Genomic DNA, 57671 nt, shown 5'->3' on the forward strand with positions numbered 1-57671 from the left:
GGGCCTTGCGCCAGCTGCCGTCGTTGAAGAACTTCTCGATGGCGTTGTTGATCGCGTCGCGGCCGGCCTTGTCGTCCATCTTGATGCCGATGCCGTACTTCTCCTCGCTGAACGGCTGGCCGATCAGCTTGAACTTGCCGGGGAACTGGGCGGCGAACCCGGCGAGGATCGTCGCGTCCGTGGAGATCGCGTCGACCTGCTTGTTCTCCAGCAGCGGCAGGCAGGCGCCGTACCCCTGCTGCTGGGTGAGGTTCTTGGACTCCCACTCGGCCCCGAACTTTTCGGCGAGCCGCTTCGGCGACGACGAGCCCTGGGCGCCGCAGACCTTCTTGTCCTTGAGGGAGTCGACCCCGGTGATCGAGGTGTCGTCCGCGCGGACGAGGATGTCCTGCCCGGTGACCAGGTAGGGGCCGGCGAAGGAGATCTTCTTCTTGCGCTCGTCGGTGATGGAGTAGGTCGCGACGACCATGTCCACCTGGCCCTGCTGGATGAACGGCTCACGGTTGGCCGACTGGGCCTCCTTGAAGGTGATCCCGCTCTCCGGCACGCCGAGTTCCTTGGCGACGTACCTGGCCACATCCACGTCGAACCCGCCGTAGCTGCCGTCGGGCTTCTTCAGCCCCCAGCCCGGCTGGTCGATCTTGATGCCGACGACGAGCTTCTTGTCGTTCTTCGCCTTGTCGGCGATCGAGTCCGCCCCGGAGTTGCCGCAGGCCGTCAGGCCGGTAGCCAGGGCGGCGAGCGCGAGCAGGCCGGCTCCGAATCGCATCCGTGTCACCTTTCGCTTTCGTGGAGCTTGCTGTGAGCGGGGATCAGTGGGTGAGGATCTTGGAAAGGAAGTCGCGGGCGCGCTCGGTGCTCGGCTGGGTGAAGAACTCCGAGGGCTCGCCCTCCTCGACGATCTGGCCGTCGGCCATGAAGACCACCCGGTTGGCCGCCCGGCGGGCGAAGCCCATCTCGTGGGTGACGACCATCATCGTCATGCCGTCGCGCGCCAGGCCGGTCATCACGTCGAGCACTTCCTGGACCATCTCAGGGTCGAGGGCCGAGGTGGGCTCGTCGAACAGGATCATCTTGGGGTCCATCGCCAGCGCGCGGGCGATGGCCGCACGCTGCTGCTGGCCGCCGGACAGCTGGGCGGGATACTTGCCGGCCTGTGAGGCGATGCCGACCCGTTCGAGCAGCTCCATGCCCCGCTGCTCGGCCTGCTGCCGGGAGACCTTCCGTACCCTGACCGGGCCGAGCGTCACGTTCTCCAGGATCGTCTTGTGGGAGAACAGGTTGAAGGACTGGAACACCATCCCCACCTCGGACCGCAGGCGGGCGAGGGCCCGGCCCTCCGCGGGAAGCTCCTGACCGTCGAAGACGATGCTCCCGCCGTCGATGGTCTCCAGCCGGTTGATCACACGGCACAAGGTCGACTTGCCGCTGCCGGACGGGCCGATGACGACGACCACCTCGCCCCGGCCCACGCTCAGGTCGATGTCCCTGAGCACGTGCAGCGGACCGAAATGCTTGTTGACTCCCTCCAGCCTGACAAGCGGGGTCCCACCACTGTTCTCCGTCATGGTCATCAAACGTAGGGGTGTCAAGACGGCCAAGTCACTAACGCCCCGGTACCGAATCGGTCACATCCCGGCTGTTCAGGACCCCATCCCGGGGGCCGGGTACGTCCGGCCCATGCGGCCCGGGACGCGGTCCCGGTTGGCTCCTGCCGATCACTCGTCGTCTAGGAGTCCAAATGCTGAGAAATCCTGACCTGTTTCGTAAGACCGTCGCGGGAACCGCCATGCTGGCGTGGCCCGTCCTGCTGGGCCTGGCCTTCCTCACCTCGCCCCCCGGCACCGAGCACGATCCCGCCGTCTTCCGCGCGAGTCCCGTGCAGGTGCAGGCGAGCGCGCTGCTGTTCCAGTGGGCGACCGTCTGCCTGGTCCCGGTGATCCTCGGGCTCGCCCATCTGCTGCGCCAGCGGGCGCCGCGCACCGGCAACATCGGCGCGGCCGTCGGCCTGACCGGCGCGGCCACCGCCACCTGCCTGTTCATGACCGACTTCTACGACCTGGCGCTGGCGCTGACCCTTCCGGACGGCCAGGCCGCCCGGGTGACCGAGGTGGCCGGCGCGCTCGGCGGGTTCGTGTACGGCGTCCTCCTGCCGGGCTTCCTCCTCCACGTGGGCCTGCTGGTGCTGCTGACGGGCCTGGCGGCCGTGCGGCGGGCGCCGTGGTGGGTCCCGGTGGCGGCGCTCGCGGGCGTCTGCGGTCCGTTCCTCACGATGGGGCAGCCGCCGGCCGTCCAGGCCATCGGGTCGCTGTTCCACCTCGCCGCGTTCGGCACGGTCGCCCTGAAGGTCCTGCGCATGCCCGTCGACGACTGGCGAGCCGCCTGACCCGGCTTCCGCTCCTGGGTCGGCTTCCGCTCCTGGGTCGGCTTCCGCTCCCGGGCCGAGGGATGGGGCTAGAGGCCCGACTCTCTGGCCAGCATGATCGCCTCGGCCCGGTCGGCCACGCGCAGCTTCGTGAAGATGTTCGACACGTGGTTGCGCACGGTCTTCTGGCTCAGCCCGAGCCGCGCCGCTATCTGGACGTTCGTCAGGTGGCCGGCGATCAGGGCCAGGATCTCCCGCTCACGCGGGGTGAGTTCGGGGAAGCTCGGCTCCGGCGTCCTGCCGAGGTCGGAGAAGTAGCCCATCAGCCGTCCGGCGAGGGCGGGGCCGAAGATCGCCTCACCCTCGGCCACGGCCCGGATCGCCCGCACGAGTTCGGCCCGCCGCGCGCCCTTGAGCACGTACCCGCGCGCCCCCGCCCGCACCGCCGCGAAGACCGCGTCGTCGTCGTCCGCCATGCTGAGCACGAGGACCCGCACGTGCGGGTTGTCCCGGGTGATCCGCTCGGTCGCCGCCACCCCGCCCATGCCCGGCATGGCGAGGTCCATGAGCACGACGTCGGGCTGCACGCGGGGGAGGAGCGCGAGGGCCTGCTCGCCGCTGGCCGCCTCGTCGGCGACCTCCACCTCCTCCACCGGCCGCAGGAGCGCGCGCAGCCCCGCCCGGAAGGCCGAGTGATCGTCAACCAGCAGCACGCGGATCGGCTCCATCGCCCGCCTCCCGTCGTATCGTGTCCTGCGCCCTGTCCGGCGCCGTGTCCTGGGGTGCGCTCCGCACGGGAAGGCGGGCCAGCACCCGCGTCCCGCCTCCGGGGCGCGGCCCGATCAGGCAGGCGCCGCCGAGTTCGGCCGCTCGTTCCCGCATCGACGCCGTGCCGACCCCGGAGCGGGCGGCTGCCGGGCCGCCGGTGTCCGCGTACGGCTCGCCGCCCTCGTCGGCGACCTCCACTTCGAGCGCGCCGGGCGGGGCCCCGCCGGTCATGCCGAGCCGTACGCGCACCCGTCCGGCCCCGGCGTGACGGCGCGCGTTCGCCAGCGCCTCGGCCGCGATCCGGTACGCCGCCACCTCCACCGCCGCGGGCAGCGCCGGGAGGGTCCCCTCGATCTCGACGTCGGCCTCGACGCCGGGCAGCCGCGCCGCGTGCGACCTGATCGCCCCGGCCAGGCCCAGCGTGTCGAGGGCCGGTGGCCGCAGCCCTTCCACCAGCGTCCGTACGTCGGTCATCGCCGTGTGCGCGTCCGTCATGATCTCTTCGAGCATCGCCAGGGCGTCCGGATCGCGCACCATGTCCTGCATGGCCTCGGCCCGCATGGTCAGCGCGGCCAGGGTCGGCCCGAGCCCGTCGTGCAGGTCGCGGCGCAGCCGCCGCCGCTCCTCCTCGCGCGCCGCCACCAGCCGCTCGCGCGAGCGCTGCAGGTCCGCCGACAGCCGCACGGCGTGCACGGCGATCCCCGTCTGGCGGGCGAGGTCGGCGAGGACGCGGCGGTCCCTCGCGCCGAGGCCGCTCTCGCCCGGACGCGGGGAGAGGACCAGGTCGCCCATCGGCTCGCCCCGGTGCACGAGCGGCAGCCGTACGGCGCCGGGGGAGGGCGCGCCGTACGCGTGGGTCGGCCCGCCGGCCACCTCGACCGCGACGTGCGGCAGGCGCAGCGCCTCCGCCACCGACCGCGCCGCCGCGGCGAGCACCGCGCCCGGCTCGGCCGCCTCCGCCACCTCCTCCAGGCGCCTGCCCAGCAGGGCCAGCGCCGCGTACGGATCGTCCCGCCTGCCGTACATGACGAGGTTGACGGCGCGTTGCAGCCGCTCGCGCAGCGGCGCGAAGACGAGGGCGACCACCCCGGCGGCGGCCACCGACACCGGCAGCCCGTCCGCCGCGCGGAACACGGCGCCGAGATAGGTGACCACGAGCACGTAGCCGCCGAACACGCACGCCGACAACAGGACGTAGACGAGCGTGCGGTTGATCACGAGGTCGATGTCGAACAGGCCGTGCCGCAGCACCGCGACCGCGGCGGCGGCCGGGAGCAGGCAGGCCGCGATCGTCCCCAGGACCTCCCAGAACGCGCTGGTGATGGGCCAGATGGAGCGCGGGTCGCCGTCGGAGAGCCCCGCGGCCACCCGCCCCGCGACGATCAGCCCGGCGAGCCCGGCGGCGTACGCGAGCCACTTGAGCTGGGCCCGTTCGTCGGCGCCGCCGCGAAGGGCCCGCCGTACGAGACCGGCCGCGCCCGCCACGAACAGGGCGCCCATGAGTCCGGTCGTGAGCGGCTCGACGAACGGCGCGACGACGGCGAGCGCCGGCACTCCGAGGGGGTTGGGCAGTGGAGTGCCCCAGCCGAGCTGGTGGCTGGGACCGGGCAGCAGGGCGCTCAGCGTGGCCGTCACGGCGGCGACCGCGGCGAGCCCCCACAGGACCGCGCGCCAGCCGGGCGACGCAGGCCGCCCCGACGGGAACAACGCCGGAACGGCGGCGACGGAGAGGTTGGCCGGGACCCACAACCACGTCTGCGGCCAGGCCATCGGGGTCGCGAACGGCAGCCCGGCCAGCGCGTAGTGCCCGGTCGCGTCCAGCGACGCGAAGCACAGGCCGGAGGCGGCCATCAGCCACCCGACGGCGTTGCCCGGACGGGCGGCGGTGATCAGGCCGCCGACCAGGGCGCAGACGACGACGTAGAGAAGGTGGCTCTGGGCGAACAGCCCGGCGCCGTTGCGTTGGCCGAACACCAGGGCCGCGGCGACCAGGAGCAGGGTGAGCGCGCAGACCGCCCACGCAGTAGCCCACGCAGTACGCCGCACCGCCCGCCTCCTCCACGCGCCTCCGGCGCGACCGCCGACTCGGGCTCAGGCTAGCGACCGATATGCCCAGACGAACAGGACGATGTCCCAGGACAGTGCGCGATGCCGGATATATCGGCGAGGGGCGTGAACCTAACGACCGGACACGCCGGCGTGCGCGGCACGGTCGTCGCCGCGACCGGCCGGCTGAAGCGCTTCGCTGAGGGGGAGGCGCAGGACGAACCGGGCTCCCCGCCCGCTGTCCTCGATGGTCAGGGTCCCCCGATGGGCTTCCGCGATCTCCCGTGCGATCGCCAGCCCCAATCCGGTCCCTCCCGAATCCCGGTCGCGTGACGCGTCCAGCCGGGTGAAGCGGTCGAAGACCGTCTCCCGGTGCTCCGGAGCGATGCCGGCACCGTCGTCGACGACCTCCAGCGTCGCCGCCGGTCCCGTGACTCGTACGCTGACGAGGACCTGTGAGGTGGCGTGCCGTTCGGCGTTGTCGAGCAGGTTGACCAGGAGCCGGGTGATCCGCAGCCGGTCGCAGTCGACGACGACGTTCTGCCCCAGATCCGTGACGATCCGTATTCGATAGGTGCGGCGGTCGAGCTCGTCGCGGACCAGCCGGCCGAGGTCGGCCGGGCTGAGGTCGAGCGGGGCGCGGGCGTCCAGCCTGGCCAGGGTCAGCAGGTCGGTCACGATCGCCTGAAGCCGGTCCACTCCGCCGAGCACCGCCTCGGTCATCGTCGGCCAGTCGGTGTCGTCCGGGTGCATGAGCGCCTCCTCGAGCTGGGCGCGCATGGCGGTGATGGGGCTGCGCAGATCGTGGGAGGCGTCCGAGGTGAACTGGCGCAGTTGCTTGTACGCGCCTTCGAGCCGGTCCAGGGTGTCGTTCACCGTCTCGGCCAGGAGGTTGATCTCCTGGTGGTTCTTGTCGGCCGTCGGGACCCTGCGGTGGAGGTCGGTGGCCGTGATCTCCGCGAGTTCCGCGCGGATGGCGTCCACCGGGATGAGGTCTTTTCTGATCAGCCGGTAGGTCCCGCCGGCGGTCATCGCCGTCATCAGCAGGGACATGCCGATCGCGAAGGACAGCGCCGCGGTGCTCCCGTACCAGGGCACCGTCGGCACCGCCACGTAGAGCAGCCAGGGCCCGTCCGGTTGGTAGACCTTGTACGAGAAGACGCTCATGCAGCCCTTCAGCCCGGCCGGAGAGCACAGAACCCGCTCGGTGTAGACGTTCTCGGTGGTCGCGTGGAAGGTGGCCATCGGGGGCCTGCCGGCGAGCTGCGGCGTCGACGCGACGACCCGGTGCCGGGTGTCCAGGACCTGGATCGCCACGTCCTTGCCGGCCGGCAGCACGGGAGGGAGGTACCCCTGCCTGATGAGGGGCACCGTGCGGTCCCATGCCCCGGTGACGCGAGCCCGGGCCGTGTCGGCCTCCTTGCCGCCCATGAAGACCAGGAAGAGCACACTGACCCCGGCGCACACCAGCGCCACGGCAGCGGAGTAACCGACAGTCCTGCGAACGAGGACGGATGATCGGTTCCAGTTCACCATCGCTTCAGGCCAATCCCTCGGGGAGCGTGGGTCTGTGCGCTCGGTCACGGTCCTCGACCGCGTCGGGGAGACGAGCGCGCGTGTGCCTCCACACCTCCATAAGACGACCACACACAGACGAAAGCCTCAATAAAACGAACTTTTCGCTTCATACAAGCCTGGGTAATGACAAACCCCTCCTGCCGTCACTTCCCCGGCCGGATCGCGTGTGCGATGTCCCCGGTACGGACGGGGGCGGGGAAGCGCCTACCCTTGTAATGCGATGACTGCGACCACACAGACTGTGACGACACAGGGCGCCGAGGGTGCGGCCCGGACCTACGAGGTGCGGACCTACGGCTGCCAGATGAACGTGCACGACTCGGAGCGGCTGTCCGGGCTGCTGGAGGACGCGGGATACGTCCGCGCGGCCGAAGGGGAGACGCCGGACGTCGTCGTGTTCAACACCTGCGCCGTGCGGGAGAACGCCGACAACCGGCTCTACGGCAACCTCGGGCATCTGAGGCCGGCCAAGATGGCCCGCAAGGGCATGCAGATCGCGGTCGGCGGGTGCCTGGCGCAGAAGGACCAGGGCGAGATCGTCCGCCGGGCCCCCTGGGTGGACGTCGTCTTCGGCACCCACAACATCGGGTCGCTGCCGGTGCTGCTGGAGCGGGCCCGCATCGCCGAAGAGGCCCAGGTCGAGATCAAGGAGTCCCTGGAGACCTTCCCCTCGACGCTGCCGAGCCGCCGCGAGTCGGCGTACGCCGCCTGGGTGGCGATCTCGGTCGGGTGCAACAACACCTGCACGTTCTGCATCGTGCCGTCGCTGCGCGGCAAGGAGAAGGACCGCCGCCCCGGCGACATCCTCAACGAGGTGCGCACCCTCGTCGACCAGGGCGTCCTGGAGATCACCCTGCTGGGGCAGAACGTCAACACCTACGGCGTGGAGTTCGGCGACCGGCTGGCGTTCGGCAAGCTGCTGCGGGCCTGCGGGGACATCGAGGGCCTGGAGCGGGTCCGTTTCACCTCGCCCCACCCCGCCGCCTTCACCGACGACGTGATCGCCGCGATGGCCGAGACGCCCAACGTGATGCACCAGCTGCACATGCCGCTGCAGTCCGGCTCCGACCGTGTCCTCAAGGCCATGCGCCGGTCGTACCGGTCCGAGCGCTACCTCGGGATCATCGAGCGGGTCCGGACCGCGATGCCGGACGCCGCGATCTCCACCGACATCATCGTGGGCTTCCCCGGCGAGACCGAGGAGGACTTCCAGCAGACCCTCGACGTCGTACGGCAGTCGCGTTTCGCCAACGCGTTCACCTTCCAGTACTCCATCCGCCCGGGCACCCCGGCCGCGACCATGGACGACCAGGTGCCCAAGGAAGTCGTCCAGGAGCGGTACGAGCGCCTGGTGGCCCTCCAGGAGGAGATCTCCTGGGAGGAGAACAAGAAGCAGGTCGGGCGCACCCTGGAGGTGCTGGTGGCCGAGGGCGAGGGCCGCAAGGACGACGCCACCCGCCGCCTGTCCGGCCGCGCGGCCGACAACCGGCTCGTCCACCTCGCCGCCTCCGATGTCGCCGCCGGCGCCCGTCCCGGCGACATGGTCACCGTCGAGGTCACCTACGCCGCGCCGCACCACCTGGTGGCCGACAAGGTCCTGTCCGTACGGCGGACCCGCGCGGGCGACGCCTGGGAGGCCCGGCAGGCCGCCCCGCAGCGGGGCAACGCGGTCAGTCTGGGCATGCCCACCATCGGGCGTCCCGCGCCGCTTCCCGCGGAGCCGTCCGCCTGCTCGGCCGTCTGAGCGCCGGCGGAGGCCGCGCCGGTCGTCAGGACAGGCGGCGCAGGACCTCGTAGCAGTAGTCGCGCCGCAGGTCGTCGAATCGCAGGCAGGGATCCTCGACCTGGGTCTGCGCCGCCCCGTCCGCCTCAGTGAGGGGCTGGGCCGTGTCGTGTGTGCCCGCGTCCCGGGCCGCCGTGTCCTTGGGCACAGCGCTCTTGGGTGCAGCCCCCTTGGCCCCGGTGTCTCGTTCGGCCGGTTTCGTGGCGTCGGGGGCGGCGATCCGGGCGGGTCGGTGCCGCTCCTCCTCTCTCGTCCCACCGCGGCCCGCTGTGCCCGCCGTGCCCGTCGAGCCCGTCGAGCCCGGCGACGGCGGCCGGGATCGGGACGAGGGGTCTTCCGCCCGGAGGTGGCGTCCGGGGGGCCGCGGCGCCCCGCTCTCGTGCCCGGGCGGCGGAGCGTCGCGTTCACCCGCCGGACGTTCCCGCTCCGGGACGTCGTCCGTCGTCTCTTCCCGGTGCACCGCCGCGCGCTCCGGTTCCGTCTCCGGCGGCTCGGACGGGGCGGCCGGTGGCGAGTAGAAGGGACCGGCGGCGGGGAATCCGGGCGCCGTACGTGTCGGCGTGACCGGGGAGCGCGGGTCGGCGGCCACCGGCCGGGCGGCCGGGGGCGCGGGGTCCTGCCCGGACAGGACGGCCAGCACGACGCCGAGCCCGGCGATCGCGGTCACGCCGATCACGCCCGTCAGGGCGAGGACGGGATGACCGTCGCGCCGGTGCCGCGGGGTGGGGGAGTAATCCGGCAAGGTCGTGTTCTTCCGTGCGTCGGTCTGGTCTTTCCGATTTCTCAGTCTGCCCGTCACATAGGGATTCGCGAGGCGGTTCCACCGATTTCCGGGAGTCCCAGATATGCCGCCTCGACCATGAATCAGAGAAATGTCCTGGCCGGGGTCCGCTCGCATCGCCCCAGGCAGCATCGGCTTACGCGCGACGCCGGTGGCGCCTTTCGGTGGTTCAGTCCGACGACTCCAATTACCGTATTTCTTGATTTTTGGAGATTTATCCGAGGTCTCGTCGGAGAAAGACAGGGGCGGCGGGACTATCGGGGGCCGTCCGGCCTCGGCGGCCTGTCCACCCGCCGAGCAACGGGGTGAGGGCGGGCTCCGATCATCGGGCACGACTTAGCATCGGCGGTGTGTCCGTTCGTGAACTGGTCGTCCTCGGCACTTCGAGCGCCGTGCCCACCCGTCACCGCAACCACAACGGCTACCTACTGCGCTGGGACGGCGAGGGGTTCCTGTTCGATCCGGGTGAGGGCACGCAGCGGCAGATGCTGCACGCCGGCGTGAGCGCGCACGACATCACCTGGATCTGCGTCACCCACTTCCACGGCGACCACTGCCTGGGGGTGCCGGGTGTGGTCCAGCGGATCGCCAGGGACAAGGTGAGTCACGAGGTGCGGGCGGCCTACCCCGCGAGCGGCGAGACGTACTGGCGCAGGCTGCGCAACGCGTCGGCCTTCGCCGACACCGACGTGATCACGCCCCGCCCGGTGTCCGGCGAGGAGGTCAGGTGGCCGTCGGGCCCCGTGACGCTGACCGCGCGGCCGCTGTCGCACCCCGTCCAGTCGTACGGCTACCGCGTGGACGAGCCGGGCGGGCGCCGCATGCTGCCCGGGGAACTGGCCAGGCGGGGCGTGCGCGGCCCGATGATCGGGGAGCTGCAGCGGCACGGCTCGCTGACGCTGCCGGACGGCTCGACGGTCACGCTGGACGAGTGCAGCGCCCCCAAGCCGGGCCAGAGCGCCGCCTTCGTGATGGACACCCGGCTGTGCGACGGCGCGTTCGCCCTGGCCGACGGCGTCGACCTGCTGGTGATCGAGGCGACGTTCCTGTCGGAAGAGAGCGCGATGGCGGCGCAGTACGGGCACCTGACGGCGGCCCAGGCAGGGCAGATCGCGGCGGCGTGCGGGGTGCGGCGGCTGGTGCTCACGCACTTCTCCGAGCGGTACACGACGGCGGACGAGCCGCGCTTCGTGGACGAGGTGCGCAAGTCCTACGCGGGGGACGTCGTGACGGCGCGCGACCTCATGCGCGTCCCGGTGCCGAAGCGAGCGGACTACCAGGTCCAGCGGGCCACGAAGTAGCCCACGCCGTACGGCGCGTCGTCGTACAGCAGCTCGGCGGCCTGCGGGGGCGCCTCCCGCGCCGCGCCGCCCAGCACCTGGAAGGCCGCCCGGCCCGCCGCCCACAGCTCCCGCGCCAGGGCCGGGTCCAGCGCCAGCAGCCGCCCGGCGTCGCCGGACGCGAGCGCGCCGGCGAGCTCCTCGTCGTACGGCACGGCGTCGGGGTGCACATAGCCGGGCGCCTTCTCGGTGCGCCTGGCCGAGCCGTCGCCCATGACCAGCAGGGCCACGCGAGGCGCCGATCCCGCGATCACGCGGCCGGTGGCGGCGCACTCGTCCGGCGGGGCGTCGAAACCCAGCGCCTCGAAGCGCAGGCCGGGAAGCACACGCGTCCCTTCCAGCAGCCAGCGGCCGATCGTGAGCGACAGGGGCAGGACGGCATCCCCCGGACCCACCCGCACGTCGGGGCCCCACGGGCGCAGCGTCCCGGCCGCGTCAGCGGGAAAGGACGCGGTGACGTCCGCGCCGCCGGCCACGGCCAGCACGTCGGGACGGGCGTCCAGCAGCGAGCCGACCGCCGCGGCGCAGGCCGCGCGCAGGGCGTCGAGCTCGGGTGCGGCGGCCCCAGCGACCTGCGGGACGAGCAGCGGAGGATGCGGGCAGACGGCAGCGGCGACCAGCACCCGCTCACCCTACCCCGACGGATCACACGCAGAATGGGACGCATGGACAGCAGCACGGTGGCGTTCGCGACCGTACCGACCAGGCTGGGCGACGTGCTCGCCGCCGTCACCGGGGACGGGGTCGCCGCGACGGACTTCCGGGACGGGCCCCTGATAAGGCAGCGCATCGCCGGTCGCCTCGGGATGACCCCCGCCGACGACCCCTCCCGTACCGAGGCCGTACGGGAGGAGCTTGCGGCGTACTTCCACGGCGAGCTGAAGGAGTTCCGCGTGCCGGTCGACTGGCGGCTCATGTCGGCGCTCCAGCGGCAGGTCCTCGGCACGTTGTTCGCCACCGTCCCGTACGGCGAGGTGGTGACGTACGGGGAGCTGGCGGCGCGCAGCGGCACAGGGGTCCCGGCGCGGGCCATCGGCTCGATCATGGGCGGCAACCCGATCCCGATCATCGTGCCGTGCCACCGGGTCGTCGCGAGCAACGGGCTCGGCGGCTTCAGCGGCGGCGACGGCGTGGAGTCCAAGCGGTGGCTGCTCACCCTCGAAGGCCACCTGCCGCCCACCCTCGACTGGGACCTGTGACCTCCCCGCCGCTGGGACACTGGACGGTGTGGGGCAGTTTCCTGTGATCGCCGTCGTGGGCGCGACCGCGGCGGGCAAGTCCGACCTGGCCGTCGAGCTGGCGCTGCGGCTGGGCGGTGAAGTGATCAACACCGACTCCATGCAGCTCTACGAGGGCATGGACATCGGCACGGCCAAGCTCTCCGCGCCGGAGCGGCGCGGCGTCCCTCATCACCTGCTGGACATCTGGCCGGTGACGCGGACCGCCAGCGTGGCCGAGTATCAGCGGCTCGTCCGTCCCCTGATCGAGGATCTGCGCTCCCGTGGGCGGGTGCCCGTGCTGGCGGGCGGCTCGGGGCTCTACGTCCGCGCCGCGATCGACGACCTGGAGTTCCCGGGGACCGACCCGGACATCCGGGCCCGGCTGGAGAAGGAACTCGCCGAGACCGGCCCCGCGCCCCTGTACGAACGGCTCAAGGGCCTCGACCCGGTGGCCGCGGAGAACATCCTGCCGAGCAACGGCCGCAGGATCGTCCGCGCCCTGGAGGTCATCGAGCTGTCCGGGCGGCCGTTCTCGGCCACGATGCCGTCGTACGACGCGGTCTACGACAGCGTGCAGATCGGCGTCGAGGTGCCGCGGCCGGTCCTCGACGAGCGGATCGAGCTGCGGGTCGGCCGCATGTGGGAGGCCGGGCTGGTGGACGAGGTGCGTGCGCTCGCCGCGCGGGGCCTCGCCGAGGGCAGAACCGCCAGCCGAGCCCTGGGATACGCGCAGGTCCTGCGGTTCCTGAGCGGCGAGTGGACCGAGGAGCAGGCCCGCGAGGAGACGGTGCGCGCCACCCGCAGGTTCGCCAGGCGGCAGGAGTCGTGGTTCCGCCGCGACCCCCGGGTGGTGTGGCTGCCGTTCGACGCCCCCGACCTGGCAGACCGCGCGATCGGCGTGATCACGGGCACCTCCTAGACTTCTCCCATGCGCTTTGTGAAGGGCCACGGCACCGAGAACGACTTCGTCATCCTGCCGGACGCCGACGCCACGCTGGACCTGTCCGCGCGGGACGTCGCGGCGCTGTGCGACCGGCGCGCGGGCATCGGCGCCGACGGAGTGCTGCGCGTCGTGCGCACCAAGCTCTGCCCGGAGGCGGCCGGGCAGGCCGACGAGGCCGAGTGGTTCATGGACTACCGCAACGCGGACGGCGGCATCCCCGAGATGTGCGGCAACGGCGTCAGGGTCTTCGCCCGCTACCTCGTGGACGCGGGCCTCGCGGCGCCCGGCGAGTTCGCCGTCGCCACCCGCGGGGGCGTCAAGCGCGTACGGCTCGGCGCCTCGGGCGACGTGACCGTCGACATGGGCAGGCCGCTGGTGCTGGGGGAGAGCCGCGCCACGGTCGACGGGCGCGAGTGCCGCGGCGTGAACGTGGACATGGGCAACCCCCACCTGGCGTGCGCGGTGGCGGAGCCGGTGGCCGGGTTCGACCTCGGCCGCGAGCCGGACTTCGACCGCGGCGTCTACCCGCAGGGCGTCAACGTCGAGATCTTCAACGCCGTGGGCGACCACAAGGTGTCCATGCGGGTGCACGAGCGGGGCTCGGGGGAGACGCGCTCGTGCGGCACCGGCGCGGTCGCGACGGCCGTGGCCGCCGCCCACGCCGCCGGTGAGACCACCGGCACGTGGGAGGTGCGGATCCTCGGCGGCACGGTCACCGTCACGCTGGAGGAGGACACGAGCTACCTGTCCGGGCCCGCCGTCCTCGTCGCCTCGGGGGAGTGGCCCGCCGTCCTCTGATCGTTTCAGGGACTTGCAGAACCTTGTTCTGATCCGCCACCCTGAGTCTGGCTGCTGAACCTAGGAGGGCGCATGGACCCGCGCGACGCGGTGGTGGAGACGAAGGCGGCGATCGGCGCGCTCGGCGGGGGATTCATGATCTCGCGGGAGGTCAAGGCGCTGTGCGAGGGCCAGGGCCTCGGCCCGCGGGAGATGTACTTCCGGGGCCGGTGCGGCGTCCTCGGCGAGGTGGACGCGGACGTCGTGCTCGCGGCCGTCGTCTTCTTCTCGCCCGGGCACGTCCGCGAGTCGTGGGAGGGCGGGCGCAAGCTCCCCGCCGAGGAGGCCGCCGCGCTCTACGCCGGGGCCTGTCACGACTGGGGGCGGCGCAAACTCGCCGGGCTCGGCGATCCCGACCGGCTGGCGGAGCTGCTCGCCGCCGTCGCCGACGGCGCGGACCCGTTCTGCGCGCCGCTGTTCGCCGGATGGCGGGCCATGCCGCGGCCCGGCGGCGGGCCCGCCCTGGCCGCCCACCTGCTCCACGTCGTGCGGGAACTGCGCGGCGCCCGGCACGCGACTGCCGTGGTCGCGCACGGTCTCGATCCGCTGGAGGCCGTCCTCGTCGGCGCGGACAACACGGGAACCCCGCTTCCGTACGACCGGACCTCCGACGTCGCCCGCTTCCTCGCCTGGCCCGAGCCGTACCCGGAGCCGCCGGCGGAGGCGGCGGAGCGCAGGGCCGCGGCGGAGGGGCTGACCGACGACCTCGTCGCCCGTGCCTACGCGGCGCTCGGCCCGGCGGAGCTCACCGAGCTGTGCGCCCTGCTCCGGGAGGCCTCCCAGGTGGCCCTCGGGCGATGACCGCGGGGCGACGGCCGCGTGCTGTTTGGGTCATGGTCGGCGACCTGGCAGACTGACTCCTCATGGACGTGGACATCTGGGCTTGGGTGGGTGGCACCCAGCGTGAACTGCACGAGGCGGGCAACACGGGACTGGCCATGGCGCTGGGTGACGTGCCCGCGCAGGCGCTGGAGGGCCGTTTCGCCCAGCTCGACGTCGTGGCGCCGGCGATCGCGCAGCACGCCGAGACGCTGGAGAAGCCGTGGCTGGAGTTCTTCGCGCGCTACTGGCACCTGCTCGGGCGGGTGGGCGACCGGGCGATGGGCGCGCTCGCGCTCGACGACGCCGCCTCGCTGCTGGAGTTCGCCCAGCGTGACGACGTGCGCGAGTGCCCCGGCGCCCCCGGCGCCGTGGAGGTCCTGGCGATCGCCCAGGCCAACACCGACGGTCCCGGTTACGCCGAGGCCCGGCTGGCCGCCCTCGGCGCGGCACTCGACGGCGTCGGCCCGGACTCCCTCGCCTTCTCCGGCCTGGCCACGCAGTACGTCGCGGCCCTGATCGACGCGGGCAAGGCGGCCGAGGGCGTCGCGTACGCCGAGGCGGCGGTCGAGCGCCTGCGCGGGGCCGGGCGCGAGGCGAGCTGGGAGCTGGGCGCCGCCTCCGCGCGAGCCCTGCTCGCCGCCGGACGCCCGGACGACGCCCTGGCCGCGGTGGACGCCTCGGCCGAGTTCAAGCCCGACGACCCGGTCGCGAAGGGCCGCCGCGAGGCCCTGCTCCGCTCGCAGGTGCTGGCCACCCTCGGCCGGATGCAGGAGGCCGTGGACGCGCTCCCCGACCTCGACGTGGTGGGCGACCACGCGCGCGAATGGGTGGAGTGGGCGCACACCGTCCGCATGCTCTCCTCGGGCGGCTCGATCGCCAACACCTGGCAGCTCGGCCGCATCCTGCGGCAGTGGATGTCCTACTTCGAGAGCGTGGGCGGCCACCGCGCGCGGTTCGAGCTCGCCTTGACCGCCGGGCACCTGGCGGTCGCCCGGCAGGGCCTGTGGCAGGCCCGCCTGCTGGCCGACTACGCCGAGGCCGCGATCGCCACCCTCCGGGTCACCGAGGGACTGGCCGAGCGGGTGGCCGAGCTGCGCGCCGCCGCCGACGCCGCCAAGGAACTGCCGCCGCCCGGCCCCCGCGACGAGCTGGTGGCCTACTTCGACGCCGCCGACGGCCGCACGGCCGACCCCGAGCGGTGGGTGGGCTGGCTGTGGCCGCTGTCCGGCACCGACCTCGAGGCCACCCGGCGTCACACCACGACGCTCGGTTTCCTCGGCTACGCCCCGGTGGGCGCCGACGTCTACTGGAAGACGATCGTCGAGGACGGCGACCCGGCCGCCACGGGCGACGAGGACATCGCCTATCTCACCGGCCTGCTCATCGAGGCCGGGCAGGACGAGCGGGTGGAGACCCTGGCGGCCCGGCTGCCGGAGACCGGTTCGCACCTCGCGCTCGCCCGGCTGCACCGTGCGCGCGAGCGGTGGGAGCAGACGGCGGCCGAGGCCGAGCAGGCCGTCGCCCACGGCGGCGGGCTGGAGGCGCGCCGCCTGTGGTCGGGCGCGGTCCAGCAGCTCGGCGACAACGCCAAGGCGGCCGAGATCCTCAAGCCGCTGGTCGAGTCCGGCGAGGGCGAGGAGGAGGACGTCTGGCGGATCATCGTCCTGTCCACCGCCGTCGAGGACTGGGCGACCGTACGGGCCGCCGGCACCAAGCTCGGCATGCCGATCGAGCCGGGCGAGGGACCGATCGAGGAGGAGTGGCACCTGGTCCGGGTGATCCTCCCCGCCCCCGACGGCACCCAGCGGGAGGTGCTCGCCGTGCGGACCGGCCCGGCCACCGCCCGCCTGGCGATCCCGCAGCCGCGCGGCATGGAGTACAACGCGGGCGACGTGGTCGTGATCGACCCCCGGCCGCTGGAGCCGATCCCGGAGGACGAGCAGGAGCGGGAGAGCTTCGTGATCCCGTTCGCCGGGGTGACGATGCTGCGCCCGGGCGGCTACACGAGCTGGTTCTTCGACGGCGCGGCGCCGTCGGAGGACGAGTGGGCCGAGTTCAACGAGGTCCTCGCCGAGCGGGGCTGGCCGATGTGGGTCTACAGCGACGAGAGCTACCGCGTCACCCACCCGGCCACCGGTGAGCAGCTTCCCGGTGTGTTCGGCTGGATCGCGATCCCGCCCACCGTGCGGCCGGCCGAGCTGGACGCCGTCCTCGACGACGTCACCGAGCAGTGGTCTCACCCGCTGGCGTGGCTCGACCTCGCCCGCGAGGTCGGCATCGAGGCCGAGCGGCACGAGCGGATCTCCAAGGAGTACGGCCTCTGATCCAGCCGTTCCGCACCCTGGTGGAACATTGCTCTAGAGTCGATTTCGATTCGTGAGCGAGGAGGCGGCGTGATCCTGGACCGGTTCCGTCTTGACGGGAAAGTGGCCATCGTGACGGGGGCGTCGTCCGGGCTCGGCGTCGCCTTCGCCCGGGGCCTCGCCGAGGCGGGCGCCGCCGTGGTGATCGGAGCCCGCCGTCCCGAGGGTCTGGAGCGGACCCGGCGGCTGGTCGAGGAGACCGGCCGCCGCTGCCTGGCGGTCCCGACCGACGTGTCGGTCCCCGAGGAGTGCCAGGCCCTCGTCGACGCGGCCATGGGCGAGTTCGGCCGGGTCGACGTGCTGGTCAACAACGCGGGCGTCGGCACGGCCGTGCCCGCCCTGCGGGAGACGCCCGCCGAGTTCCGCCGCGTGCTCGACGTCAACCTGAACGGCACCTACTGGATGGCCCAGGCCTGCGCCCGCGTCATGCGGCCGGGGTCGTCGATCGTCAACATCGGCAGCGTGCTCGGCGAGACCACGGCCGGGCTGCCGCAGGCGGCCTACAGCGCGTCGAAGGCCGCCGTCGCCGGGCTCACCCGCGACCTCGCCCAGCAGTGGACCTCGCGGAGGGGCATCCGGGTCAACTGCCTGGAGCCGGGCTTCTTCGACTCCGAGATGACGGCGGGGTATCCCGACGGCTATCTCGACCGCATGCGGGAACAGCGGGTCCTGATGAAGCGCTCGGGCGACCCGGAGGAACTCGTCGCCGCCGTCGTCTTCCTCGCATCCGACGCCGGTTCGTACGTCACCGGAGCGGTCATTCCGGTCGACGGGGGAATCCTCGCCACCTGATCGCCGCCCGCCGAGTGGGTCGTCCTCACCCATCGCCGTCGGGCCCTCACGGCCCGGAATGCCCGTGTGGAGAAAGATCACCGGACGATCACGATATGGAGATCAGGTGGCATTTTTCACCATAAGAAGGGCAGCAGGGCCCTAGCCTCAGACCTGTTGTAAAAAACAGGATCCGTGTTGCGTCAAGCGCAACGCCTGTGCGTGTGCCCTGAGGAGTCGTTGGCCCCCCGCTCTTCATTCACGGCGTGCGAGCGGCAGCCCTCGCGCCGTGCTTTGGCGTTTCCGGGCGTCCACGCCGCCTCGCGGGCGAGCGCCAAGTGAGGGGAATCAGAGTGGGCACAGCCGCGATCGAGGTTCGCGGGCTCTGGAAGATCTTCGGTCCCAAGGCCGACCGGATCATCGGCAGCCCCGACGCCGACCTTGAACCCGCTCAGCTGCGGGCGAAGACGGGGTGCACCGCCGCCGTCAGGGACGTCAGCTTCGAGGTCCGGCCAGGCGAGGTCTTCGTCGTCATGGGCCTGTCCGGCAGCGGTAAGTCGACGCTGGTGCGCTGCCTCACCCGGCTCATCGAGCCGACCGCGGGCGAACTGCGCATCGACGGTCAGGACGTGCGCGCGATGTCGGCCAAGCAGCTGCGGGAGCTCCGCCGTCATCGGGTGAGCATGGTCTTCCAGCACTTCGGGCTGTTGCCGCACCGCAAGGTCGTGGACAACGTCGGCTACGGCCTGGAGATCCAGGGCGTCGGGAAGTCCGAGCGGCACGAGAAGGCCAGGCGCATCCTGTCGCTGGTCGGGCTGGAGGGCCATGAGGACTCCTATCCCGAGCAGTTGTCCGGTGGTATGCAGCAGCGGGTCGGGCTGGCCCGCGCGCTCGCCGTCGACCCCGAGGTCCTGCTGTTCGACGAGCCGTTCAGCGCGCTCGACCCGCTGATCCGCCGCGACATGCAGGCCGAGGTCATCCGTCTGCACCGCGAGGTCGGCAAGACCATGGTCTTCATCACCCACGACCTGTCCGAGGCGCTCAAGCTCGGCGAGCGCATCGCGATCATGCGGGCGGGCGCGATCGTGCAGGTGGGCACCCCCGAGGAGCTGGTCGGGGCGCCCGCCGACGACTACGTGGCCGACTTCGTGCGGGACGTCCCCAGGGCACAGGTGCTGTCGCTGCGCTGGATCTGCCGCGCCCCGGAGCCGGACGAGCCGCTCGACGGTCCCGAGCTCCCCGCCGACACCGTCATCCACGACGCGGTCCCGGCCGCGATGGCCTCCGACCGTCCCATCCGGGTCGTCGCCGACGGCGAACTGGTCGGCGTGGTGAGCCGGGTCGACATCCTCGGCGCGGTACGGCCCGAGAGCGAGCCCGTGGTAGTCGCCGCCCCCGCCAAGGCCGGTGAGGAGCCCGAGCCCGCTCCCGAGGAGCCGCCGGCGGAAGCCGGGGAGGCCGGGGAGGCGTCGGAGGCCGAGGAGGCGCAGGAGGCCGAGAGGGCGGACGCCGGCGAGCCCGTCGCTTCCGATGAGCCGGTCGCCTCGGGCGAACCTGTCGCTTCGGACGAGCCGGTCGCTTCGGACGAGCCTGTCGCCTCGGGCGAACCTGTCGCTTCCGATGAGTCTGTGGCCTCCGGCGAGGCCGGCGAGGACGCCGCCGTCGAAGCCGTCCAGGAGAAGCGGGCGGCGCGGGACGAGGGCGACACGTCCGTCACCGCCGAGACGAGGACGCGCGGGGGCGCGGCGGTCGCCCCCGCCGGCGCGCCCGGGGAGGCGTAGATGGTGAGCGCACCTGTGCAGGTGGCGCCGCCCGTGCAGGCCCCGGCGCGGGTCCGGCGCCTGCCGCGATGGGTCGCGCCGGTCGCCGGAGTGGTCGCGGTGGTGGCCCTCTACGTGGCCTTCCGCGGCAAGGCCGTGCTGCCGCACGACGACGACGCCTCGGTGTTCCATTGGCTCAACGACGCCCGTGACTGGGTCGACGCCAACCGCAACACCAGCCCGATCTTCCTCTATGTGGTCAACTACCTGCGCCTGGGCGTGTCCGAGATCTACACGCTGTTCCAGGGGGCCTTGGTCGCCCTGGGCTGGCCGGGGCTCATCGGCCTGGCCACCGGTCTCGGCTGGCTCGCGGGCGGCTGGCGGATCGCGCTCGTGTCGCTCGCGGGCTTCGCCGGCGTCGGGGTGCTCGGGTTCTGGGAGGCGAGCGTCGACACGCTCGCGCTGACGCTGTCCGCGGTGGTGCTGTCGCTGCTGTTCGGCATCCCCCTGGGGATCTGGACCGGCCGTTCGCCCCGCGTACGGCGGATCGTGACACCGGTGCTCGACGTCATGCAGATCATGCCGACGTTCTCGTACCTGTCGCCGATCGTGCTGCTGTTCCTCATCGGACCGGCGTCCGCGACGGTCGCCACGATGATCTACGCGATGCCGCCGGCGATCCGGATCACCTCGCTGGCCATCCAGCGGGTCGCGGGCGTCGCTGTGGAGGCGTCGGAGTCGCTGGGCGCGACCGGCTGGCAGACACTGCGCAAGGTCCGCCTGCCGCTGGCGCTCAACACGATCATGCTGGGCGTCAACCAGACGATCGCCGCCGCGTTGTCGATGGTGCCGCTGGTCGCGCTGATCGCGGCCCCCGGACTCGGCGTGGACCTGCTCCGCGCCCTCGCCCGGGTCAACGTGGGCGCCGCGCTCATCCCCGGCGTCGCGATCGTGCTGCTCGCCATCGTGCTCGACCGCATGACGCGGGCGGCCGCCCAGCGGCGTGACGGCGGGGGGCGTGCGCGCGTGGTCCGCTGGGCCGGCTTCGCCGTCCTGACCGCGGCCGGGCTGGTCCTGACCCCCGTGCTGGCGCAGGAGTTCCCCGAGCAGTGGCACGTGCAACTCGTCCGGCCGATCAACGACGTGGTCGAGTGGATCGAGACGCACTGGTACACCTTCACCGGCTTCCTCAACGACGTCGTCGCGTACGGCCTGCTCAATCCGCTGCAGGACGTGCTGACCAGTGCTCCCTGGTGGCTGATCACCGCGGCGGTGCTGGTGTTCGCCTGGCGGGTGAGCGGACCGGTGGCCGGTGTGATCGCCGCGGCCTGCCTCGCGGGCGTCGCCGCGCTGCAACTGTGGCAGCACGGCATGGAGACGCTGACCATCGTGCTGGTCGCCTCCGTCATCACGATCGCGGCGGGGCTCGCGCTCGGCGTGCTGGCCGCGCGGTCGCGGTGGTTCGCCGCCGGGCTGCGGCCGATCCTGGACGCGGCGCAGACGATGCCATCGTTCTCCTACCTGCTGCCCGCCGTGGCCTTGTTCGGCAACGGCCGTTTCACCGCGATCATGGCCTCGTTCATCTACGCGGTGCCGGTGGTCGCGCGCCTGGTCGAGGACGGCCTGCGGGCGGTCCCCGCGACCGTCATGGAGGCGGCCAAGTCCGCCGGCTCCACCGATCGGCAGCTGCTGTGGAAGGTCCAGCTGCCGATGGCCCGCGGCTCGCTGCTGCTCGCGGCGAACCAGGGCATCGTCATGACGCTGGCGATGGTGGTGATCGGCGCGCTGGTCGGCGCCGGAGCTCTCGGATACGACGTCGTGGCCGGAATCGCGCAGCAGGAGGACTACGGCAAGGGCCTCGCGGCCGGCGTCGCCCTCGTCCTCCTGGGAGTCATGCTCGACCGGATCACGCAAGGCGCCAACGGGCGCCGCTCTCCCCACAAGAAGAGGAACGCATGAAGAAGTTACGCCTAATCGCAGGGGTTCTCGTTCTCGGCCTCAGTATGGCCGCCTGCGGAGGCGCCAAGGTCGAGGACGACTCCGCGGCGGCGCCGAGCGCGAACGCCGCGGGCTCCGCGGGCGCGTCCGCGGCGGGCACAGTCAAGATCGCGATCAACGGCTGGGTCGGCTACGAGGCCAGCGCCGCCGTCGTGTCGTACCTGCTGGAGAAGGAGCTCGGCTACAAGGTCGAGAAGGTGACCCTCGCCGAGGAACCCTCCTGGCAGGGCATGGAGTCGGGTGACGTCGACGTCATCATCGAGAACTGGGGCCACCCGGACCTCAAGAAGAAGTACATCGAGGAGAAGAAGGTCGCCGTCGAGGCGGGCAGCACGGGCAACAAGGGCGTCATCGGCTGGTACGTGCCCGAGTGGATGGCGCAGGAACACCCTGACATCACCGACTACAAGAACCTCAACAAGTACGCCGACCTGTTCAAGACGTCCGAGTCGGACGGCAAGGGCCAGATGCTCGACGGCGACCCGTCCTTCGTCACCAACGACGAGGCCCTGGTCAAGAACCTGAAGCTCGACTACAAGGTCGTGTACGCGGGCAGCGAGGCCGCGCTGATCAAGGCCGCCAAGCAGGCGACCGAGCAGAAGAAGCCGCTGCTCATGTACTTCTACGAGCCGCAGTGGCTGTTCAACCAGGTCAAGCTGGTCAAGGTCAACCTTCCCGCGTACACGGAGGGCTGCGACAGCGACCCCAAGAAGGTCGCCTGTGACTACCCGCCGTACGACCTCGACAAGATCGTGAGCAAGAAGTTCGCCGACACCGGCGGCAAGGCGTACGAGCTGATCAAGGCCTTCCAGTGGACGAACGACGACCAGAACTCGGTCGCCGACGACATCACCAACAACGGCATGTCCGCCGAGGACGCGGCCAAGAAGTGGGTGGAGGCCAACACCGCCAAGTGGCAGGCCTGGATGCCCAAGTGATCTAACGGGTCTTTCCTGCCTGCCGCGGTCGCCGCGGCAGGAGATCACGGGACACTCCCGGGATCACGACCCCGCGCGCCCGGCCGGGCGCGAGCACTCGTCGGCCGCGATCCCCGCGATCGCGGCCGATCACGCTTGTTGTGGAATACTCTCCCGGTGTCGCCGCGGCCCCGCCGCTCGCGTTCGCCGCCCGTACGACATCAGATGAGGTCAGATATGAGGATCCGTCTCCTTGCCGGCGTGCTGACGCTCGCGCTGGCCATGACCGCCTGCAGTGGCGGGAGTTCGGATGACGCCGCCGGAGCAGGCGCCGCAGGCGGCACGAAGACCGTGCGACTGGCGATCAACCCCTGGATCGGTTACGAGGCCAGCGCCGCTGTCGTCGCCTATCTCCTGGAGCACGAGCTCGGCTACAAGGTCGAGGAGATCGAGAGCGGCGAGGCGGACTCCTGGAAGGGCTTCGAGAAGGGCACGGTCGACGTCGTCCTCGAGAACTGGAGCCACCCGGAGCTGAAGAAGGAGTTCATCGAGGACAAGAAGGTCGCGATCACCGCGGGGGAGAACGGCAACAAGGGCGTCATCGGGTGGTACGTCCCCGAGTGGATGGTCCAGAAATATCCGGACATCACGGACTGGCAGAACCTGACCAAGTACAAGGACCTGTTCAAGACCGACAAGAGTGACGGGCTGGGCCAGTTCCTCGCCGGTGACAAGTCCTTCGTCACCAACGACGAGGCGCTCATCAGGAACCTGAAGCTGCCCTACAAGGTGGTCTACTCCGGCAGCGAGGACGCGCTGATCGCGGCGGCCCGCAAGGCCACCGAGAACGAGACCCCGCTGCTGATGTACTTCTACGAGCCCCAGTGGCTGTTCAACCAGCTCAAGCTCGTCAAGATCAACCTCCCGCCGTACGCCATCGGGTGCGACAACAACGTCAAGACGGTCAAGTGCGACTATCCGCCGTACCTGCTCGACAAGATCGTCAGCGTGAAGTTCGCCAAGAGCGGCGGCAGCGCGTACGAGCTGATCAAGAACTTCGTCTGGACGAACGACGACCAGAACGCCGTGGCCTACGACATGGCGGTGAACAAGATGAGCGCGGAGAACGCCGCCCGCAAGTGGGTCGAGGCCAACAAGATCGTCTGGCAGGACTGGATCCCGGCCTGATCCGGGGACGCTGATCCACGGGGCCGGATTCCACCAGACCGATTTCACCGGGCCGGATCCACCGAACTGATTTCACCCGGCCGGATCCACCGGACCGATTTCACCGGGCCTGAGCGAGGGGCGTGGCGCGCACGGCGTGCCGCGCCCTTCGTCGTGGTGGTGTCCCCGTCCCGCGCGACTGGCGCCCGATGCCCTGGAACCGCCGCAAAGCCGTACCTGATGCCTTGTGCCGGAGTTCGCCGGGGTGATCACGAAACTCGCACTTCTGTGCGTGCCTCCTTTGCCACCTTTTTGCACTTTGCTATATCTGAGGGGGATATTTCATTACCTAGGGGTGACAGTGGGCGGGCGTGGTATCCGGTTGATCGCCGGGATCTCCGTAGCGGTGGCCGTGCTGGCCGGTTGTGGGCCGATGCCGGAACTCGACGACGCCCTCACGGGCCAGGGCGGGGGCGGCAAGAGCGACTCACAGACAGAGGGGGGCGTCAATCCGCTCGACAATCCCGACGGCACCGGACCCGGGTTGAAGGCCATCACGTCGGACAAGGACCGGGCGGAGGCCCGCAAGCTGATCGACAAGGTGGCGACGAAGGGCCGGGGGGCGAAGACCGGCTACGACCGCGACAAGTTCGGCTACGCCTGGGCCGACAACGTGGAGGACATCCCGTGGGGCCGCAACGGCTGCGACACCCGCAACGACCTGCTGAAGCGGGACGGCCGGGACGTCAAGTATCGCAGCGGGTCGAACTGCGTCATCACCTCCATGACCCTGTACGACCCCTACACCGGCAAGACGATCGACTGGAGCAAGTCGAAAGCGGCGGAGGTCCAGATCGACCACGTCATGCCCCTGTCGTACGACTGGCAGATGGGCGCGTCGCGGTGGAGCGAGAGTAAGCGCAAGCAGATCGCCAACGACCCGCTCAACCTGATCCCCGTCGACGGTTCGACGAACGGCTCCAAGAGCGACTCGGGCCCGGCCACCTGGCTGCCGCCCCGCAGAGAGATCCGCTGCTCCTACGCCGTGCGCTTCGCCCAGGTCGCGCTCAAGTACGACCTGCCGGTGACCTCCGCCGACAAGGCGGCCATGCTGGAGCAGTGCAAGTAGCTGGAGCAGTGCAAGTAGAAGGCCTGCTTCATCGGTAGACGATCTTCCTGGCCGACCGGCCGGGGAAGACGACGACCAGGTGTTCCTCGGGGCCGGTGCCGTCCACTCCCCGGGCGTAGACCCGCACGCGGTAGCGCCCGGGGCCTTTCACCGCAAGGTTCGGCAGTCGAGCCCCGGCACCCTCGTCGTCGCCGTCGGCGTACGAGGGCATCTGCAGCCGCCCGCCGCGGCTGACCACGCCGACCTCGGCCACCTGCTCCCAGCCCCGCAGCCGCAGCGGGGGCGCCGCGTCGAACGCCTTGACGGTCAGGCACATCGGCTGGTTCTCGCCGTACGTCATCACGGCCACCGTGCCGCCTCCGGCGGCGACGAACCCGTCGTCGATCGCCGCGTCGAAGACGCCCTCGCCCTCCGCCGAGGTGTCCTCCGGGTCGTACACGGCGTAACCCCCGCCCTCGAACAGGAAGTACGCGGCCGTGCCCTGCCGCCGGGCCCGCAGCCGGGGCCAGGGATCTCGGCAGCGGGCGTTCTCCTCCGCGACGTGGCGGTCGGCGTCCGCGCGCACCTAGGACTCGGAGCGCAGCGACTCGGGTTCGTCGGCGGCCACAGCCGTGGGGCAGAGGAACACCAGCGCGTTCCTGCCGGCGCCCGACGAAGCGCGCTCGCTGCCGGCCTCCTCGAGGAGAGCGTGCTGCTGCGCCCCGTCCGCGGCCGCGCAGAGCCTTCTGCCGTAGGCCAGGACGTACTGGTCGGGAAGAGTGTCGGGGAACATCGGCGGCAGCCCGTCCATCGTGCTGCGCGCATGGCAGAGGAAAGCCTTCTCCCTGTCCTCCGGCCGGGTGTCGCCGTAACGGCGGTACGAGGCGGTCCACTCGTAGCACTCCTCGCCCCAGCCGGTGAAGGTGAATCTCGGGGCGGTCTCGGGCCGCACCAGCACGAGGAGGGGCAGGATCACGGCCGCCGCCGGGATCGGCCTGGGCAGGCGGAACGGGCGCGCGGGGCGTGGCACGGACCGTGGCGCGGCGAGTTCGTGGGCGGAGCGGGCGAGCCACACCGCGAGCATCACGCCGTCGGCCTCGTCCAGCAGCAGGGTCAGGGGCCAGGCGGCGGACGAGACCACCCATTCGAGGCCCGCGCCCGCCAACGGGACGGCTGGCGAGAGCCCCAGGCTCAGCCAGCCGGCCGCGAGCGTCGCCCTGCTCCACCGCCCGTCGCGGTGCTGGCCGATGAGGACCAGCGTCTGCCAGGCCGGCGCGGCCAGACTGAGCAGCATGATGCCGATCTTCAGCGACGGCGTGCCCGCGAACAGCGACGGCTCACCCGGGAACAGCGACGGCGCGTGCGGCGACATGGTGGCGATGGCGAGCGGCAGGAGCCAGTTCTCCACCAGGGCCGCCGAGGCCGCCAGTGCGGCGACGACGGCGCAGAGCCGGACCCACCGGCCGGAGAGGACCAGCGCGAACAGCACCTGCATCAGGCCCCACAGGGTCGGCTCGACGAAGTCCTTCAGAAACCCGGGGAGCAGGCCGGCCGGCAACCGGAGGACCACGGCGTGGGCGACGGTCAGATAGAGCAGACGCCGCAGCCAGACCTCCCCCGGCCGCCGTGCGGGCCCGCCTGCCCGGGGAGGGCGAGCACCTGCCGCAGCATCCAGGTCTTGAGCGCGAGGATCGCGAGGAGAACCGGCACCGCGACCACGACGGTGTGCCCGTCCATCAGGACGTCCGCGCGGAACTCGTCGAGCGGACACCACAGCACCGCCAGCCACAGGGGCCCGACGTCCCAGGTGACGAGAGCGGCCACGGCGGCGACGCCGGCGACGCCGAGGTAGAGTCTCGGCACCCACAGCTCCGGGCGAAGCCGCACCACGTCACGTCCTTCCGCACGGCAGGAGGACGATCTTAGGGGGCCGCACCGACAGGCCCCCGACGGACTGTCACGACGGACCGGCCCGATGAACCGCCCGGCAAACCGGGCGGACGGACCGGCCCGACGTACCCGAAGGCCGCCCGCTGCGACGGACCGGCCCCGAAAGACCGGCTCCGAAAGACCGGGCCCGGAAGACCGGGCCCGGAAGACCGGGCAGCCCGCTTCGGACAGCTCGGCCACCCGCGTGACCGGCTCAGGACGAGGGCCGGGCCGATGGCTCAGCCGCAGACGGTGTGGGGGTCGTCCACCTCGGGCGCGGTGTCGTCGACCGTGACCTCCAGCTGGGCGGTCGAGGCGACCAGGCTCCCGGCGGGCGCCTCCGCCGCCTTCTCGTCCACCACGATGCCGCGCTCCCCGAGGAGCTCGTACGTGGAGGGGTCGAAGATGATCTCCTCGCGCACCCCGCCGGAGACCCGGCCGACGCCGATGCCGGACCGTCCCGCGGCGTCCTCGATGTTCTCGGTCACCGTGACCCCGGGGATCGTGGCGGCGGCCTTGAACAGCGCCGCGCGCTGGGGGGCCGGCACGTACGTCTCCCGCAGCAGATCGCCGACGGCAGTCCACGCCCCCGTGTCGGGTGGATTGTCGCCGCGCGGCCGGTCGTACAGGTAGGAGCGCATCTTCTCCGGGTCGGCGGGCAGCTTCTTCAGCGTGATGTAGGCGGTGTCCCGCACGCTGTCACAGGCGGGGAGCCGCATCCACTCGGTGCCCTTCTCCTTGTACGCCTCCGGCGGGATCGGCCAGCCGGGGTAGGCGCGGGGCTCCAGATGGTCGATCTTCAGCGCGCCGTCCCTCGTGCCGTCGGCCGACAGCCAGATCGTCCGCTTGGTCCGGTAGAGGTAGCGGGACTCCTTGTCGCCCTCGCCGACCACGGTGGACTCGTACATCGTCTGGGAGCTCACCTTGACGAACTGGTCGTCGCGCGGCGACAGGTCGGTCACGGCGCGGGCCGCCCTGCCCAGCACCTCCTCGGCCGACATGGCCGACACCTCCGGCAGCCTCACGACCCCCGGGCGCACCGTCGCCGGCCGGGGCTCCGGCCCTGTGAGGACGGTGGTGACGGCCGCGGCCCCCGCCGCGGCGAGCAGCGCCGTCCCGCCCGCGAGGAGCACGTACGGACGCGGGCGCGGGCGGGCGGGACGCCCCGCGGGGTCGGCGAGCCGCCGCCGTACGGCGGCCTTGGCCGCCAGAGAGTAAGGCGCGACGTCCGGCCGTTCCCGCGCCACCAGGTCGATCTCGTCGGTCATGAGCCGTTCTCCTCGGGAAGGTCGAGATGGCGGCGCAGCTTCGCGCGCACCCGGTGCAGGCGCGAGCGGACCGTGCCGATGGGGATCTTCAGCGCCTCGGCCGCCTCCTCGTAGGAGAGGTCGGCCCAGGCGACCAGCAGGAGCAGGTCGCGCTCGGCGGCCGACAGCCTGGCCAGCGCGGCGGCGAGGGCGGGCCGCAGGGCGGCGGCGCTCGCCCGCTCCGCTCCGCGTTCCTCCTCGTGGAAGCCGCGCTCGCCGGCGTCGCGCGGCGCGCGGGCGAGCGCTCGCAGGCGCCGGACCTCGGAGCGGCGGTGCCCGGAGATGAGGTTGCCGGCGATGCCGTACAGCCAGGGACGGGCGTCCGGCCGGGACGTGTCGTACCTGTGCCGCTTGCGGAACGCCACGAGGAACGTCTCCGCGGTCACGTCGTCGGCGTGCTCGGGGCCGAGCCGGCGGCCGGCGTAGGCGTGGATCTCGTCCGCGTGCCGGTCGAAGACGCCGGCGAACCGCTCGGGCGCGGTCAGCGACGCCTCGATCAGCCCGGCGTCGCTCGGCTCGTCGCCCTCCGGCCCGGTGCCGCGTGATGCGGTGTCGTACCGCCGGGTGCCGACGGCGCCGGCGCCGCGTGCCCCGCTGCGGGTCCCGGTCCCTGGCGCCGTGCCGTCGCGCGAGCCGCCGGGCTCGCGACCGGGGGCGACCGTGGGGAAGCGCGTGTCGCCGGAGACCGTCCTCACCACCCGTTTTGTCCGTTCATAGGGGTTATCCTTCCGCGGGCGTCGTCGCGCCCTTCACCCCTACTCCGCCGGACGGCCCGGGCCGGTTCCCTGGTTCGCCGGAGCGACGTCAGCCGGAGGGCGTGCCGCCGGGCCGCCTGGCCGGTCCGTCCGCCTGCCCCGCGACGAGCGCCCCCTCGGCAGACGACGCCACGGGGGACGCCGCGGGAACCGGCTGGTCGAAGATGTCGATGTCGACCTCCTCCCCGCCGACCGTCAGCGTCTCCCAGGCTCCGCTCACCAGCAGGGTACGCAGCGTCTCGCTGCGCAGTTCGCGCAGGTGCCGGATGAGGGTCGCGTCGTCGGGCATGCCGGGAACACGTGGTGACAGGCGGTCGCGGATCTGTCGCAGGCGCTCCATCAGGGCGTCGATGTCCGCTTCCCTGTCCGGGGCGGCGCGGCCCTCCTCGATGCCCTGGACGATCGTGTCCTTGATCGCCCGGGTGACCCCCTGCTCGTCGGTGGTCACCATCGCGTTCCACGCGCGGCTCTTGTGCCGATACTGCAGCATCGACATCGCGGCCTCGTGCCGTACGAAGTCGGCGTCCCGCAACGGCCTGCCGCGCCAGTTGCGGTTGAGCGACCGGGCCAGCGAGATGGCCGACGCCAGCCCGCTGTTGAGGCCCCGCCCCGGCCAGAAGTGGATCGCGTTGGCCGCGTCCCCCAGGAGGAACCCGTACGTCCCCGGGGTGGTCGAGGTGGGGGAGTACAACCGGGCGGTGAACCGCGGCCGCTGCACCATGTCCAGCCGGAAGGCGGTGACCGCGCTCACGTCGCCGTCGGCGACGCCGAAGAGCGCGAGCCCTTCCTTCGCCCGCCTCCACAGTGCCGAACCCCTGATGAGGGCGGGCAGGAACAGCGTGTGGTGGGTCGAGCAGTGGAAGTCCCCGTCCTCGGTGCGCTCCATGAGGCAGGGACTGGAGGCGACGCACTCCTCGAACACGTGCCGGACGGGGTCGATGCCGACGACCTCCGCGGCCTCGTCGTCGGTGAGCCGCATGTTCAGGAAGCCCTCGCCGCGCAGGGAGTTCAGGAGGAACCGGTTCTGCGCCACGGTCAGCAGCACGATCGCCGGGTCCGGCAGGCTGGACTTCACCCGCAGCCCCAGCACCACGTCCTGCAGGTGCCGGCCGTCGACAGAGAAGATCGAATCGTCGGCCCGGCCGAACCTGTCGGTGAAGTGCTCGCGGGTCCGCGAGCGCCCTCCCTCGCAGATGGCGAGCACATGCTCCTTGGCCACGGCGTCCTGGCGCGCCGCGGCGTCGAATATCTCGGGCACCAGGCGGATGCGGGCGGACCTCTCGTTCGCCATCTCCAGCAGGGTGTCCTCGATGTAGGCGATTCGGATGTTCCGCGGGCCGTAGCCGCGGATCGAGTCCGGACCGGCCGGCCACATCTCGCTGTAGGACCCCTCGGTGAACAGCCGCGACTGGACGTCCTCCGGGAGGTTCAGATACTGGCGGCTCTGCACCGTCACGACCTGCTGCCGCCGGTTGTTGCCCTGCGTGGCGTTCTTCCACACGATCCGCTGCCCGTCCTCGGTCCAGCGGCCGTCGTAGATCGTGATGGCGACGCGTTGCCCCATGAGGTGGTCGAGGAGCAGGGCGAAGGCCAGCCCGACGGGCCCGCCACCGGAGACGGTGACGTGCAGGACCTGCTCCGGTTCGACGTCCGGAAACGTCCAGCGGAGCCGTTGCCGCACCGAGGTGTCCATGACCGTCTCGGAGTCGTCGAACGCCTCGAAGCGGAACGTCTCCCCTCCGATGGCGATCGTGTCTCCGGGCCGGAGCACATGCGTGGTGACGCGCCTGCCGTTGACCAGCGTCCCGTTGCTGCTGCCCCGGTCGAGCAGCACGTAGCCCTCGGGCTCGCGGCGCACCTCCGCATGGAAGCGCGAGGCCCGCTCGCTCGTGATCACCACGCTGTTGTCGCCTCTGCGACCGAAGGTGATCGGCTTGTCGTCGATCGGGAAGCGCTGACCGGCTAGGGGACCTTCATGCCCGACGATCGCAGGTGGCACCGGTCCGCCCCCTTTCCCTCGGAACCGCCAATGCGATCATTAATCGTGACACGCTTCCCGTCTGCTGCAAAGCGTTCCAGTCAGGACGGGCAATCACCCTGCGCGGGCGAGGCGGGCGACGGCGTCCCGCGGACCCGCAGAGACCCGAGAAGCCCGGGCGTGGTAACCGGCGCCTCGATCAGCCCGGCGTCGCCCGGCTCGGCGCCCTCCGGTCCGGCCCGGTCCCGTACGGCCCGGTCCTGTACGGCGCGGAGGCGCCCGATGTGCTCACCGCGTGATGAGGAACCCGTTGTGGTCGCGGGCCACCCCGCCGGCGCGGGCCGCGATCGCGAGGGCGGCCCGCCGGGCGGCGGCGGGGACCTCCGTGCCGTAGCCGCCGTCCGCCGACAGCTCGTACGTCACGTCGTCGGCGTCCCACTCGTTGACGAAGACCTCGATCGGGCTCTCGCCGCTGGTGAGCAACGTCGTGCCGGCGTCGGTCACCGACGTGACGGCGAGCCCGGGCACGTCGTCCGCGAGCAGGCCGATCACCTCGTCCACCGGGATGAGCCGCCCGCCGGTGACCTCGGCCAGGTCCTCCGGAGGCTCCTGGCACTCCGGGTGCTCCCGGCCGCCGAGCCGCTCGGCCAGCCCCCGCACGAGCAGGCTCGGCCGGGCGAAGTCGCCGCCCGCCTCGCTGTCGATGTTGCGGGCGAAGAACGCGGCACCCCAGCCCGCCGGAAGTCCCGCCCTGGCCGCCAGCTCCGGGGTCAGCTCGATCGGCCCGCGCAGCTCGACGTTCTCGCCGATCTTGAACCCGCGCCAGTACGGCCCGGCCTGCGGGTCGTGCAGCCGCACGGTCTCCAGCACGGTCGTGAGATCGGGAACGTACGGCAGCAACAGCGTCGGCCCCTTGCGCAGCCGCCGGGCCAGGAGGAAATCGGAGATGGCACCCATGCGGCCACTGTCCCGCCCACCACTTGTGATCCGCTTGGACCGTGCTGCCATGAGCACGCTGCCTGGACCGTGCCGGGTGGACCCGGCCGTGCTACCCGGTCGCCGAGCCGCGCACCTGGAGGGACGCCAGCAGGGCCGTGCTGGCCTGCGTGATCTCCTCGACCGCCCGGTCGAACGCCTCGGCGTTGTGGGCCGCCGGGGCGCGGAACCCGGAGATCTTGCGGACGTACTGCAGGGCCGCCGCCCGGATGTCCTCTTCGGTCACCTCGTCGGTGAACGGCGGGCGCAGGGTCTTGATGCTTCGGCACATGACCCCATAGTGACCCATCCGGGGTGCGGTCAGGAGCGGAAGACGGCGGCGCCGAAGTCCTCCGCCACCTTGCGCAGCATCGCGGCGAGCTCCTCGCGGTCGATCGCGTCGATGCGCTCGGCCGGTCCGGACACCGACATCGCCGCGAAGGTCCGCCCGCCGTCGTGGACGGGCACGGCCATGCAGTGCACGCCGTTCTCCTCCTCGCCCAGGTCGAGCGCGTATCCCCGGGCGCGTACCCGGTCGAGCTCCTCCATCAGGTCGCCGACCTCGGTGATCGTCCGGTCCGTACGGCGGGGCAGCCCGGTGCGCCGGAACACCGCCGCCGCGTCGTCCCGCTCGGCCAGCAGGGCCTTGCCGACGGCCGTGCTGTGCGGCAGCACGCGACGGCCGACCTCGGCGAACATCCGCAGCCTGCGCGGCGAGGGCGCCTGGGCCACGTAGACCACGTAGTCGCCCTCCAGCACGGCGAGGTTCGCGGTCTCGCCGGACAGCTCGACCAGCCTCGCGAGGTACGGCTCGGCCCACACCGCGAGCATCCGCTCGGCGACGCCGCCGATGCGCACCAGCGCGCCGCCGAGCGCGTAGCGCCGGTCGGACTCCTGCCGAACGTATCCACGGGCCAGCAGCGTCTGTAACAGCCGGTGGATCGTCCCGTACGGCAGGCCGGTCGTGGCAGCGATCTCCGACAGGCCGGCCTGGCCGCCGTGCTCGGACAGTGCTTCGAGCACGTCCAGCGCCCGGTCGACGCTCTGCACGCTCACCGCGTCCTCCTCCTCCGCATCGGGGACCGTCCCAGGATGCCGGGTTCTCGGTCGTGTCCGGCACATCAAGCCCTGTCAGACACTCCCCAGCCCTCGCAGCGAGGCGTCGAGCACCTCGGCCGTGTGCGCGACCCGGATCTCCCCCTTGCCCGCCCTCCGTACGGCGGCCGCGATCTGCATGGTGCATCCCGGGTTGGCCGACACCAGCACGTCGGCGCCGGCGGCGAGCACGCGCTCGGCCTTGCGGTCGCCCAGCTGCCGGGCCGCCTCGGGCCGGAAGAGGTTGTAGGTGCCCGCGGACCCGCAGCAGATCGCGGACTCCTCGATCTCCCGCAGCTGCAGCCCCGGGATCGCGCGCAGCAGTTCGCGCGGCTGGGCGCGCACGCCCTGGGCGTGGGCCAGGTGACAGGCGTCGTGGTAGGCGACCGTGACCGGCAGCGGACGGCGCTCGGCGACGGGACCCAGCTCGACCAGGAACTCCGCCAGGTCGCGGGTCCGCAGCGCCTCGGCGCGGGCCGCCCAGCCGGGCTCGTCCGCCAGCACCTCGGCGTAGTCCTTCATGCTCGACCCGCAGCCCGCCGCGTTGACCACCACCGTGTCCACGCCGGCCCGCTCGAAGGCGGCGATCGTTCGGCGGGCGAACCTCCGTGCCTCGGCCTCCCGGCCCGAGTGCAGCGACAGCGCCCCGCAGCAGCCCTGCCGGGGCGGGATCACCACGTCGCAGCCCTCCAGCGCGAGCACCCGGGCCGTCGCCGCGTTGACCTGGGGGAAGAACTCGCCCTGCACGCAACCGGTGAGCAGCCCGACCCGCGCCCTGCGCCGCCGCCTCGCCCGCACCAGCGGCGGCAGCCGTACGGGCCGGGGGACGCGAGGGGCCAGTTCGGCCATCGCGCCGAGCGAGGGATTCACCCGCTCCAGGAACGGCTGGAGGCGCCTGCTCAACCGCATCGGCAGCCGCATGGCCCGCAGCCTTCGCCGGTAGGGGAACAACGCGAACACCAGGGCCCGGATCGCGCGCTCGTCCGGGCGGCGCACGTGCTCGCGCTCGACGACCGCCCGGGTCTGCTCGATCAGCCGGTCGTACCGCACGCCGGAGGGGCACGCGGTGACGCAGGCCATGCAGCCGAGGCAGGCGTCGAAGTGGCCCGCCATCGCGTCGGTGACAGGGGTGCCCTCGGCGTGCTGCCCCATCAGGTGGATGCGCCCGCGCGGGGAGTCCATCTCCTCGCCCCACAGCACGTACGTCGGGCAGGTGGGCAGGCAGAACCCGCAGTGCACGCAGTCTCTGATCAGTTCGGGATCCATCTCAGATGCCTCCCACGAAGCGGCCGGGGGACAGCCGGCGACCGGGGTCGAAGCGCTCCTTGACCCGGCGCATCAGCGGCAGCGCGCCGACATGCCCCCACCGGTCGAGGCGGCGCGCGGTCTCCCAGGGCGCGGCCGGCACCACGACCCGGCCGCCCGGGACACTCTCCAGATCGTCGCGCAGCACGCCCACGAACCCGGCGACCTCGCCGGGAAGGCCGCGGACGCTCACGTGCAGCGCTCCGGCGGCGAGCGAGCCGCGCATCGCCGGGCGCACGTCCGCGGCGCGGGCCGCGCGGAACGGGCCGACGAAGACCTCGGCCAGAGCCGAGGGACTGATCCTGACCTCCAGCAGGGTGTCCCCGCTGCCCACGGCCCGGCCCCCGGCGTCGCGCGGCCCGTCCGGTCCCGGAGGCTCGGGCAGGCGCCCCCACCAGGGCGGCGGCTCCTCGGCCACCTCCGCCGTCTCGCCCATCAGCGGGCACAGGGCCTTGGCGCGCTCGGCCGCGGCGGCGCCCTCCACCAGGACCGCGACCGTGCAGGGGCCGTCCACGTCGGGCCAGTCCACCTCCACCGCGCTCGGCTCCAGCGGCGACTCGGTGACCGCCGCGACCACCGTGCGCAGGGACGCCGCCATGTCTGTGGACGTGGTGTTCCACGTCCTGCCCTCGTACGCGCAGGGCTCGGCGGTCTCGGTCACCGGGCGCTCGACGGTCGCCGTCACCCAGGCGCGCGCGGCGGGCACCGGATGGAGGCGGAACGTCGCGTCAGCGATGATCCCGAGCGTGCCGTACGAGCCGGTGAACAGCTTGCCGAGGTCGTACCCGGCGACGTTCTTGACGACCTTCCCGCCCGACCTGGCGATCGTGCCGTCGGCGAGCACGACCGTGACGCCGATGAGCAGGTCGCGGGCCGTGCCGTACCGGAACCTGCGCGGCCCGGCGATCCCGGTGGCGAGCAGCCCGCCGACCGTGGTGCCGGGCACGGGCACGTCGAGCGCGAGCTCCTGGTTCTCCCCGGCGAGGGTGTCCGCCAGCGCCTCCAGGGTCACCCCGGCCTGCGCCCGCACGACCAGGTCGCCCGCCGTGTGCTCCAGCACCCGGTTCATGCGGGACAGGTCGACGAGCACGTCGCAGCGTTCGGGCCGGGCGCCCCAGTGCAGCTTGGTCCGGCCGCCGGTCGCGACGGCGGCCAGGTCGTGCGCGGCGCACGCCCGCATGACGGCCGCGATCTCCTCGGCCGACCCGGGCAGCGCCACCAGGCGCGGGCGCACGCCCGCGACCTCGTCTACGTCGCCCGCCGCGCGGATCTCCACGCCCGTCGCGGCCAGCGCGTTCTCGGCGGCGTCCATCAGAACTGCTCCGCCAGGCCGGCCTCCACCAGCGGGTGCGCACCCCTGCGCACTCCCGGCGCCTCCCCGCACAGCCGCGGGGTGGGGAAGACCTTGCCGGGGTTGGCCAGGCCCTCCGGGTCGAACGCGCACCGCAGGAGCTGCATGGTGTCGAGGTCGTCCTCGGTGAACATCCGGGGCATGTAGCGGGCCTTGTCCACGCCGACGCCGTGCTCCCCGGTGATCGACCCGCCGTGCTCGACGCACAGGTCGAGGATGCGCCCGCTGACGGCCTCGGCGCGCTCGGCCTCGCCGGGCACGGAGTCGTCGAACAGCACGAGGGGATGGAGGTTGCCGTCGCCGGCGTGGAAGACGTTGGCCACCCGGATCCCGTACTCCTCCTGCAGCCGGTCGATCCCCGCGAGCACGCGCGGCAGCGCGGTCCGCGGCACCACGCCGTCCTGCACGATGTACGCCGGGCTGATCCGGCCCACGGCGGCGAACGCCGACTTGCGGCCCTTCCAGATGGCCGCCCGTTCCTCGGCGGAGGCGGCCACCCGGATCTCGAAGGCGCCGCTGTCACGGCACAGCCGTTCCACGGCGGCGAACTGGTGCTCGACCTCCGCGCGCGGCCCGTCCAGCTCGACCACGAGTACGGCTCCCGCCCCGGCGGGGTAACCGCAGTGCACTGCGGCCTCGGCCGCCTCGATCGCCAGCGCGTCCATCATCTCGATCGCGGCCGGGACCACGCCCGCCGCGATGATCGCCGACACCGCGCGGCCGCCGGCCTCGATGCCCGTGAAGGCGGCGAGCAGGGTCGTGACCGCCTCGGGCGCCCGCGACAGCCGTACGGTGATCCTGGTGGCGATGCCGAGCGTGCCCTCCGAGCCGATGAACGCGCCGAGCAGGTCGTAGCCGGGATCGTCGGCGGACAGCTCCACGATCTCCCCGTCCGGTGTCACGATCTCGGCGGCCAGGACGTGGTTGACCGTGAAGCCGTACTTGAGGCAGTGCGCGCCGCCCGAGTTCTCCGCCACGTTGCCGCCGATGGAGCAGACCTGCTGGCTGGAGGGGTCGGGGGCGTAGTAGTACCCCTGGTCGCGGACCGCCTCGGTGATCGCCAGGTTCGTCACCCCCGGCTCCACCACGGCCCGGCGGTTCGGGATGTCGATCTCGACGATCCGCCGCATGCGGGAGGTGACGATCAGCACGCCGTCCGTGCGGGGCAGGGCGCCGCCGGACAGGCCGGTGCCCGACCCCCGGGCGACGAAGGGCACGCCGTGCTCACCGCACAGCCGCACCACCGCGGCGACCTGCTCGGCCGTCCCGGGCAGCACGACCACGCCGGGGGTCGCCCGGTGGTGGGTCAGCCCGTCGCACTCGTAGGTGCGCAGCCGTACGGGATCGGTGATGACGGCGTCCGGCGGGAGCACGGCGGCAAGGCGCTCCGTCAGCCGTTCGAGCTCGGGCATCGGCCTCCCCTCATCCGCTCACGGCATGCGCGCGTACGCGGGAAGCGTGAGGAACTCCGCGAAGTCGTCGTCAAGGGCGACCTCCTTGAACAGGGCCGTGGCCTGCGCGTAGAGCTTCTCGTCGTAGCCCGGCTCGGCGGCGATGCGGGCCAGCTCCTCCTCGATGATCCGCTCGACGAGCTCCCGTGTCACCACCGCGCCGGTGTCGGCCAGCGTGATGTCGTTGTGGATCCACTGCCAGACCTGCGAACGGGAGATCTCGGCCGTCGCCGCGTCCTCCATCAGGTTGTGGATCGCCGCGGCGCCGTTGCCGCCCATCCAGGCCGCCAGGTAGCGCAGGCCGACGTCCACGTTGTTGCGCAGCCCGGCCTCGGTGATCTCGCCGGGGGTCTTGGACACCGAGAGCAGGTCCTCGGCCGTGACGTTGACGTCCTCGCGCAGCCGGTCGAGCTGGTTGGGCCGGTCGCCGAGCACGCCGTCGAAGACCTCGCGGCAGATCGGCACGAGGTCGGGGTGGGCCACCCAGGAGCCGTCGAAGCCGTCGCCGGACTCGCGTGTCTTGTCGGCCCGGACCTTCTCCAGCGCGACCTTGTTGACCTCGGGGTCGCGGCGGGAGGGGATGAAGGCCGCCATGCCGCCGATCGCGTGCGCGCCGCGCTTGTGGCAGGTGCGCACCAGCAGCTCGGTGTAGGCCCGCATGAACGGCGCGGTCATCGTCACCGCGTTGCGCTCGGGCAGCAGGAACTCCCGCCCCCGGGTGCGGAACTTCTTGATGACGCTGAACAGGTAGTCCCAGCGGCCGGCGTTGAGGCCCGCGGAGTGCTCGCGCAGCTCGTAGAGGATCTCCTCCATCTCGAACGCGGCGGGGTAGGTCTCGATCAGCACGGTCGCCCGGATCGTCCCGCGCGGGACGCCGAGCAGCTCCTGGGCGCGGACGAACACGTCGTTCCAGAGCCGCGCCTCCAGGTGCGACTCCATCTTCGGCAGGTAGAAGTACGGCCCGCGGCCCTTGTCGATCTGCCGCCGCGCGCAGTGGAAGAAGTAGAGCCCGAAGTCGAGCAGCGACCCGGACATCTCGGAGCCGTCCACCAGGATGTGCTTTTCCGGCAGGTGCCAGCCGCGCGGGCGGACCACGATCGTGGCCAGCTCCTCGTCCGGCCGCAGCGCGTACGTCTTGCCGCCGGAGGAGAAGTCGATCGTCCGGTCGAGGGCGTCGCGCAGGTTGAGCTGCCCGTTCACCGTGTTCTCCCAGGTCGGGGAGTTGGCGTCCTCGAAGTCGGCCAGCCAGACCTTGGCGCCGGAGTTGAGGGCGTTGATCGTCATCTTGCGGTCGACCGGACCGGTGATCTCGACCCTGCGGTCCTCCAGCCCCGGCGCGGGCGGGGCGACCCGCCACTCGGACTCGCGGACCTGGGCGGTCCCGGGGAGGAAGTCGAGCATGCCGCCCGCGGACAGCTCCTCCTGCCGCGCCTGCCGGGCGGCGAGCAGCTCCCTTCGCCTGGGGTCGAACTCGCGCTGCAAGGTGGCCACGAAGCCGAGGGCCTCGGGGGTGAGGATCTCGTCGAACCGGTCCAGCAGAGGGCCCTTGACCTCGACGTCTTCCGTCATTTTCCACCTTCCGGAAAAATAGTTCTGAATCGTGGAATCGACGCTACTTCAGGGGAGGGCCGGGGGTCAACGCGGCGGCTCGTCGGGGACGGCTCAGGGGATGCTGAGGGACTTCCCTGATGGGAGGCGGCGTACGCATCCCCGAAGATCGAGGACATGAGATACAAGCCGATGGCAGTCGCGGGGGCCGTCCTGGGGATGAGCCTCGCCGTCGCCGCCTGCGACGTACGGCTCGACTTCGACGGGCAGCAGGCCGTGCAGTCCTACGACGTGACGGACAAGGTGACCGTCATCGACACCCGTACGGGATCGGGCGACGTCGTGGTGAACGAGAGCGACAGGTCCGGCGTCCACGTCACCGAGACCCTGCACTGGCGTGGGGACAAGCCCGCGGACGGCCACTCCGTCGCCGGGGACACCCTCACGCTCTCCTACAAGTGCGGCGACTGCTCGGTGGACTACAAGGTGGAGGTGCCGCGCGGCCTCACCGTGAAGATCGACACCGGCTCGGGGGACATCACGCTGCGGAACCTGAGCGGGCAGGTCAACGCCTCCACCGGGTCGGGCGACGTCGACGCGCGCGGGCTCGCCGCCACCCAGGTCGGCACCCGCACGGGGTCGGGGGACATCACGCTCCGGTTCACCGTCGTCCCCGACCAGGTGCAGGCGGTGACGGGGTCGGGCGACGGCCGGCTCTGGGTGCCGGACGGCGCCTACGACATCGACGCGTCCACCGGGAGCGGCGATCGCAGGATCGAGCTGGCGGACGACGACTCGGCGCCGCACGCGATCACGATCAGGACCGGATCGGGCGACGCCGAGCTGCACAAGCTGTGATTCCCGGCGCTACCGGGGCCGTCCGCGGTGCCTCGTCCCGCGGGCGAGGGGCGGCCCGGGGCCGGGGAGCGCCTCAGGCGAGCACGGGCTGGTTGGAACGGAAGACGCCGGCGGGGTCGCGGCGGCGCTTGATCTCACGCAGCCGGGCCAGGGTGTCCGCGTCGAACGCGGAGGCGGCCTTCTCGTCGCCGTGCAGATAGGTGAAGGGTTTGCGGCCGGTCGTGTGCGGCGCCATCGCCCGGGCGATCTCCGCCAGCCGCGCGGCGACGGCCCGGCCGCCCTCCGGAGACATGACCGGCCCGATCATGCCCAGCAGGTACGGCTCCGCGACGGGCGCGGCCGCACCGCCGCCCTCGACGGGCCCGCTCAGCGCGCCGCCCAGGTGGCGCACCTGCACCGTGGCCAGGGGAGCGATGCCGCCCACGGCCGCGAGGAGATCGCCGGCCACGTCCGCGCCGAGCCCGGTCAGCAGTTCGCCGCGGCCGGCGCCGGGCACCGGCTGCGTCGGCTCGGCGCAGATGCCGCCCAGGGCGTCCGGCGCCATCGGGGTGCGGGTGTCGAGGATCACGCCGGGGATGTCCTCGAATCGCCGTAGCAGGCCGCGTCCCTCCTCCTCCCCGCCCAGGAACGTCGAGTCCACCGCGACCGCGGCGAGACCGCGCAGCGGCTCGGGGACCTGGGGCACCGGGGGGAACTTCACCATCGTGAACCAGGCGGTCAGCTCCACGGGCGCGGTACCGGTGACCTCCCGGAAGGCGGCGAGCACCTCGGGCGCCCGCTCCGCGGGCCACAGCATGCGCCCGCCGTACAGCAGGGGCGCCGGGTGCAGGTCCAGCTCCATCGCCGTCACCAGGGCGAAGTCGCCTCCGCCGCCGCGCAGCGCCCAGAACAGGTCCGGGTCGGAGTCCGCCGTCACCCGGGCCTCCACGCCGTCGGCGTCCACCACCTCGAAGGCCCGTACGGCGCCGGCCGCCCAGCCGTGCCTGCGGGCGAACCAGCCGAGCCCGCCGCCGAGCGTGTAGCCGGTGACGCTGACGACGGGAGAGCTGCCGGGCAGTCCGGTCAGCCCGTGCTTGGCGGCCGCGGTCAGCAGCTCACCCCACTGCACGCCGGCCTCGACCCTGGCGGTCCGCTGCTCCGGCCGCACCTCGACGCCGCGAAGCCGCCCGGTGCGCACCAGGATCGTCCCGTCGAGACGGGCCGACGCGCCGTGCCCGCTCGGCTGCGCGGCCACGGCGAGACCGGCGAGGCTCGCGTAACGGACAACGGCGGCCGCGTCCGCCGCGTCCTCGATCTCCACGACCGCCCGCACGCGCTGGTCCACCGCCCGGTTCCAGGGCAGCCGGGCCGCCTCGAAGGCGTCGTCGCCGGGCACGAGCACCCGCCCGCGCACCGTCCGCCGCAGATCGGTTTCCACAGTCGACACTATTTCCTCCCGCTTCACGCTCTCTGATCGCTCCACATCCTGATGCAGGCGGTTTGCGGTGGATTAGTAATCGACTAGGAGTCCGCTAGTCGTGCGGCGGACAAGCCGGGCAATACGCTACGGATCCAAATCCCGCGTCAGAGGAGCCATGGAATTCCGCCTGTTCGGTCCGCTCGAGGTCATCGACCCGGCCGGTCGCGTCATAGATCTCGGCACGCCGAAGCAGCGAGCGGTGCTGGCCATGCTCGCCCTGGAGCCGGGACGGGTCGTCTCGCTCGACCGCCTCATCGACGAGCTGTGGTCGGGTGAGGCGCCCTCCAGCGCCACCGGCACCCTGCAGGCGTACATCTCCCAGCTCCGCCGGGCGCTGGAGCCGGGGAGACCGCCGCGCACGCCGCCGAAGGTCCTGCTCACCCGCGAGCCGGGGTATCTGCTCGCCGTCGCCCCCGGACAGGTGGACCTGGTCCGCTTCGCCGCGCTCGCTGAGGACGGCCGCCGGTCGCTCGCCCGCGAGCCCGCCGCGGCGGCCGATCTGCTGCGCCGCGCGCTGGAGACCTGGCGGGGCGAACCGCTCGCCGAGTTCGCCGCGTACGAGTTCGCGCAGCCGGTCGTGGCGCGGCTGACGGAACTGCGGGCCTCGGCCACCGAGGACTGGTTCGAGGCCCGGCTGGCCACCGGTGAGAGCGGCTCGTGCGTGCCCGGCCTGGAGAGCGCGGTGGCCGGGCAGCCGTACCGGGAACGGTCGTGGGCGCTGCTCGTCCGGGCGCTCTACCGCGCGGGACGGCAGGCCGACGCGCTGGCCGCGCTGCGCAGGGTGCGCACGCTGCTCGCCGACGAGCTGGGCCTGGAGCCCGGCCCCGAGCTGCGGCGGCTGGAGCAGGCGGTGCTCGACCAGGAGCCCGGCCTCGACACGCCCCCGGTCGCCCCGGAGCACGGCACGGGCGGCATCCCCGGCTCCCCGGTGGTGCCCGGCGCCCCGATCGTCCCCGCTGTCCCGGTCGTCCCGGACGGCCGGACCGGACCGGCCGTGGCCGCCGGTTCGCCGGCGTCGGTCGCGCGTCCGGAGGCCGCGCCGACGTCCCACGCCGGCGGCCTGATCGCCAGGCGCGAGCAGCTTCATCGGGCCGCCGAGCGCCTCGCGTCGGCGCGGCGCGGGCGGGGCGGAGTGCTGCTCGTGTCCGGCGAGGCGGGCATCGGGAAGACCAGCCTCGCCGAGGCCGTCGCCGACGAGGCGTCGGCGCTGGGGATGGCGGTCGCCTGGGGCCGGTGCGCCGAGGACACCGGCGCGCCCGCCTTCTGGCCGTGGCTCCAGGTGCTGCGCGACCTCGTGCCGCCGGAGACCGGGCCGTACGGGCCCGCGTCGTACGGGCCCGCGTCGTACGTGGACGGGTCTGGCGGCGGACCGGACGTGGCCCGGGCCCTCGCGGCCCTGTCGGGGGTCGCGGAACCGGAGAGCGCGGACGCGCGGCAGGGGCTTTCCGGGCGCGGGTCTTCTGGACACGGGCTGCCGGAGCACGCGCCTGCGGCACACGGGCTTGCGGCGCACGGGCTCCCGGGACACAGCGCGGCGCTGTTCGCGCTGCACGAACGGGTGACGGGCGCGCTGGTCGCGGCCGGACCGGCGCTCGTCGTCCTGGACGACCTGCACTGGGCGGACGCCGCGTCGCTGCGGCTGCTGGCCTTCGCGGCCGGGGAGCTGCACCGCGCGCCGGTGCTGGTGCTGGCCACGATGCGGCCGGAGCCGGGAGGCGAGCCCGACCAGCTCCGCGAGACCCTGGCCGCGCTCGCCCGCGAACGCGGCGCGCAGCGCCTCACGCTGCCGCCGTTCACCCGGGAGGACGTGGCCGCCTACCTGGCCGGGCGCGACCTGCCGGACGCGCGGCTCGCCGCGGTGCTCTTCGAGCGGACCGGCGGCAACCCCTTCTATCTGGGCGAGCTGGTCAGGCTGCTGGACAGCGAACACCGCCTCGACGCGGCCTCCGCGGGCGTGCCCGAGGGCGTGCGCGAGGTGATCGGCCGCCGGGTGGCCCGCCTGCCCGAGGAGACCCGCGCGCTGCTCGGCGCGGCGGCCGTGCTCGGCCGCGAGGTGAGCCTCGACGTGCTGGAGGCCGCCTGCGACACCCCCGCGGAGGAGGTCATGGCGCTGCTCGAACCCGCCGTGGCCACCGGGCTGCTGGCCGAGGTCCCGGATGGCTTCGACTACCGGTTCTCCCACGCCCTCGTCCGCGACGCCCTGTACACCGATCTCGGCAGGGTGCGCCGGGCCCGGCTGCATCTGCGCACCGGCGAGGCCCTGGAGACGCTCGCGGGCATCGAGCCGTCGGTCCTCGCCCATCACTTCGGGATGGCGGCCAGGGCGGGCGGCGCGGCCAAGGCCGTGGAGTACGCGGTGCGCGCCGCCCGTCAGGCCACCGCCCAGTGCGCGTACGACGAGGCGGTCGATTGGTGGGGCAGGGCCCTGACCGCGCTCGGCCCGACGGACGCGGCCCGGCGCTGCGCCCTGCTCGTGCGCCATGGCGAGGCGCTGCGGGCCGTGGGGGACGTCGACCGGGCCAGGTCGGTGCTGGAGGAGGCGATCGCCCTGGCCGCCCCGATCGGGCGGCGGGCCACGCTGATCGAGGCCGTCACCGTGTTCGGCGGGCTGTCGGTGTGGAACTGGCGCCACTACGGCGTGGTGGACGAGCAGATGGTCGCGCTGCTCGAAGGGCTGCTGGCCGAACCGGCCGCCGGCGACTCGGAGCGGGCCACCCTGCTCGGCACCCTCGGGCTCGAGCTGTACTACTCGCCGCGCCGCGCGGAGGGGGAGCGGCTGGCGGCCGACGGCGTGCGGCTGGCCCGCCGCGTCGGCGACCCCCGGCTGCTGGCCCGCGCGCTCAACAACTACCTGATGGCCGCATGGGTGCCGGAGCGCGAGGAGGAACGCCGCCTCGCCGTCGAGGAGATGCTCGCCCTTCCCCTGGACGCGTCCGCCGAGGCCGTGGCCCGGATCTTCCGCATGGCAAGCCTGCTCAGGGCGGGCGAGCTGGACGAATGGGACCGTGACCTCGCCCACTGCCGGCGCCTGGTGGAGCTGGTCAGACGCCCTGAGCTGACCGGCATGGCGGGCATCGCCGAGGCCGCCGGCCGTACGCTCCGGGGCGACTGGGCCGAGGCCGAGCGGCTCGCCGCGGAGTTCACCGCGCTGATCGAGGGCTTCAGCATGTGGGGGCTCGACTATCCCGGCCTGATCACCCTCTACACCTGCAGGCGGGGCCAGGGCCGGGTGGCGGAGCTGGCCGACCGGCTCGTGTCCCGCGCCCACGACGCCGACATGGTGCCGCTGCGCCCCGTCGCCGTGCTCGCCGCGCTGGACGTCGGGGACACGGCTCTCGCCCGCAGGCTCGTCGAGCGGTGGGGCACGAGGGTTCCCCCGGACTGGACCGCCGAGTTCCTCACCGTCGTGTGGGGCCATGTCGCCGCCCGGCTCGGCACGCCCGATCCCGCCGCCCTGCTCCGGACGCTCTCGCCGTACGCGGGACGGCTCGTGGTGAGCGGCATGGGCGGCGCCGGATGGGGATCGACGCACATGGTCCTGGCCGAGCTGGCGGCCGCGACCGGCGAGCGCGGCCTCGCCCTGCGCCACGCGCGCCGGGCCCACGAGACCCACCTGCGCCTGGGGCTGGACCACTGGGCGGGGGAGAGCGCGCGTCTCCTCGCCGGACTGGAGTGAGCGGGCTGGACGGACGAGCCGCCGTCACCCGAGGACGGGGTGGTTTCCGAGGATCACGCCATGGGGGTCACGGCGGCGCTTGACCTCGCGCAGGCGGGCCAGGATCTCGGCCGGGAAGGCGCACGCCGCGGGCTCCCCGTGGCCGAGGAAGGTGAAGGGCTTGCGGCCGGTCGAGACCCCGGCCACCGCGTCCGCGACGGCCGACTGCCGCCGCCGGATCGCCTCCCGCATGCCGGGAGCCGCGAGCACGCCGAGCGTGCTCAGCAGGTAGGGCTCCGCGATGTGCCCGCAGGCTCCGCCCTTCTCGTCGACCTGGGCGAGCGCTCCGCCGAGGTGGCGGATCTGCACGTAGGCGAGCGGCGCGATGGTGCCGGGCCCGGCGGCGGCCAGCAGCGCCGCCGCGTCGGCGTCGCCCAGCCCGGTGAGCAGCTCGGAGCGCAGCAGGGCGGGCGTCGGGTCGGTCGGCTCAGCGCAGATGTCCGCCAGGTTCGCCACCGGCATCCGGCCGCGGGTGTCGAAGACAGGCCCGGGGATCCGGTCGAACCGGTGCAGCAGGGCCCGCGCCTCGTCCGGGTCGCCCAAATAGGTGACGTCGATCGTCACGGCCGACAGGCCGCGCAGCGGCTCGGGCAGTTCGGGCAGCGGCGGGAACCGCAGCAGCTGGAACCAGACCGTCAGCTCCTCGGGCGCCACGGCCGTGGTGGCGCGGAAGGCGGCCAGCACCTCCGCCGCGCGTTCGGCCGGCCACAGGATCCGCCCGCCGTACAGCACCCGCGCCGGGTGCAGGTCGAACTCCATCGCGGTCACCACCGCGAAGTCGCCCCCGCCGCCGCGCAGCGCCCAGAACAGCTCGGGGTCGCTGCCGGCCGTGACGGTCGTCTGCTCGCCCGAGGCGTCCACGACCTCGAACGCGCGCACGCTGTCGGCGGCGAAGCCGTACCTGCGCCCGAACCAGCTCAGGCCCCCGCCCAGGGTGAATCCGGTGGCGCTGACGACCCCCGTGCTGCCCGCCAGAGGCGTCAGCCCGTGCGCACCCGCCGCCGTGAGCACCTCGCTCCACGGGACGCCGGCCTCCACCCGGGCCACCCGTTCCGCCGGCCGTACGGTCAGGCCGCGCAGCGCACCCGTGCGCAGCAGGATCGCGTCGTCGAAGGACGCGGGGGCGTGCCCGTTCGGCTGGGTGGCGACGCGCAGCCCGGCGAGGTTCGCGTAGCCGACCACGGCCGCGACGTCGTGCGCGTCCCGCGCCTCGACGACCGCCGCGACCCGCTGGTCGACGGCCATGTCCCAGGGGCGCCTGCTCTCGTCGAAGCCCTCGTCGCCGCGCACCAGCACCCGGCCGCGCGCCACCCGGCGCAGATCGGCGCCGAGCGCCTTGATCTGGTCCATCTCTTCCCCTTCACATGGTGGGTTCCTCGTGCGGGACCACCGTGGGACACGGGGATCGGAGCGCGTATGAGCGCGGCTTGGAGACCGTCCAAGTCGCCCCCAAGTGGACCGTTCCGGTGGCGGTCGTCCCGGCTCTACGCTTGCCGCAGCGATTAGAGGGGTTTCGGTCATGAACACGCTGTCCTTCCGGCTGCTCGGCCCCTTCGAGGTCACCGGCGGCGACGGCCGCGTCATCGACCTCGGCCCGCGCAAGCAGCGCGCGGTGCTCGCCGTCCTCGCCCTGGAGCCCGGCAGGATCGTCTCCCTCGACCGGCTGATCGACGAGCTGTGGGCGGACGAGCCGCCCTCCAGCGCCACCGCGACGCTGCAGTCGTACGTCTCCAACCTGCGCAAGGTGCTCGAGCCGGGACGCAGGCCGCGCACGCCCCCCGCCGTGCTGCTCACGCGCGAGCCCGGCTACCTGCTGTCCGTCGCGCCCGGCCAGGTCGACCTCGTACGCTTCGTCTCCTGGGTGGAGGACGGCCGCAGGGCGCTCGCCCGGCGCGAGTACGCCGCGGTGCGCGCCTTCGTCGACCGGGCGCTGGAGACGTGGCGGGGCGAGCCGCTCGCCGAGTTCGCGGCCTACGAGTTCGTCCAGCCCGTCATCGCCCGTCTGACCGAGCTGCGGGCGGTGGCGGTCGAGGACCGGTTCGAGGCCAGGCTCGCCACGGGCGACGGGCCCTCGTGCGTCGCGGACCTGGAGCGGCTGGTCGAGGCGCACCCGTACCGCGAACGGCTGTGGAGCCTGCTCGTCCTCGCCCTCTACCGGTCGGGCAGGCAGACCGACGCGCTCGGTGCGTTGCGCCGGGTGCGCGCCCTGCTCGCCGAGGAGATGGGCCTGCAGCCCGGACCCGAGCTGCGGCGGCTGGAGCAGGCCGTGCTGGAGCAGTCGCCGTCCCTGGACGCGCCCGCGCCCCTGGGCACGCCCGCCGCCGAGCGGCCGGCCGCCGCCCTGACGGCGAAGGAGCCGTCCCTCCCGGCGCCCGAGCCGCCGCCGTCCGCGGCCCTCGTCGCGCGCAGGCACGAGCTCGCCCGCCTCGGCGACCGGCTCGGCGCCGTACGGCGGGGCCGCGGCGGCGTGCTGCTGGTGACCGGCGAGCCGGGGATCGGCAAGACCCGGCTGGCCCAGCTCGCCGCGGAGGAGGCCGAGGCGCGCGGCGTCGCGGTCGTCTGGGGCCGCTGCGTGGAGGCCGAGGCGGCGCCGCCGTTCTGGCCCTGGCTGCAGGCGCTGCGCGAGCTGGGGGAGCGGGGCCGGGCCGCGGCGCGGCTCCTCGCGGGCGAGGGCGGCGCCGCCGCCGATCCGGAGGCCGCGCTCTTCGAGCTGTACGAGGGCGTGCTGGCCGCGCTCGCCCGGCCGGGCACACCGACGCTGGTGGTGCTGGACGACCTCCACGCGGCGGACGCCGCCTCGCTGCGGCTGCTCGCCTTCCTCGCGGCCGAGCTGCACCGCAGGCCCGTGCTGGTGCTGGCCACCGTGCGGCCGGAGCCGGGCAGGGAGCCCGAGCGGCTGCGCGACACCCTCGCCGCCCTCACCCGTGAGCCCGGCACCGAGCGCCTCACCCTCGCGCCGTTCACCGCGGAGGAGGTCGCCGCGTTCCTGCGGCGGCACGACCTGACCGACCCGGCGCTCGCCGAGGTGCTCTATCGGCGCACCGGCGGCAACCCCTTCTACCTCGGCGAGCTGCTGCGGCTGCTGGGCAGTGAGCACCGGCTCGACGCCGCGTCGCTGGGTGTGCCCGAAGGCGTCATGGAGGTCATCGAGCGGAGGGTCGCGCGGCTGCCCGACCCCACGAGGGACCTGCTGCGCCGCGCCGCCGTCCTGGGCCGCGACGTCAGCCTCGACGTGCTGGAGGCGCTCACGGAAACCCACGCGGAGGAGGTGATGTCGCTGCTGGAGCCCGCCGTCGCCGTCGGCGTGCTCGCCGAGACGCCGGGAGGCTTCGACTACCGCTTCTCGCACGCGCTGGTGCGTGACGCGCTCTACGCCGGGCTCGGCCGCCTGGAGAAGGCCAGGCTCCACCTGAGCGTGGCGGAGGCCCTGGAGTCCCTGCCGACGGCGCCGCCCGGCGGCGACGGGGCGGCGCGCCTGCCCGTCCTCGCCCACCACTTCGCCATGGCCGCGCGGGTCGGGGGAGCGGACAAGGCCGTCGGCTACGCCGCCAGGGCGGCCAGGCAGGCGACGGCGCAGCGCGCGTACGACGAGGCGGTCGAGCTGTGGGACAAGGCGCTGCTCGCCCTCGGCGCGCGCGACCCGGCCAGGCGGTGCCGCCTGCTGATCGAGCTGGGCCGCTCGCTGCGCGTCGTCGGGGACGTCGTGCGGGCACGGGCGGCACTCGAGGAGGCCATCGGGCTGGCGGAGGGCGCGGGCGACCGGCCGGCCCTGGTGGAGGCAGTGGCGGTGTTCGGCACCCTCAGCGTCTGGAACTGGCGGCCGTACGGAGTGGTCGACGACCACACGGTCGCCCTCCTCGAGAACCTGCTGGCGGGTCCGCTGGACGACGCCCACCGGGCGGCGCTGCTCGGCACTCTCGGCATCGAGCTCAACTACGGGCCTCGCCGGGCCGAAGGCGAGGCGATGGTCGCGGAGGCCGTGCGGATCGCCCGCGGGATCGGCGATCCCGCCCTGCTCCTCCAGGTGCTCAACAACTACATGATCGCGTCCTGGGTGCCGGAGCGGGAGACCGAGCGCCGCCGCGCCACCGAGGAGATGCTCGCGGTGCCCGACCTGCCCGCCGCAGCCGAGATCGTGGCCCGGGTGCACCGGATGGCGTGCCTGTTCAGGGCGGGGGAGCTGGACGAATGGGACCGGGACCTGGCCCGCGCCGAGCACCTGCTGCAGGAGGTCAGCAGACCTGAGCTGACGGCCATGGTGCGCATCGCCCAGGCCGCCCGGCTGACCCTCGACGGCCGCTGGGACGAGGTCGAGCGCCTCGCCGGCGAGCTCGGCGAGGTCTTCGGCGACAGCAGCATGTGGGGCCTGGGCGTCGTGCGGCCGACCATGCTCTACGCCTGCCGGCGGGGACAGGGCAGGGTCGCCGAGATCCTCGACGAGGTCGTCACGGCGGCGTCGCAGCCGCACAACGACCCGCTGCGTCCCATAGCCGTGCTCGCGGCGCTCGACGTGGGCGATCGCGAGCTGGCCCGGAACCTGATCGCCCGATGGGGCACGACGATCCCCGACGACTGGTCGGGGGAGTTCGTCGCCGTCATCTGGTCGTACGTGTCGGCTCAGCTCGGCGTCCCCGACCCCTCGAACCTGTACGAGATGCTGGCGCCGTACGCGGACCGGCTGGCCCTGCACGGCAGCGGCACGGTCGGCTGGGGCTCCATCCATCAGGCGCTGGCGATGCTGTCGCTGGCGATGGGCGAGCGGGGGCGGGCCCGGGACCACGCGCGGCGTGCGCACGAGGTCCACGTCCGGCTCGGCCTTGATCACTGGGCGGAGGAGAGCGCGCGACTTGTGGCCCGACTTGGCACATAAGGGAGTGCGGCACTCCCCAGGGTCGTGTCACCATCGACGGAGGCGCCCGGGCCGGGAAGGCATCGGGGTGTCAGACTGTTCTGTCTAGTAGAGATGACATATATGCGAAACGAGCCCGAAGACCTCGCCATGGGCGATTACGAACTGGAAGAGCGCCAGGCGCTCCGCCGCGTAGCGGGTCTGTCGACAGAGCTCGAAGACATCACCGAAGTCGAATACCGGCAGCTCCGGCTGGAGCGCGTCGTCCTGGTGGGCGTCTGGGCGGGCGGCACCGCGCTGGACGCGGAGAACTCGCTGCAGGAGTTGAAGCTCCTGGCCGAGACCGCCGGTTCCCAGGTGCTGGAGGGTCTGATCCAGCGCCGCGACCGGCCCGACCCCGCCACCTACATCGGATCGGGCAAGGCGGTCGAGCTGCGCGACATCGTGGCCGCCAGCGGCGCCGACACCGTGATCTGCGACGGTGAGCTGACCCCAGGTCAGCTCCGCCAGCTCGAAGAGGTCGTGAAGGTCAAGGTCATCGACCGGACCGCACTGATCCTCGACATCTTCGCGCAGCACGCGAAGAGCCGCGAGGGTAAGGCGCAGGTCGAGCTGGCGCAGCTGCAGTACCTGCTGCCGCGCCTGCGAGGCTGGGGTGGCAACCTGTCGCGCCAGGTCGGCGGTCGCGCCGCGGGCGGCGTCGGCATCGGCGGCCGCGGCCCCGGTGAGACCAAGATCGAGCTGGACCGGCGGCGGATCCGCGAGCGGATGGCCAAGCTGCGGCGGCAGATCAAGGAGATGTCGACCGCCCGGCAGACCATGCGCCACCGCCGGCAGGCCCGCGACGTGCCCGCCGTGGCGATCGCCGGATACACCAACGCCGGCAAGTCGTCGCTGCTCAACCGGCTGACCGGCGCGGGTGTGCTCGTCGAGGACGCGTTGTTCGCCACCCTCGACCCCACCGTGCGCAAGGCGCGCACGCCCGAGGGCCGCCTGTTCACGCTGGCCGACACGGTCGGTTTCGTACGGCACCTGCCCCACCAGCTCGTCGAGGCGTTCCGCTCGACGCTGGAGGAGGTCGCCGACGCCGACCTGATCCTGCACGTGGTGGACGGGTCGCACCCCGACCCCGAGTCGCAGATCGCGGCCGTCCGGGAGGTGCTGTCCGAGATCGAGGGCGCGCGGGACATTCCGGAGATCATTGTCGTCAACAAGGCCGACGCCGCCGACCCGGTGGTGTTGGACCGGCTGACGATGAAGGAACGGCACAGCGCCGTCGTCTCCGCCCGCACCGGGGCCGGGATCGGCGAGCTGATGTCGATGATCGAGCGTGAGCTTCCCCGCCTCGACCACGAGGTCAGGATGCTGGTGCCGTACGACAGGGGCGACCTGATCGCGCGGGCGCACAGCGAGGGCGAGGTCCTGTCGCTCGAGCACACCGGCGACGGCACGGTCCTGCACGCCCGGGTCCTCGCGGACCTGTACGCGGAGCTGGACCGGGTGGCGAAGCCCGTCGAGACCGTCTGACACCTGCCATCGGCGGGTCACCTTCCGCGTGTCGGTGGCCCGCCAAGGGTTGCCCTTGCTACGATAAGGAAAGCCTAATGGGACCTTATTGTGTGGGTAACAACATGACTCCAGGCAGTGCGGTCACCCTATCCGAGGCGTTCGCGGCCATTGGATCGACGTCGTCGATCCCGATCCCGCCGCAGCGTGTGAGACGACTGATGCGCGGCGATGCGCATGATACCGCGCGGGTTTCTGTCGCTAACCCTGTACATCCAGCCCGCCTGTGAAATACCGTAACTGAACTGAATCGCCCGGGTTCGAGATCCCGGCGGTAGGGTCATCGCACAACATCGGTGCGCGATGAGGCAGGAGACCCCCCAATGACGTCCGGACGCGCAGCGGACCCGGCGGGCCAGGCGCCCGCAGGCGGGGGCCGTTCGCCGTCCACGGATGTTGCGCAGGTGGTCGCATGACCGTTCGCCTTCTCACCAACATCGGCCGGCTCTGGACCGGGCACGATGTGTGCAGCAACGCCGCGATCCTGGTGCACAACGACCGGATCGCGTGGGTCGGCCGCGCCGCCGACCTTCCCCAGAGCGTTCCCGGAGTCGTGGACGACATCGTCGACGTCGACCATGTGGAGAACCTCGGCGGAGCGCTCGTCACGCCCGGCCTCATCGACGCGCACACCCATCCCGTGTACGCCGGCAACCGGTACGCCGAGATGGCGATGCGGTCCGGCGGCTCCAGTGCCTCGGCCATCGCCGCGGCGGGCGGCGGCATCGGCTCGACCGTCACCGTGACGCGCGGCACCGATCCCTGGACCCTGTGCAACGGCGTCCGTGAGCGGTTGCGCGAGTGGCTGCTCGGCGGTACGACGACCGTCGAGGCCAAGACCGGCTACCACCTGACCCGCGACGGCGAGCTGGCCGACGTGCGGCTGCTGCGCGAGCTCGAGAAAGAGCCGATGATGCCGCGGGTCCACGTCACCTTCCTGGCCGCCCACGTGGTGCCGCCCGAATACTTCGGCCGCCAGCGCGACTACGTCGAGGCCGTGGCCTCCTGGTGCGCGGACGCCGCCGGCGCCGGGGCCGACAGCGTGGACGTCTACTGCGACGACGGCCACTTCACCGCGGAGGAGGCCCGCTGGGTGCTGGCCTCCGGCCGCAACGTCGGGCTGCTGCCGCGCATCCACGCGGGCGCCTACAACCGGCGCGGCGCCGTCCAGCTCGCGGCCGAGATGGGCTGCGCCTCCGCCGACCTGCTCCACCACGCCTCGGACGAGGACATCGCGATGATGGCGAGGTACGGCGTGCCCGCCGTCGTCTGCCCCGGCGCCGCGCTGCAGGTGGGCCACCTCCCGCCGGTGCGCCGGATGCTGGCCCAGGGCGTCCCGATCGCGCTCGGCAGCGACCACAACCCCGGCCACTGCGGCATCACCTCGATGTCCCTGGTCATCAGCCTGGCGGTGGCGGCGTTCGGCATGAGCGTCGGAGACGCCCTGCGGGCCGCGACCCTCGGCGGCGCCCAGGTCCTCGGCGCTCCCGACCGCGGCATCCTCGCGCCCGGGCGTCTCGCCGACATCGTCCAGTGGGACGCCGACCACGAGGGCGCGTTCGCCTGGTCGTTCGGCCTCAAGCCGCGCCGGGTCTGGCGGGGCGGCGTCCCGGTCCAGTGACGGCCCCCGATCGCCCCTCGCCCGGCTTCGCGGGGCGGCGGTCGTGAATCGCGCCGTACGCCGCGCGCCGTTCGCGGTGAGGCCGCGGCACGCGGTTCCGCGGGATTTCGGTGCGTGCCGGCGGGGCCGAGTTTCACAGAGAGGTTGCCGGGCGATCAGTGCTGGGTAATCTCGCGATATGTCACCATCTGTCGCTGTCGTCACCGATTCCACGGCGTACCTAGGTGCCGAGGCGACCGGCAGGTGGAACATCACCGTCGTACCGGTTCAGGTGCTCCTCGGCAATCGCGAGATCGACGACGTGACCCCGTTCGACGCCGGTCTTCTCACGCACGCTCTCAAGGACCGGTCGCCGATCGTCACCTCGCGCCCGGCCCCCGAGCGCTTCGCGGACGCCTATCGCCGGGCCGCGGCGAACGGCGCCGCCGCGATCGTGTCCGTACACCTGTCCGGCGCGTTGTCCGGCACCGCCGACTCCGCGCGTCTCGCCGCGGGTGAATCCTCCGTTCCGGTCGAGGTCGTCGACAGCGGGTCGGTGGCCATGGGGCTCGGCTTCGCCGTGCTGGCCGCCGCGCGGGCGGCCACGGCGGGAGCCGCGGCCGCCGAGGTGGCCGGCGTGGCCCGGCGGCGGGCCGCTTCCACCAGCACGTTCTTCTACGTCGAGACGCTCGACTACCTGCGTCACGGCGGCCGCATCGGCCGCGTGACCAATCTCCTGGGGTCGGCGCTGTCGATCAAACCGCTGCTGCGTATGGCGGACGGCGAGATCGGCGTGCTGGAGAAGGTGCGCACCGCGAGCCGCGCCCTCGCCCGCCTGGAGGACCTGGCCGTCGAGGCAGCCGGGGACCGGCCGGTCGACGTGGCCGTGCAGCACCTGATGGCGGCCGAGCGGGCCGAGGCGCTCACGAAGGAACTGACGGCGCGGCTGCCCAGGCTCGTACGGCTGTGGGTGGCCGAGATCGGGCCGGTCCTCGGCGCCCACGTCGGCCCCGGAATGCTCGGGGTCACCGTCGCCCCCGTGGATTGATCCTCCGCCGTGCGGTGAAGTGCGGCCGGGCGAGACGGTGCCGTTCGGCGCCGGCCGCGCCTCTACGGCGCGGGGGTGATTCGACGGCCGCGGGTTGTCCACAGAATCACGTTCGGGAGCGGATCGGGCCACGGCAGGTGCCTACCGTCCGTTGCGTGCGAAGCAAGGAGTCTCGTGGGGCCGTACGCGGTGCCGTCGTCGGCGAGTCCCGCCTGCGCGGGCTGCTGCGACCACTCGATCCGGTGCCCCCGTCCGTCCGCCTGCGGTCGACGCCGACCCCGCCCGGACCGCCACCGTCGTTCGGCGCGCCCCACGTCGTCCGTACGGAGGCCCGTCCGCCGGACCATCCGCCGGACAAGGCGGAGAAGGATCCGTACCGGCAGGCTTCGGACCTGTCGGAGGAGGCCGCCGATCGGTGGGAAGTCCGCGCGGACCGGCCGGGGACGCCCCCGCGGGACACGCGGATGCTCGGACGGCTGGCTTTCGGACGGGCGGCCCTCGGTCGCGCCCTGCCACGGCTCGACCCGGGCATGCCCGGGCTCCGGGCGCTGGTTGCCGCCGGGCTTCTGGCCGCTATCGTCACCGGGATCCTGGCCTGGCGGTCGAGGCCGGTGGCGGAGCCGATCGCCCCGCCGATCCCGGCCGCCGCGGTTCAGGACCTCCGTCCCGCCGCCGACTCCGCGGGCGGCCCCGGGGCTGCGCCGGGTCCGGCGTCCCACGCGAGGCCGGACCCCGCCGACGGCGCCGGGCCGGGCGCGACGGCGTACGTCGCGGGTTCTGCCGGAGCCGTGGCCGCCACACCCGGCTCGCCGGCGCGGGTCGTGGTGTATGTGACGGGCAAGGTCCGCGATCCGGGGGTGTACGTCCTCGCGTCCGGCTCGCGGGTCGCGGACGCGATCGAGGCCGCGGGTGGTCTCCGGAAGGGTGCGAAGCCGGGCGGTATCAACCTGGCGCGGCGCTTGACGGACGGGGAGCAGATCGTCGCCGGAAGCCCGGTGACGGCCGGGATGGGCCCCGCCTCGGGCGCCGCCCCGGGATCGGCGCCGGGGATGCCGGGAGCCGGGGTGGTCAACCTCAACACCGCCACGGCCGAGCAACTGGACGCGCTGCCCGGGATCGGCGGCGTGATCGCGCAGCGGATCGTCGACTACCGGGACGCCCACGGGGGTTTCCAGAGCGTCGACCAGTTGAAGGAGGTCCCCGGCATCGGAGACAGGAAGTTCGCCGAGATGCGCGACAAGGTCTCCGTGTGACCGCCGCCGGCCATCACGAGAGCGGGCGGGGCGAGCCGGCTGCCGGAACCGGCCATGAGCCGGGGCGCGATGACCAGGGGCGCGAGGAGCCGGGGCGCGAGGAGCCGGGGCGCGAGGAGCAGGGGCGTGGCAGGACGGGGCCCGGCCCGGCGGCACTGGCCGCTCCAGCGATGGCTGCCTGGCTCACCGCGCTCGTGGTGCTGGGCTGCCCCGCCGTCGCCGGAGCCGCCGTGGCGCTGGCCGCCGCCGTGGCGGGCGTCGTCACGTGGGCGGTGGCGCGGCGGCCGCGGAATCACGACGCCGAGCGGGACCGTGACGTCGAGCGGAGCCGCAGCGTCGAGCATGGCCGTGCGGCCGAGCGGCGTGGGGACGGGACCGGCGAGACGGGCTCACGGACCGAAGGGGGACATGCCGGCGAGTTCGCCGGTCCAGCGGGAGCGCCGGGGGCCGCCGCCAGGATCGCGATGGCGGTGCTCGCGGCCGTGGCCGTGACGGCCGCGGTCGCGGCGTTCACGGTTCTCAAGGTGACGACCGGACCCGTGCCGGACCTGGCCGGCCGGGGCGCCACGGTGACCGCCGAGGCGGAGATCAGCGACGACCCGCGCATCCGGCCGCACCAGGGCGGGGTGGCCCGGCGGGAGACGGCGGTCGTCCGGGCCCGGCTGCTGCTGGTGTCGGCCGCCCGGGAGCGATACGCCGTGGACGTGCCCGTCGTGCTGATCGGTCCCGCGGAAGGATGGCGTCCGCTGCTGCCCAGCCAGCGGGTCAGGGTACGCGGGCGGTTCAGCCCGGCGGAGCAGGGTGAACCGGTCGCGGCGGTGATGCTCGTCCGGGGGGCGCCCGAGCCGATCGGCGCGCCCTCGGCCGTGCAACGGGCCGCCGGAGCGCTGCGCGCCGGTCTGCGCGAGGCGAGCGACGTGCTGCCGGACGACCAGCGCGGGCTGCTGCCCGGCCTGGTCGTCGGCGACGTGTCGCGCCTGGACGAGGAGGTGCGGCTCGACCTGGCGACGGCGGGGCTCGGCCATCTCACCGCAGTATCGGGCGCGAATCCTGGTTGTCAACAGTTCTATGCATGTAGGCTTCCCGGCCATGGACGCCGTGATTCTGGACACCCCCCGCGTGGACGCCGTGATCTACGACCGGGTCAGCAAGCTCAACCAGCGCTCCGTCGCCGATCAGGAGAAGCTCAACCGCGCCGCATGCGCCGCCAATGGGTGGAACATCGCCGCCGTCTACGCTGACGACGGCATCAGCGCGAGCCGCTTCGCCCGTAAGGAGCGCGAGGACTGGCCCCAGCTCGTCGCCGAACTCGACGCTGGCCGGTACGGCGTGCTCGTCATGTGGGAAAGCAGCCGCGGCGACCGGAAGGCAGGAGAGTGGCTCGACTTCCTCGACATCTGCCGCGACCGCGCCGTGCTGATCCACATCACCAGTCACGGCCGAACCTACGACGTGCGCATCGCCCGCGACTGGCGCAGCCTCGCCGAGGACGGCGTCGACTCCGCGTACGAGAGCGAGAAGACTCGCGACCGCATTCTGCGGACGACGGCGTCCACTGCGGCGGCCGGAAAGCCGCACGGAAAGATCCTTTATGGGTATCGGCGGGAGTACGACGCGCGCACGGGCGCGCTGTCCGCGCAGCTGCTCGACGAGACGCCGCGGGCTGCCATCGCCGGCGGGTGCGTGACGCCCCTGACCGGACCGCTGCCGGTCACCTGGTACACGCCCGTGGAGGTGATCCGGGAGGCTGCCCGCATGGTGCTCGCCGGGCACAGCCTGATCAAGATCGCCACCGTGCTCAACCGGCGGGGCATTCCCACTCCGCGCCGCGCCTTGCTCGGGTGGAGGCCCGAACAGGTCAAGGAGCAGGTCACCAACCCCGGCTACATCGCCCGGCGGGTCCACCGGGGCAAGGACGTCGGCCCGGCGACGTGGCCGGCGATCCTGGACGAGCGGGACTTCTACACCTGCCTCGCGCGGTTGACGGACCCGGCGCGGAAGATCCAGAGGGACCCGGCGATCAAGCACTTGCTGTCCGGGATCGCCGAGTGCGGGGTGTGCCATGCGCTGATGCGAGTAGTCAAGAACCGCGGCGCGCTGTCGTACTCGTGTTGGCGGCGCGCGCCCGGAACCGGGGCCGGTAGTGCGTTTCATGTCGCCCGCTTGGAATGGCGTCTGAACACCTTGGTGGAGGACGTCATCGTCGCCCGCCTGGTGCGTTTGGACGCCGAACCGATCTGGGCAGCGGACGATCAGCCGGACCAGTTGCGGAATCTGCTGGAGGAGATCGACGCCAAGACCAAGCGGCTGGATGCCTTCTACATCAAGGCCGCCGCTGGGGAACTGTCCGACGTCGGCCTCGCGAAGATCGAGGCCATGATGCTGCCGGAGATCGAGCGGCTGAAACAACGGGCCAAGTCCATCCGTTCGATCCCGGCGGTGGACGACTTGGTGCACCCCGACCGGGAGGTGGTCGCAGCCCGGTGGGCCGCCCTCGATATGCCCCGCAAGCGGGAGGTGATCCGCGCGCTGATCCAGAAGATCGAGGTGCTGCCCGTCGGGAAGGGACGGCGGAACTACAACGACTGGGACCCCGACGTCACGCGCATCACCTGGCGCGGCATGCAGGACCCGGGGTCGGACCCGCTCGCAGTGGTGGAACAGCAGGCGGGCGAGTGATGACCGCCACCGTCTACCGGTTCTTCGACGAAGCCGGGATATTGCTCTACGTCGGGATCAGCGAGTCCCCGCTTGGGCACGCGCAGACGCAGCGATGGTGGCACTTGGTGCGCATAGACGAGCCCGAGCCGCGTCACACCCACCGGGCCCGGTCCCTGCCGCGTCCTGGGTCGCCAGGCGCGCCGGGGCCGTGCCCGCCATTCTGAAGGCGTGCCACGACTCCTCCACCCACTTCGCCGCGCCATCGCCCCCCTGGCCGGTCTGAAGGTCCGCCTGCGCCTCCGGCGTCCCCTCCGGGCCACCAGGCACCGGCCGGTCCACCTGCTACACATCGGCGTGGCCCTGGCGCTCACCCTGGCAGCGGCCGTCGCCGTCGCCGGTGG

45 protein-coding genes and 1 pseudogene (2 of these 46 running past the window's edge) are annotated in these 57671 nt (G+C 72.7%); 24 read left to right on the forward strand and 22 right to left on the reverse strand.

Features of this window, described 5'->3' with window-relative positions:
* A protein-coding gene (locus ACWEQG_RS01220) for a glutamate ABC transporter substrate-binding protein (RefSeq protein WP_452280640.1) crosses the window boundary here: on the reverse strand, positions 1-769 show its 5' portion. It extends 65 nt beyond the left edge of the window; only the first 769 of its 834 coding nucleotides appear in the window; the start codon lies at positions 767-769; its stop codon lies beyond the left edge, outside the window.
* Positions 770-812: 43 nt separating this feature from the next.
* The gene (locus ACWEQG_RS01225; RefSeq protein WP_363468781.1) at positions 813-1568 is read right to left on the reverse strand and encodes an amino acid ABC transporter ATP-binding protein; all 756 of its coding nucleotides are present in this window, start codon (positions 1566-1568) and stop codon (positions 813-815) included.
* A 173-nt stretch (positions 1569-1741) separates the two neighbouring features.
* Between ACWEQG_RS01225 and ACWEQG_RS01230 the strand changes: the two genes are divergently transcribed.
* Entirely contained in the window at positions 1742-2386 is a 645-nt protein-coding gene (locus ACWEQG_RS01230; RefSeq protein ID WP_452280641.1) for a hypothetical protein, read from the forward strand.
* Between the two features lie 68 nt (positions 2387-2454).
* Here ACWEQG_RS01230 and ACWEQG_RS01235 read toward each other — a convergent pair whose 3' ends face one another.
* The 3 genes from ACWEQG_RS01235 to ACWEQG_RS01245 all read right to left on the reverse strand — a co-directional run bounded on the left by ACWEQG_RS01235 (position 2455) and on the right by ACWEQG_RS01245 (position 6655).
* A complete protein-coding gene (locus ACWEQG_RS01235) occupies positions 2455-3093 on the reverse strand; it encodes a response regulator transcription factor (RefSeq protein WP_363468778.1) in 639 nt (212 codons plus the stop codon).
* Positions 3065-5179: a sensor histidine kinase gene (locus tag ACWEQG_RS01240; protein ID WP_452280642.1), complete on the reverse strand. Its 2115-nt coding sequence runs from the start codon at positions 5177-5179 to the stop codon at positions 3065-3067. The genes ACWEQG_RS01235 and ACWEQG_RS01240 overlap by 29 nt, the downstream gene beginning before the upstream one ends.
* Positions 5180-5311: 132 nt before the next feature.
* Entirely contained in the window at positions 5312-6655 is a 1344-nt protein-coding gene (locus ACWEQG_RS01245) for a sensor histidine kinase (RefSeq protein ID WP_452280643.1), read from the reverse strand.
* Between the two features lie 322 nt (positions 6656-6977).
* On the opposite strand from ACWEQG_RS01245, the gene miaB reads away from it, so the two are divergent.
* Positions 6978-8501, forward strand: a complete 1524-nt coding sequence (gene miaB / locus ACWEQG_RS01250) for a tRNA (N6-isopentenyl adenosine(37)-C2)-methylthiotransferase MiaB (RefSeq protein WP_452280644.1) — start codon at positions 6978-6980, stop codon at positions 8499-8501.
* A gap of 25 nt (positions 8502-8526) precedes the next feature.
* Here miaB and ACWEQG_RS01255 read toward each other — a convergent pair whose 3' ends face one another.
* Positions 8527-9282, reverse strand: a complete 756-nt coding sequence (locus ACWEQG_RS01255) for a hypothetical protein (RefSeq protein ID WP_452280645.1) — start codon at positions 9280-9282, stop codon at positions 8527-8529.
* A gap of 389 nt (positions 9283-9671) precedes the next feature.
* Between ACWEQG_RS01255 and ACWEQG_RS01260 the strand changes: the two genes are divergently transcribed.
* Positions 9672-10622 (forward strand): ribonuclease Z, encoded by a 951-nt coding sequence (locus tag ACWEQG_RS01260; RefSeq protein ID WP_452280646.1) that lies wholly within the window; start codon positions 9672-9674, stop codon positions 10620-10622.
* Here ACWEQG_RS01260 and ACWEQG_RS01265 read toward each other — a convergent pair.
* Complete coding sequence (locus tag ACWEQG_RS01265; RefSeq protein ID WP_452280647.1) at positions 10595-11284, reverse strand: class III extradiol dioxygenase subunit B-like domain-containing protein; 690 nt, start codon at positions 11282-11284, stop codon at positions 10595-10597. The two genes, ACWEQG_RS01260 and ACWEQG_RS01265, sit on opposite strands and share 28 nt — an antisense overlap.
* A gap of 42 nt (positions 11285-11326) precedes the next feature.
* Here ACWEQG_RS01265 and ACWEQG_RS01270 point away from each other — a divergent pair, with 42 nt between their 5' ends.
* From ACWEQG_RS01270 to ACWEQG_RS01320, 11 genes and pseudogenes are all read left to right on the forward strand, one after another.
* The gene (locus tag ACWEQG_RS01270) at positions 11327-11860 is read left to right on the forward strand and encodes a methylated-DNA--[protein]-cysteine S-methyltransferase (RefSeq protein ID WP_452280648.1); all 534 of its coding nucleotides are present in this window, start codon (positions 11327-11329) and stop codon (positions 11858-11860) included.
* A gap of 28 nt (positions 11861-11888) precedes the next feature.
* Positions 11889-12800: a tRNA (adenosine(37)-N6)-dimethylallyltransferase MiaA gene (gene miaA, locus ACWEQG_RS01275; protein ID WP_363466008.1), complete on the forward strand. Its 912-nt coding sequence runs from the start codon at positions 11889-11891 to the stop codon at positions 12798-12800.
* A gap of 9 nt (positions 12801-12809) precedes the next feature.
* On the forward strand, positions 12810-13622 hold the full coding sequence (dapF, locus tag ACWEQG_RS01280) for a diaminopimelate epimerase (RefSeq protein ID WP_452280649.1): 813 nt from the start codon (positions 12810-12812) through the stop codon (positions 13620-13622).
* Positions 13623-13694: 72 nt separating this feature from the next.
* Entirely contained in the window at positions 13695-14462 is a 768-nt protein-coding gene (locus tag ACWEQG_RS01285) for an SCO6745 family protein (RefSeq protein WP_452280650.1), read from the forward strand.
* A 62-nt stretch (positions 14463-14524) separates the two neighbouring features.
* The gene (locus ACWEQG_RS01290) at positions 14525-16807 is read left to right on the forward strand and encodes a tetratricopeptide repeat protein (protein ID WP_452280651.1); all 2283 of its coding nucleotides are present in this window, start codon (positions 14525-14527) and stop codon (positions 16805-16807) included.
* A 69-nt stretch (positions 16808-16876) separates the two neighbouring features.
* A complete protein-coding gene (locus ACWEQG_RS01295) occupies positions 16877-17638 on the forward strand; it encodes an SDR family NAD(P)-dependent oxidoreductase (protein ID WP_452280652.1) in 762 nt (253 codons plus the stop codon).
* A gap of 317 nt (positions 17639-17955) precedes the next feature.
* Positions 17956-19002: pseudogene (locus ACWEQG_RS01300) on the forward strand (quaternary amine ABC transporter ATP-binding protein); the annotation flags it as partial.
* 396 nt (positions 19003-19398) lie between these two features.
* A complete protein-coding gene (locus tag ACWEQG_RS01305; RefSeq protein ID WP_452280653.1) occupies positions 19399-21336 on the forward strand; it encodes an ABC transporter permease in 1938 nt (645 codons plus the stop codon).
* Positions 21333-22313 (forward strand): ABC transporter substrate-binding protein, encoded by a 981-nt coding sequence (locus tag ACWEQG_RS01310; protein WP_452280654.1) that lies wholly within the window; start codon positions 21333-21335, stop codon positions 22311-22313. Before ACWEQG_RS01305 ends, ACWEQG_RS01310 begins: the two co-directional genes overlap by 4 nt.
* Positions 22314-22529: 216 nt before the next feature.
* Entirely contained in the window at positions 22530-23480 is a 951-nt protein-coding gene (locus tag ACWEQG_RS01315) for an ABC transporter substrate-binding protein (protein WP_452280655.1), read from the forward strand.
* A gap of 340 nt (positions 23481-23820) precedes the next feature.
* The gene (locus ACWEQG_RS01320) at positions 23821-24588 is read left to right on the forward strand and encodes a GmrSD restriction endonuclease domain-containing protein (protein ID WP_452280657.1); all 768 of its coding nucleotides are present in this window, start codon (positions 23821-23823) and stop codon (positions 24586-24588) included.
* A 28-nt stretch (positions 24589-24616) separates the two neighbouring features.
* Here ACWEQG_RS01320 and ACWEQG_RS01325 read toward each other — a convergent pair whose 3' ends face one another.
* The 13 genes from ACWEQG_RS01325 to aceB form a co-directional block, all read right to left on the reverse strand.
* On the reverse strand, positions 24617-25153 hold the full coding sequence (locus ACWEQG_RS01325) for a hypothetical protein (RefSeq protein ID WP_452280659.1): 537 nt from the start codon (positions 25151-25153) through the stop codon (positions 24617-24619).
* Positions 25154-26137, reverse strand: a complete 984-nt coding sequence (locus tag ACWEQG_RS01330; protein WP_452280661.1) for a hypothetical protein — start codon at positions 26135-26137, stop codon at positions 25154-25156.
* A gap of 14 nt (positions 26138-26151) precedes the next feature.
* A complete protein-coding gene (locus tag ACWEQG_RS01335; protein WP_452280663.1) occupies positions 26152-26457 on the reverse strand; it encodes a hypothetical protein in 306 nt (101 codons plus the stop codon).
* A 278-nt stretch (positions 26458-26735) separates the two neighbouring features.
* Positions 26736-27764 carry a CU044_5270 family protein gene (locus ACWEQG_RS01340; protein ID WP_452280665.1) on the reverse strand — a complete coding sequence of 343 codons (1029 nt, stop codon included), beginning with the start codon at positions 27762-27764 and terminating at the stop codon, positions 26736-26738.
* Complete coding sequence (locus ACWEQG_RS01345; RefSeq protein ID WP_452280667.1) at positions 27761-28498, reverse strand: RNA polymerase sigma factor; 738 nt, start codon at positions 28496-28498, stop codon at positions 27761-27763. The genes ACWEQG_RS01340 and ACWEQG_RS01345 overlap by 4 nt, the downstream gene beginning before the upstream one ends.
* Before the next feature lie 109 nt (positions 28499-28607).
* Positions 28608-30557, reverse strand: coding sequence for an FHA domain-containing protein (locus tag ACWEQG_RS01350; RefSeq protein ID WP_452280669.1), 1950 nt, complete (start codon positions 30555-30557; stop codon positions 28608-28610).
* A 267-nt stretch (positions 30558-30824) separates the two neighbouring features.
* A complete protein-coding gene (locus ACWEQG_RS01355; RefSeq protein WP_452280671.1) occupies positions 30825-31493 on the reverse strand; it encodes a hypothetical protein in 669 nt (222 codons plus the stop codon).
* 91 nt (positions 31494-31584) lie between these two features.
* Positions 31585-31803, reverse strand: coding sequence for a DUF2277 domain-containing protein (locus tag ACWEQG_RS01360; RefSeq protein WP_452280673.1), 219 nt, complete (start codon positions 31801-31803; stop codon positions 31585-31587).
* Between the two features lie 29 nt (positions 31804-31832).
* Complete coding sequence (locus ACWEQG_RS01365; RefSeq protein WP_452280675.1) at positions 31833-32567, reverse strand: IclR family transcriptional regulator; 735 nt, start codon at positions 32565-32567, stop codon at positions 31833-31835.
* A 75-nt stretch (positions 32568-32642) separates the two neighbouring features.
* Positions 32643-33872 carry a (Fe-S)-binding protein gene (locus ACWEQG_RS01370; protein ID WP_452280677.1) on the reverse strand — a complete coding sequence of 410 codons (1230 nt, stop codon included), beginning with the start codon at positions 33870-33872 and terminating at the stop codon, positions 32643-32645.
* Position 33873: 1 nt separating this feature from the next.
* Positions 33874-35223, reverse strand: a complete 1350-nt coding sequence (locus tag ACWEQG_RS01375; protein ID WP_452280679.1) for an FAD-binding oxidoreductase — start codon at positions 35221-35223, stop codon at positions 33874-33876.
* On the reverse strand, positions 35223-36674 hold the full coding sequence (locus tag ACWEQG_RS01380; RefSeq protein ID WP_452280681.1) for an FAD-linked oxidase C-terminal domain-containing protein: 1452 nt from the start codon (positions 36672-36674) through the stop codon (positions 35223-35225). The genes ACWEQG_RS01375 and ACWEQG_RS01380 overlap by 1 nt, the downstream gene beginning before the upstream one ends.
* 18 nt (positions 36675-36692) lie before the next feature.
* Positions 36693-38282, reverse strand: a complete 1590-nt coding sequence (aceB, locus tag ACWEQG_RS01385; protein WP_452280683.1) for a malate synthase A — start codon at positions 38280-38282, stop codon at positions 36693-36695.
* Between the two features lie 156 nt (positions 38283-38438).
* Between aceB and ACWEQG_RS01390 the strand changes: the two genes are divergently transcribed.
* Entirely contained in the window at positions 38439-39119 is a 681-nt protein-coding gene (locus ACWEQG_RS01390; protein ID WP_452280684.1) for a DUF4097 family beta strand repeat-containing protein, read from the forward strand.
* A 73-nt stretch (positions 39120-39192) separates the two neighbouring features.
* Here the strand turns inward: ACWEQG_RS01390 and ACWEQG_RS01395 are convergent, their stop codons facing one another.
* A complete protein-coding gene (locus tag ACWEQG_RS01395) occupies positions 39193-40536 on the reverse strand; it encodes an FAD-binding oxidoreductase (protein WP_452280686.1) in 1344 nt (447 codons plus the stop codon).
* A 157-nt stretch (positions 40537-40693) separates the two neighbouring features.
* Between ACWEQG_RS01395 and ACWEQG_RS01400 the strand changes: the two genes are divergently transcribed.
* The gene (locus ACWEQG_RS01400) at positions 40694-44254 is read left to right on the forward strand and encodes a BTAD domain-containing putative transcriptional regulator (protein ID WP_452280688.1); all 3561 of its coding nucleotides are present in this window, start codon (positions 40694-40696) and stop codon (positions 44252-44254) included.
* 24 nt (positions 44255-44278) lie between these two features.
* Here ACWEQG_RS01400 and ACWEQG_RS01405 read toward each other — a convergent pair whose 3' ends face one another.
* Positions 44279-45643, reverse strand: coding sequence for an FAD-binding oxidoreductase (locus tag ACWEQG_RS01405; RefSeq protein ID WP_452280690.1), 1365 nt, complete (start codon positions 45641-45643; stop codon positions 44279-44281).
* A gap of 169 nt (positions 45644-45812) precedes the next feature.
* On the opposite strand from ACWEQG_RS01405, the gene ACWEQG_RS01410 reads away from it, so the two are divergent.
* The 8 genes from ACWEQG_RS01410 to ACWEQG_RS01445 all read left to right on the forward strand — a co-directional run.
* The gene (locus tag ACWEQG_RS01410) at positions 45813-49163 is read left to right on the forward strand and encodes a BTAD domain-containing putative transcriptional regulator (protein ID WP_452280692.1); all 3351 of its coding nucleotides are present in this window, start codon (positions 45813-45815) and stop codon (positions 49161-49163) included.
* A 102-nt stretch (positions 49164-49265) separates the two neighbouring features.
* The gene (hflX, locus tag ACWEQG_RS01415) at positions 49266-50669 is read left to right on the forward strand and encodes a GTPase HflX (RefSeq protein ID WP_452280694.1); all 1404 of its coding nucleotides are present in this window, start codon (positions 49266-49268) and stop codon (positions 50667-50669) included.
* Between the two features lie 451 nt (positions 50670-51120).
* Positions 51121-52329: an imidazolonepropionase gene (gene hutI, locus ACWEQG_RS01420; protein ID WP_363471851.1), complete on the forward strand. Its 1209-nt coding sequence runs from the start codon at positions 51121-51123 to the stop codon at positions 52327-52329.
* Positions 52330-52507: 178 nt separating this feature from the next.
* Positions 52508-53356, forward strand: coding sequence for a DegV family protein (locus ACWEQG_RS01425; protein WP_452280696.1), 849 nt, complete (start codon positions 52508-52510; stop codon positions 53354-53356).
* Between the two features lie 155 nt (positions 53357-53511).
* Positions 53512-54609 carry a helix-hairpin-helix domain-containing protein gene (locus tag ACWEQG_RS01430; RefSeq protein WP_452280698.1) on the forward strand — a complete coding sequence of 366 codons (1098 nt, stop codon included), beginning with the start codon at positions 53512-53514 and terminating at the stop codon, positions 54607-54609.
* A 170-nt stretch (positions 54610-54779) separates the two neighbouring features.
* Positions 54780-55850 (forward strand): hypothetical protein, encoded by a 1071-nt coding sequence (locus tag ACWEQG_RS01435; RefSeq protein WP_452280700.1) that lies wholly within the window; start codon positions 54780-54782, stop codon positions 55848-55850.
* Positions 55738-57288 (forward strand): recombinase family protein, encoded by a 1551-nt coding sequence (locus tag ACWEQG_RS01440; protein WP_452281647.1) that lies wholly within the window; start codon positions 55738-55740, stop codon positions 57286-57288. Before ACWEQG_RS01435 ends, ACWEQG_RS01440 begins: the two co-directional genes overlap by 113 nt.
* A gap of 210 nt (positions 57289-57498) precedes the next feature.
* Positions 57499-57671, forward strand: the start of a protein-coding gene (locus tag ACWEQG_RS01445) for a pentapeptide repeat-containing protein (protein ID WP_452280702.1). Its footprint extends 1168 nt past the window's final position; 173 of the gene's 1341 nt are visible here — the first part of the coding sequence; the start codon lies at positions 57499-57501; the stop codon falls past the right edge of the window.

The sequence above is a fragment of the Microbispora sp. NPDC004025 genome, assembly GCF_053604425.1.

Coding starts and splice junctions, on each gene's coding strand:
- ACWEQG_RS01225 (WP_363468781.1), bottom strand. CDS start 1,568: ATGACGGAGAACAGTGGTGGGACCCCGCTTGTCAGGCTGGAGGGAGTC.
- ACWEQG_RS01230 (WP_452280641.1), top strand. CDS start 1,742: ATGCTGAGAAATCCTGACCTGTTTCGTAAGACCGTCGCGGGAACCGCC.
- ACWEQG_RS01235 (WP_363468778.1), bottom strand. CDS start 3,093: ATGGAGCCGATCCGCGTGCTGCTGGTTGACGATCACTCGGCCTTCCGG.
- miaB (WP_452280644.1), top strand. CDS start 6,978: ATGACTGCGACCACACAGACTGTGACGACACAGGGCGCCGAGGGTGCG.
- ACWEQG_RS01270 (WP_452280648.1), top strand. CDS start 11,327: ATGGACAGCAGCACGGTGGCGTTCGCGACCGTACCGACCAGGCTGGGC.
- dapF (WP_452280649.1), top strand. CDS start 12,810: ATGCGCTTTGTGAAGGGCCACGGCACCGAGAACGACTTCGTCATCCTG.
- ACWEQG_RS01285 (WP_452280650.1), top strand. CDS start 13,695: ATGGACCCGCGCGACGCGGTGGTGGAGACGAAGGCGGCGATCGGCGCG.
- ACWEQG_RS01290 (WP_452280651.1), top strand. CDS start 14,525: ATGGACGTGGACATCTGGGCTTGGGTGGGTGGCACCCAGCGTGAACTG.
- ACWEQG_RS01305 (WP_452280653.1), top strand. CDS start 19,399: ATGGTGAGCGCACCTGTGCAGGTGGCGCCGCCCGTGCAGGCCCCGGCG.
- ACWEQG_RS01310 (WP_452280654.1), top strand. CDS start 21,333: ATGAAGAAGTTACGCCTAATCGCAGGGGTTCTCGTTCTCGGCCTCAGT.
- ACWEQG_RS01315 (WP_452280655.1), top strand. CDS start 22,530: ATGAGGATCCGTCTCCTTGCCGGCGTGCTGACGCTCGCGCTGGCCATG.
- ACWEQG_RS01340 (WP_452280665.1), bottom strand. CDS start 27,764: ATGACCGACGAGATCGACCTGGTGGCGCGGGAACGGCCGGACGTCGCG.
- ACWEQG_RS01355 (WP_452280671.1), bottom strand. CDS start 31,493: ATGGGTGCCATCTCCGATTTCCTCCTGGCCCGGCGGCTGCGCAAGGGG.
- ACWEQG_RS01360 (WP_452280673.1), bottom strand. CDS start 31,803: ATGTGCCGAAGCATCAAGACCCTGCGCCCGCCGTTCACCGACGAGGTG.
- ACWEQG_RS01370 (WP_452280677.1), bottom strand. CDS start 33,872: ATGGATCCCGAACTGATCAGAGACTGCGTGCACTGCGGGTTCTGCCTG.
- ACWEQG_RS01375 (WP_452280679.1), bottom strand. CDS start 35,223: ATGGACGCCGCCGAGAACGCGCTGGCCGCGACGGGCGTGGAGATCCGC.
- ACWEQG_RS01380 (WP_452280681.1), bottom strand. CDS start 36,674: ATGCCCGAGCTCGAACGGCTGACGGAGCGCCTTGCCGCCGTGCTCCCG.
- aceB (WP_452280683.1), bottom strand. CDS start 38,282: ATGACGGAAGACGTCGAGGTCAAGGGCCCTCTGCTGGACCGGTTCGAC.
- ACWEQG_RS01390 (WP_452280684.1), top strand. CDS start 38,439: ATGAGATACAAGCCGATGGCAGTCGCGGGGGCCGTCCTGGGGATGAGC.
- ACWEQG_RS01400 (WP_452280688.1), top strand. CDS start 40,694: ATGGAATTCCGCCTGTTCGGTCCGCTCGAGGTCATCGACCCGGCCGGT.
- ACWEQG_RS01405 (WP_452280690.1), bottom strand. CDS start 45,643: ATGGACCAGATCAAGGCGCTCGGCGCCGATCTGCGCCGGGTGGCGCGC.
- ACWEQG_RS01410 (WP_452280692.1), top strand. CDS start 45,813: ATGAACACGCTGTCCTTCCGGCTGCTCGGCCCCTTCGAGGTCACCGGC.
- hflX (WP_452280694.1), top strand. CDS start 49,266: ATGCGAAACGAGCCCGAAGACCTCGCCATGGGCGATTACGAACTGGAA.
- hutI (WP_363471851.1), top strand. CDS start 51,121: ATGACCGTTCGCCTTCTCACCAACATCGGCCGGCTCTGGACCGGGCAC.
- ACWEQG_RS01425 (WP_452280696.1), top strand. CDS start 52,508: ATGTCACCATCTGTCGCTGTCGTCACCGATTCCACGGCGTACCTAGGT.
- ACWEQG_RS01435 (WP_452280700.1), top strand. CDS start 54,780: ATGGCTGCCTGGCTCACCGCGCTCGTGGTGCTGGGCTGCCCCGCCGTC.